Genomic DNA, 57,671 nt, shown 5'->3' with positions numbered 1-57,671 from the left:
AGGAAATAAATTGATGATCGAAACCGCTATTACTCTGGACCAATTTATCCAAGCACTGCATGACACTTTGGTGATGGTCAGTATTTCATTGGTGATCGGTTCTCTTATTGGTATTCCTTTGGGTATTTTACTGGTCGTGACCCGCCCGGGAGGGCTAATTAAGAATCGTGTTTTCTACAATATTCTTAACCCTATTATCAATATCATCCGATCCCTGCCCTTTATCATTCTGATGGTGGCTATCATCCCTCTCACTCGCCTGATTGTGAATACCACCATCGGGACGCCGGGAGCGATTGTGCCGCTGATTATCTTTATTGCGCCTTATATTGGTCGGCTGGTAGAAAACTCATTGCTGGATGTTAACCCCGGAATTCTGGAAGCAGCAAAATCGATGGGAGCCACTCCGCTACAAGCTATTTGGTATTTTTTGCTACCAGAGGCACTTTCATCACTCATATTAGCGCTGACCACAGCAACCATTGGTTTAATTGGCGCGACAGCGATGGCCGGTACTGTGGGGGGCGGCGGGATTGGTGATTTGGCTATCACTTATGGCTATCAGCGCTTTGATACTTTCGTAACGGTGACCACCGCCATTGTATTAATTATTACCGTGCAGTTAATCCAATCATTGGGGAATTTATTTGCCCGTAAAATTCGCCGTGAGTAATTAAAAAACCCCTTTTGCTAAACAAAAGGGGTTTCGATTTTTTTTAGCCTCAAGACTATATGATATTAAACCTTAAAGCCGCTGATGACAGTTTCCAATTGCACGGTTTGATCCTGCATGGCTTGCGCTGCCGCAGCCACTTGTTCCACCAGCGCCGCATTTTGCTGAGTTGAGTTATCTAACTGATTAATCGCCAGATTAACCTGCTCAATCCCCAGACTTTGTTCCTGACTGGAGGCCATGATTTCATTCATTAATGCCGCCACATTGGAGACGCCGCTCATCAGGTCATCCATCGTGGTGCCAGCATCTGCCACCAAGCCAGTACCAATCGCAATATCAGCCACTGAGTCTTCAATCAGCTTTTTAATTTCACGGGCGGAAGTGGCAGAGCGCTGAGCCAAGTTGCGCACTTCAGAGGCTACAACGGCGAAACCGCGCCCCTGCTCGCCCGCTCTGGCTGCTTCTACTGCTGCATTCAGTGCCAGAATATTAGTTTGGAAGGCGATGCTATCAATCACACTGATGATATCGACAATTTTCTTCGATGAATGATTGATTGAACCCATGGTATCTACCACTTGTTTCACCACTGTGCTGCCTTTTACCGCAACAGTGGAAGCATCCATCGCCAGTTGGTTGGCGTGGCTGGCGTTATCCGCATTTTGTTTCACGGTACTGGTCAATTCATCCATTGAAGCCGCAGTTTGCTCAATGGAACTGGCCTGATCTTCAGTTCGGGCCGATAAGTCCAGATTACCACTGGCAATTTGACGTGACGCCGAAGCAATCGCCAGACTGCTTTCGCCGACCTGCCGCATCATTTGCTGCAAATAGTCGATAAAATCATTGAAGCTCTGGTTAATGGCGTTGAATTCCGGGCTAGTGCTTTGCGGTAAGCGCTGAGTTAAATCGGCCCCACCCGCAGACAGCGCGGTGATATTCTCTTTCAACACGGCCAACCGCTTCATAAAGACACGGATAGAGAACACCAGGAACAACAGCAATAACAACATGATAGGGATCTGCACTAACCCCAGGTGCAGCAGAATACTGTGGCTCTGTTTGACCAATAAGCTGGTGGGCAAGTCAGTGACTAAATACCACGGGCTATTGGCAATCGGGCGGATAAACAGGGTGTGAGAGGTTCCATCGACATCAAATTCACTTTCCAGTGATTGTTGATCTTTCATCTGCGCCAGTAACCGCTGTGTCTCTGCGGCCATCGGCAAACTACCGGCAAAGTCTGACAGATTTTTTAACTCGGCTTTGCCATCGGCTAAGGCGCTACTACCAACAATCTTGCCATCAGCTTCAACAATCAGAATGGTGCCATTCACTTTCTGTTCCATCTCTTTAACCAGCCGGTTAAAGAAACCTAATGTGACATCAATGGTTGAAACACCATAAACATCGTCACCTTTATAAATCGCCATCGCACAGTTAGTTCTTGGCTGCGGGCTAGCATCATCCTGATAAGCTTTAGCCCAGGCACAGAAGCCTTTAGGCGCATTTAAACCCTCTTTATACCAAGGTTGTTCAAAATAATTTTGCGATTCCGGTGAGTTCCAATGGGTGTTAACCGTTAACTTATTTTCTCCATTGCGAGCAAAAAACGTGCTGAATTTAATTACCCCTTGCTCACGCTTATTCGGTAATGGCCAAATCCCACCACCAAATACATTACTGTCACCATACTGATCCACTAACCCAGGTAATAATTGGTCGATGGTATTACTGTCCATTATGGCAACAGCCTGCGTAATACTGCGGGCTTGTGCTTCTACCTTATTCATTTGCGCGGTTATGGCTGTCGCGATTTGGTCAACGCTATTGCCAATAATGGTGCTTTCAGATTGCTTGAGTTGTGGTGTCACAAAAAGCTGAATAACCACCACGGTGATTATCAGCAAGAAAATGAAAAACGCACTAACGAGTAAGGTGAATCGGGCTTGAGTGGTTTTTAGCATTATCGTGTCGCTCAATGTAAGAGAGCTGGATAGCTCCAGATCTATTAACGGCATTTCGCGTACAGACTTGATAACGGGAAGAAATGATTTTTCCGTTCCTCTCCAGGGATCACAATTTCAGTGTAATAAATCTGCGAAAAACACTGATTTAAGTGAAATTTAAAGGGGTAGCACGGTATATATTCATTGTTTTGTCGTGCAGTCTTGGCCTAATCTTGATGAAGAACGATACTATTTTTTAACGCAACGGGAGTATGTCATGTCACAGCAATCCCTTAAAATTGTTACCCTGCTGGGTAGCCTACGTAGTGGTTCCTACAACGCCATGGTGGCACGCGCGCTACCAAAATTAGCACCTGCGGGTGTCACGATTGAAGCACTGCCTTCTATTCGCGACATTCCGCTTTATGATGCTGACGTGCAACAGGAAGATGGGTTCCCAACCACAATTCAGGCCATTGCTGAGCAAATTCGTCAGGCGGACGGGGTTATTATCGTGACACCGGAATATAACTATTCGGTGCCCGGCGGATTAAAAAATGCCATCGACTGGTTATCCCGTTTACCTAACCAGCCACTGGCTGGCAAACCGGTTGCCATTCAGACCAGCTCGATGGGGCCAGTGGGAGGCGCACGTTGCCAATATCATCTGCGCCAGATTTTGGTCTTCCTCGACGCAATGGTAATGAATAAACCTGAATTTATGGGTGGCGTCATTCAAAGCAAAGTCGATGAGCAAGCCAAGGAATTAGTTGACCAAGGCACATTGGATTTCCTAACCGGCCAGCTTTCTGCCTTTGCCACCTATATTGATCGTGTTCGCGTAAAATAGCGGATTCCCAACCCCCCCTCACTGCCCGATGGGCGCTGGGGGTTTCCTCCACCCACTCACCCATGTTATCAATAGCCACCTTCTCTGTTGTGGATACCCTTGACCGATGGCCATTAAAATCATGCTCTGGCTTATCTTGACCCTGATATCCACATCCTGGCTGGGTTGGTTCGGGTTGAATACACAACAAGCGGAGCGGGAAGCCGAATTTCGCACCACGCATCGCGAACTGAGCCAGCAGTTAGCTCAGCAGCAGGCTATTTTGTTTTTGGCGCTGGAACCGAGCCAACTGGTGCAATTGCAGCGCCACTTTCCTCAGTTAGTGGCGATAAACCAAACACCCGCAGACCAATCAAAAGCCGGTCAGCTAACCTTGCAAGTTCAGGGGGGCGATTACCGCTTATCTAACTCTTACAGTGGCAGCGGTTTACAGGTTAACGGCCAAAAACTCCTGCAAGTGGTGGGCTTACCGGCTAATTTTGACAGTTTGGTCTTACTCTATCAGCAGCATCAATTGGCGGTTCTGGGCCATTCATCAGCCAAAAGCTTCTGGCAGTGGCAAAAGCCCTTGGGAGAAGGGGAACAATCTTTCACCTTAATCGGCCATGCCACTCCCGTTTGGCGTGATTTACCTTGGTTTACCGCCCTACTGCTTTCGCTGATCGCCGCCGCCGTACTGTATGGCTGGCATCGCTGGCAACAGTTGGCGCTGTATCGCGCACATGCCGAGCAGCGGGCTAAATTTGCCGATCAAGCCAGACTGAATGCCATGGGGGAAATTGCGACCGGCATCGCCCATGAATTAAACCAGCCACTGACCGCGACGCTGACCTATAACCAGACTGCGCTAAGGTTATTACCGCCGCAGGACGAGAAAGTGGCGCCATTGCTGGTGGCTTCAGTTGAACAAATCAAACGGATTGCCGCTTTACTGGATCGCCTGCGCACCTTACTCAGCCGTGGGCAGGTAAATTTACAACCGGTGATAGTGGCAGATATCTGGCGGCGGGTTAAGGTGCTTTTGAGCCATGAAATTGCCGCAGCTAACATCATAATATTAAATAATATTCCGGCTCATTTGCCGCCCCTTCAGAGTGACCCTTTATGGCTAGAGCAGGTTCTACATAATTTACTCAGCAACGCCATTCACGCAATACAGCAATCCCCCAAGCCAACCGTCTATTTCACTGTTAGCCAGCAAGCCAAACAGTGGATTATTCAGATTGAAGATAATGGGCCGGGACTAAGTCAGCAGCAACTGGACAACCTGTTTACGCCTTTCTATACCACCCGTGAAAGTGGGCTGGGATTGGGGCTAACCTTGTGTGAAACATTGGTACAGCGAATGGGTGGCGACATAAAAGCGGGGAACAGTGAGCATGGCGGAGCCAGCTTTACCCTGACTTTTCCTCTGATTATCGGGAGCACGCATGACAAAACACATTTATCTGGTTGATGATGATGAGGGCGTACGTGCCGCATTGGCCACGTTGCTCACCACCATGGGCTGGGAAGTTAAAACATTCAGCGGCGGCCAAACTTTCCTCGATACTTTGGCCGTGACTCAACCAAGCTGTGTGCTGCTGGACATTCGTATGCCGGGTAAAAGCGGGATGACGATATTAGAAGCTATTCAATCTCGTGATAGCACCCTCCCGGTCATCATTATGACCGGGCATGGCAATGTTGAATTATGCCGCCGGGCTTTCAAAGGTGGCGCGCTGGAATTTTTAACCAAACCCATTGATGCCGATGTATTAATTGAAACCGTCAGTATGGCTCTGGAGCAGCATGAACAGGCGCTAGCTGCCCAGCAGCAACAGGCAAGTTATCAACAACGGCTCAACCAACTTTCCGCGCGCGAACGAGAAGTGGCGGCCCTGATTATTCAAGGGGAAACCAGTAAACAAATCGCTCACCTTTTGTCACTTTCACCACGCACTGTGGAAGCTCACCGCGCTAACCTCTTTGCCAAGTTGGAAGTAAGCTCTCTGGCGTTGCTTATTCATCATTATGCGCCCCTGATAGTCAGTCATTCATCACTGAAGATAGGTAGATCTACGGAGTAAAACGGGTAGTTAGCCGAATATTTTTTCACCACTTTTCGCCGTAGGATGGCGACACAGTGATGAAATCACTTCGCTAACAATAAGGATTTTATATGATCAAGCCTATTGCCCTGACCTCCGCCTTATTCATTGGCCTGATAACTCAAGCCTCTGCTGCGGGTTTAAACACTGAACGCAATCTCTCTCTGGCGCTGGCCACTGATTTAGCCAGCCGCACCCTCGCAATTTGCCAGGCTGATGGCTATAACGTCGCGGTAACTGTGGTGGATCGTGCGGGCATCATCAAAACAGTGCTGCGCGCGGATAACGCCGGGCCACATACCGTCAAAGCCAGTGAGCAAAAGGCTTTTACCGCGCTGTCGACCAAGACGCCAAGTGGGCAAGTGATGGAAAACAGTCAAAAAACACCTGCGGCCAATAACCTGAAAGATATTCCCGGTTTCTTGCTGTTAGGTGGCGGAGTGCCGGTGAAAGCAGGCGACGAAGTGGTTGGTGCGATAGGGGTTGCCGGTGCGCCGGGTGGTCATCTGGACGCACAATGTGCCACCCAAGCATTGGAAAAAATCAGTGCTCAGTTGAAAGCATAAGACGATAGATAAAGAATTTTAAGTAAAACGCCCCCATCCTCGGTACTGAGGATGGGGGCGTTTTTACAATGCATTGCTAATCATGCACGATTAATGATCAACAAAAGCAATTTTCAGCACAAACAGTAGCGCGACCACTACCACACATGGGCTGATTTCACGCCAACGGCCAGTACCCAACTTCATCAAGCAGTAAGAAATGAAGCCCAGCGCGATCCCTTCAGTGATAGAGAAGCTAAACGGCATCATCACCGCAGTGACAAACGCCGGAACAGCTTCAGTCAGGTCATCCCATTTCACTCGGGACAGGCTAGAGGTCATCAGCACGCCAACATAAATCAATGCACCGGCGGCGGCATAGGCAGGAACCATCCCAGCCAGCGGAGAAATAAACATCACCAGCAGGAACAAAATCCCGACCACGACTGCGGTTAAACCTGTACGGCCACCCACAGACACGCCAGAAGAGCTTTCGATATAAGCAGTGACTGACGAGGTGCCGATAAAGGCACCGGCAACAGAGCTGATGCTGTCCACATACAGCGCTTGTTTCATGCGCGGGAACTTACCTTTATCGTCGGTCAAACCGGCCTTATCCGTCACACCAATCAATGTGCCAGATGAATCAAACAGGTTAACCAGCATGAAAGAGAAAATGATCCCCGCCATACCGATATTCAGCGCGCTGGCTAAATCGACCTGCCCAACCACAGAAGTGACACTTGGCGGCATGGAGAAAATACCGGAGTAATGCACATCACCCAGTGCCCAGCCAATTAAGGTTGTCACCACAATAGAAACCAGCACCGCGGCATGAATATTGCGTGATGCCAGTACCGCGATAATAAAGAAGCCCAGCGCCCCCAGCAGCACACTGTGCGAAGCCAGATTACCCACCATCACCAGCGTATCCGGGTTGGCAACGACGATCCCGGCATTTTTCAGCCCCATCATGGCAATAAACAGACCAATACCGCTGGTAATCCCCACCCGTAGGCTCAATGGGATGTTAGCAATCATCCAGTAACGGATGCGGAAAATGGTCAGCAAAAGGAAACCGATTGCGCCCCAGAAGATAGCACCCATGCCAACTTGCCATGAAATACCCATCGCGCCAACCACGACAAAAGCGAAGAAAGCGTTAAGCCCCATCGCTGGTGCCAGCGCGACTGGCAAGTTAGCCAGTAAGCCCATAAAGATACTGCCAAATGCGGCGATCAGACAGGTGGTGACGAATACCGCCTGCACATCCATCCCGGCAACCCCTAAAATCTGTGGGTTGACGAACACGATGTAGACCATGGTCAGGAAGGTCGTGATGCCCGCAATTAATTCGGTCCGTGCGGTTGTACCATGTTGTTTCAGTTTAAAAACACGTTCGAGCAGCCCCTGCTCAGTATCAAGGTTTGGTTTACTCATTCGAGGAGTTCCACAGAAGGGAGTGATAGTTGGGGATATCCTATAACAAAAAAACTGTTGTTTAGAGCGAGATCACTGTCTTTTTGGCTATTTTTTATCTGCCTTGTTGCGCAACAGATCCCCTTGAGTTCCCCTGGTTTTATTCAACTTATTGAATTTTATTCATTTGGTATTAGTTATATTGCTAGTAGGGTGATTATTTATCGCATTCTGGGGCAGGATGGTTAAAGTGAGGTAAGCCGTAATTTAAACAATTCGTGATTTATACCATTAAAGGATGAGATGTGTGAGCCAGATAGAATGCGTTATGTTCGATTGCGACGGAACCTTGGTCGACAGTGAAGTTCTGTGCTGTCAGGCATACGTTGTGATGTTTGCCCATTATGATATTCACCTATCACTGGAAGAAGTGATTAAGCGTTTTAAAGGCGTAAAGCTCAATGAGATCGTCGCGCTGGTCAGTCAAGAAAATGGTCTGGATGAGCCGATAGATGCGCTGGAGAAACTCTATCGAGCGGAAGTCGCCCGTTTGTTCGATGCGGAGTTGCAGCCTATTGCCGGTGCCAAGGCGCTGTTAGAGCAAATTACCTTGCCGGTTTGCGTGGTTTCCAACGGACCAGTGAGCAAAATGCAGCACTCCCTTGGTCTGACCGGTTTATTGCCTTTCTTTGAAGAAAGGCTGTATAGCGGCTACGACATTCAACGTTGGAAGCCAGATCCAGCACTGATTTATCATGCCGCCAAAGAAATGCATGTTGCCGCTGAGCACTGTATTTTAGTTGAAGACTCAGCGGCAGGAACCCACGCTGGAATCGCGGCAGGTATACCGGTGTTTTATTACTGTGCCGACCCGCATAATCAGCCGATTCACCACCCACTGGTCACCATGTTTGATGATATGCAGCAACTGCCAGAGTTATGGCGCGCCAGAGGCTGGCACATTACTCGCAACTAATTATCGCCACATATTGATGACGCTGGGACATAACACCAGCGTCATCAGTAAGCTAGCGGGGTACCAGTGCTGATAAGGGTTTATTCTATAAAACCAAGTTTGAATACTTCCTTACCTGCCAAAGACTCTAAATTTGGTCGCTCTGGATAAAAGGGCAATAGCGGGAAGAAAACCGAGCCACCAATAATGCTTCTGCTGCTCGAATCTTTAGGGCGTAATCCCCAAATGTTCTGATATGTCATCGGCACCTCCTCTCCATTAACAGTAGCGTTACCGATATACAGCATAATGTGGCCCTCAATATAAATTAGAGTGGTGAAAGGTTTACCGTGATCTTTTAGATACTTTATTCGCTTATTAAGTGGCTGTTTGCTGAGGTCAACCACTCTGATTTCCTGTATCTGTTGTGCCGCATTTCTGGGTAGAAATAGACCAAAGGGTATCATCAGGCTGCGTATTTCTGCTGAACAGTCATTATAAAAATTATAATTTCCCCAACCATATGGCCTGCCACTCATTGATTTCATTAAAGTTGCTATATTGGCGGGCGTCATTTTCCACGGCATGGCGGTGAATTGATCTTTTTTCAGGGTAACCCAGTTAATTTCCACATGGCTATCACCTTTTCGGACTGGAATGGCGACCTGATAACTACCTGATTTCTCACTTCTGAAAGGTAGGATAGTCCCGGGACGGGCAGTAAAATAGAACTTTTCACCTTGATGCACAGATACGGGCTCTTTGATAACAGCGCCCAGGTTTTTCTCCGCCAGTGATATCCATTCAGCAATAAACTTCGGCCCCACAACAGCGACATCATCACTTTTTACCCATCCCGTTACAGTGGGAGAGGTAATGTATTTCCAGTTTTTATCCTGGCTGGTGGCAAAAATATAAATAGGAGTGCCGGGCCTAACCGAAGAATCCTGTAAATTATCAAAAGGATATCCCTGCCCCGCCTCACGAGGGTCATCATAAGCCGGATCGTCCGTTGGTAACATTCTCACTAACGTCTCTCTGAGAGTGATACCCCGGCCTGAAGGGTGATAAATGCCATCAATATTGATATCGGCATTATTTCTCACCGTCTCTTTCCAGACGGAAGAGTTCACTCTGAAATTTTCACCATAAGAAATACTGTCTTTACTCAGAAACTCTTTTATTATTTTATCATTCTTAATTATGACAGAATCACTTCCACTCAGAATGGATGATATATAATAGGGATTCCAAGGAGAATGATCCTCTTTATTCATTCCGAAATAATGCGATTTTAAGTTAGCGAAATTTCGCGTCTGAGCCGCTCCATCCATAACCGGAATGTTTATTTTCTCCGATTTGGGGGATATCCATTTATCAATAGATTGCGAATAATTATCCATCGGGAAAATAGCCTTGGTTGGGTCAACATAATCTAATCCCTCCGAATTTTTAGTGGTAACAGTGCCGACTTCCAAGCCCTGTGGCTCTTTCCCGGTCAAGGAACAAGAGACAAGACAAATAGACATCAGTAAAAGAAAATAAATTTTCATTGCTGCATCCCTGTAATGTAAAAACCAATTTACCTTACTATAAGAATTTTCTGGGCAACGCAAATTCTATTCTTATTTCATTTAGCTAATATTTATTTATCAAGTGAAATTCACAAAAATGATAATCATCATGGAAATTATTATCTCCATGATGATTATCATTTATTAAAATCTGGTAGCATTTCTTAGATAGGCATTACTTTTGAATTGCCGGTTAATAACCGTTTGATGGTATTTTGCTTCTTAATTACATGTTGTGGGCTAAACCGACGATTAAGGCCATTTGCCAGCAGATCCAACGCCAGACATAAGACAAAATAGATAAGTGCCACAAAAAGGAAAACTTCCATCGGGTAAACCATGCTGCGATTATTAACCTGAGTGGCCAAAAACGTCAGTTCATTGACCCCGACGATATAAGCCAATGAAGTATCTTTAATTAAGGAAATCCATTGATTAATAAATGACGGCACCATCATGCGCAATGCTTGTGGCAAGACCACAAACCACAATACTTGCCAGCGATTGAAGCCTAGTGATAGGCCTGCTTGCCATTGACCCGCCCCGATAGCGACAATGCCTGCTTTTACTGCATGGGCTAAGTAGGCTGAAGCAATCAATGCCAGCGCGCACACCACGGTAGTGATTTCTGGGATATCCACACCAAATACAATTGGCAGCAGGAAGTAAGTCCAAAAAATCAGCATTATCACCGGAATTGCCCGGAAAAAGCCTAAAATAGCGGCTAAGATGCCAGCCCAAACACCGCGAGACATCGCCAGCAAGACCCCAAAAATAGTGCCTAATATAGCCGATGCGACCCCAGCCATGAGGCTTATCAGCAAGGTTAATGCCGCGCCCCCCAAGGGGCCATCAGGGAAAGTCCCCCACAGCAGATAACGCCAGTTATCGGCGATAATGGTAAAATCCATTTCAGTGCCCCCTGATTGCGGTTCGCTGTTGACGCCACATACCCCAGGCTTCGATCAGCGCAATAATAGCGATATACAACACTGTTGCCACACCAAATGCCTGGAATGTCCGCAATGTTTCCGTCTCAACCTGACGTGATGCATATGAAAGCTCGGCCACACCAATCGCCATGGCTAATGATGAATTTTTAATAATATTCATGTATTGACCAAGCAATGGCGGCAGCGCGATTTTCAGTGCTTGTGGCAAGACGACATGGCGCATGGATTGCCACCCGGTAAGCCCCAAAGCATGGGCAGCATATTTTTGCCCTTTTGCCACTCCGCTAATCCCAGAGCGCAACTCCTCAGCAATAAATGCCGTGGAATAAAGCGTTAGCCCGATAAAACCGGCTAAAAACTCAAATGAAGGCCAGCTCAGAGTTAACCCGAACACATTGATTTCATGGGGAGTATTCAGCCAGGGTATCCAAGAGGCAGGTAAAAATTGACTCGCCGCAAAGTACCAAAAGAACAGTTGGATTAGCAGCGGAGTATTGCGAAATAGCGTGCTGTAACCAATAGCAAACCACTGCAACGCTTTGAGCTCACTGTCTCTGGCCGCCGCCAGCAGAAAACCCAAGAGTGTGGCAGCGACCACCGTGCAGGCAGAAATCCACAATGTCAGTAGAAATCCGTCCCACAACCAGCTGAGATATTGCGGGGCCAGCAGCCAATCAGTGAGATGATGTAGATTCATATTTTCCTATCAGCTTTAAAGCAAACAGCCCCGCATTATGATGAATGCAGGGCTTATGTCTTCTCATTTCAACACTGATCACGCTTTAGGCTGTTGATCCAATGGCGCAAATTTAAAGTCGCCACGTGGCTGAGCTGCGTTGGTTGCCGGGCCAAACCAGCGGTCATAAATCTTCGCGGCTTCACCGTCTTTTTCCAGCTTAACCAGTGTCTCATTCACACTGGCGGTTAAACGATCTTCACCTTTAGGAATACCGACACCTTGATACTCTTTGGTAATGCTGAATGGCGAGATTTCAAAATCAGCTTTTTGTGCCTCTGGCAGATTACCCAACAAACCCACTAATTTGGCATCATCTTGAGTGATTGCCTGCACATTCCCATTACGCAGGGCAGTAAATGCCAGCGGCGTATCATCATAGGAAATAACTTTAGCTGTTGGATAATGCTCACGCAGGGTTATTTCCTGTACGGTGCCTTTATCCGCACCGATACGTAACTTACCGATGTCTTCCGGTGTTTTTAGCACGCCTTTATGGGCGATAAATTTCTGCCCAGTAGCAAAATAAGGCAGACTGAAGTTCACTTCTTTGGCGCGCTCATCGGTAATGGTGAAGTTGGCAGCAATCAGATCCACTTTTTTAGCTGTCAGCAATGGAATACGGTTAGCCGGATTGGTGGCGCGTAATTCAACTTTGACACCTAAATCTTTAGCAATGGCATTTGCCACATCCACGTCATATCCCACCAGTTTTTTAGTCTGTGGGTCAATATAACCAAATGGTGGGTTGCTATCAAAAACAGCAATCCGCACCACTCCAGCTTGCTTGATATCATCCAGTTTATCAGCATGAGCCGCACCAGAAAGTGTCGCCAAACCGGCTAACAACGTTAATGCCAAAGCCGTTTTTTTCGTGGATAGAGATTGCTTCATTGAAAGCTCCTAACAGGATTAAGATATTGCGATGTGTGTAAGCTAGCAATTCGGCGTTAGGTCAGGAAATAATATAAAACGATATATTTATAACCAATTAATCTCAGTCAATTATTTACTGCTCCCGTTAACTTCAGCAGTGTCTGTTTCGGTGACTATCTTTTTAAGATTAACGACCTCAGCAGGTTTTATTTTACTCTTGGGCTGAGCCACAGACTCGTCAGCAATCTCTGACTGACCAATGAAGATACCGCCTTTTTTGATGGAGAAATTACTGCCTTTTACAATGCCATTTAAACGGCCATTCTCTAAAATTTCCAGATGCTGGGAAACACAAACCCCATCAATACGCCCATCGACCGTAATATGCGGCGCGGTTAAGTTCCCTTCAATATGGCCACTGCGCATCAATCTAATTGTGCCGTCAGTAACAGTAATATCACCGATTACCACGCCATAAATTTGAATATCGCCATCAAGGGTAATATCGCCGTTTAATTTTGTACCCGCGGCGATAATGGTATTTGTCTTCGCGGTATCAGAGGGAGGATTAGAGATTGGCGCAGCAGTATTTAGAGGAGAATGAGTCACCGGTGATACCTTTTCATGGTTACTTGATTTCTTTTTAAACATAATATTTATCAGTATGAAAATGAGGAATAAAGTCGGGGCAAGAAGAAGATAAAAAAACAAATTGTAGGCGATATAGCCAACCAAACATGTAGTCCATAGCACCCAGAACAGGCTAAGTGCAATATTATTTGGCCTATATAGACTTATATTCACTCATCCCGCCCAGTGTGAAACAATTAAATAAGACCTTGGTATTATGGCAATCAATGGAGGGTGAAATATAAACGGATGTAAAACTAACGGATAAGGAGAATAAAAGTGGGGTTAATACCTGAGGAAGGATGTTAATAAAGCGGCCCCAATCAAGCATAAATGCTCAACCTGATTGGGGAAGTCGTTATTTTTCAGTCTTACTCGAAAGCAGTTTCTCTAAATCATCACCACCAAGGTGGCGGAAATCTTGCCCTTTGACGAAGTAGAAAATGAATTCACAAATATTCTGGCAGCGATCCCCAATACGTTCAATTGAGCGAGCGCAGAACAGTGCCGTCAATACGCTGGGTATGGTGCGCGGATCTTCCATCATATAAGTCATCAACTGGCGCACTATGCCTTCATATTCTTGGTCAACTTTCCTATCTTCACGATAAATCCGGATGGCTTCATCTAAATCCATACGGGCAAAAGCATCCAGAACATCATGCAGCATCTGTACAGTATGACGGCCCAAAGACTCCAGACTGACCAATAAAGGTTGGTGCTGATGGGAGAACTTTTCCAGCGCTGTGCGGCAAATTTTATCCGCCACATCACCAATGCGTTCTAATTCAGAAATGGTCTTGATGATAGCCATCACCAAACGCAAGTCGCTAGCTGTTGGCTGACGTTTGGCAATGATGCGCACACAAGCTTCATCAATGGCCACTTCCATCATATTGACCTTTTTATCGCCAGCAATAACCTGCTTCGCTAATTCACCGTCCTGATTATGCATTGCGGTGATCGCGTCAGATAATTGTTGTTCCACCAGCCCGCCCATGGTTAACACTTGGGTGCGGATATGCTCGAGTTCGGCATTGAACTGGCCGGAAATATGTTTATTAAGATTCAGGTTATCCATGATACTTCCCGTACGTATAAGTAGGCGAAATGAATGTGATCGGCTCCAAAGCCATCAACCATAGCGACCAGTAATATAATCTTCCGTCTGTTTTTGCTGTGGGGCGGTAAACAGGGTGTCTGTATCACTGAATTCAATTAGCTCGCCCAGATACATAAATGCTGTGTGATCTGAACAGCGGGCTGCCTGCTGCATGTTGTGCGTAACAATCACCACGGTATAGTCAGATTTCAGCTCGCTGATCAGCTCTTCAATGCGACCGGTAGAGATTGGGTCAAGCGCTGAGCAAGGTTCATCAAGCAACAATACGTCCGGGCGAATAGCGATACCGCGGGCAATGCACAAACGCTGTTGTTGCCCACCGGACAAGCTGTAACCACTCTGGTGCAGCTTATCTTTAGTTTCATTCCACAGTGCAGCTTTGGTCAGAGCCCATTGCACGCGCTCATCCATATCGGTGCGCGACAAGTTCTCGAACAGTTTCACACCAAAAGCAATGTTATCGTAAATTGACATCGGGAACGGCGTTGGCTTTTGGAAAACCATGCCAACTTTTGCCCGCAACAACGCGATATCTTGTTTATCGGTCAGGATATTCTGCCCATCCAATAAAATATCGCCTTCAGCACGTTGATCCGGATACAGCTGGTACATTTTGTTAAAGGTGCGCAGCAGCGTCGATTTACCGCAACCTGATGGCCCGATGAATGCCGTGACCTGGTTTTTGGCAATATCCAGCGAGATGTTCTTCAGCGCATGGAATTTGCCGTAGTAGAAGTTCAGATCGCGAACCTGAATTTTGCTGTTGTTGATGTCAGTAGCCATACTCATCAAGACTTCTCTCTTTTAGCCAATGCCGCCGGAGCAGCATTTTGGAATTTATTGGCGAATCGGTATTTTCATGACTTATTGCTGATTTTCTCTCAGCCAATCAATGCTTTTTCTTCGCGAAAACAACCCGAGCCAGAATATTCAGTAACAGTACGCACAGGGTAATCAGCAGCACCCCTGCCCATGCCAGTTGTTGCCATTCGACAAACGGGCTCATGGCAAACTTAAATATGGTGACCGGTAAGTTGGCGATAGGCCGGCTCAGGTCGGTACTCCAGAACTGATTGGAAAGCGAGGTGAACAGCAATGGTGCTGTTTCGCCCGCAATACGCGCCACCGCCAGCAAAATGCCGGTCAGAATGCCGGAGATTGAGGCTTTCAAAGTAATCGCCGATATCATGCGCCACTTTGGTGTCCCTAATGCATAAGCTGCTTCTCGCAAGCTATCGGGCACCAGTTTCAGCATATTCTCGGTGGTACGAATAACAATCGGCACCTGTAACAGCGCCAGAGCAATCACCCCTGCCCAACCGGAGAAGTGCTCCATCTTGGCCACGACAATGGTGTACACAAACAGGCCGACCACGATGGAGGGCGCGGATAACAAAATATCGTTGATAAAGCGGGTGATTTCCGCCAGCCAGGATTTACGACCATATTCGGCCAGATAAATCCCTGCCATGATACCCAGTGGGGTACCAATGACTGTCGCCCACAGAATTAACAGGCCACTCCCGGCAATGGCATTGGCTAACCCCCCACCCGCGGTATTCGGTGGCGGCGTCATCTCGGTAAACAGTGCCAAAGACATGCCGTCGATACCTTTGGTCACTGTAGAGAATAAAATCCACACTAACCAAAACAAGCCAAATGCCATGGTTGCCATTGAAAGTATTAAGGCAATCCGGTTCTTTTGACGCCGCCAAGCCTGCTTTTTACGGCGGGTTTCTAACAGCGTCGCATCACTTCGCATATCCATCGTTGCCATCTTAGCGCCCCTCTTTCTTAGCCAGACGCAGAATCATGAGCTTAGATAAAGCCAGTACAATAAAGGTAATGACGAACAAGATCAGACCCAACTCCATCAACGCGGCGGTATGCAAGCCGGACTCGGCTTCAGCAAATTCATTCGCCAGCGCGGAAGTAATACTGTTGCCCGGCATAAACAGCGAGAAGCTGTCGAGCTGGTAGGTATTACCGATAATAAAGGTCACCGCCATGGTTTCACCCAATGCACGACCCAGCCCCAACATCACGCCACCAATAACACCATTTTTGGTATAAGGCAGCACAATGCGCCAGATAACTTCCCAAGTGGTGCAGCCAATACCGTAAGCCGACTCTTTCATCATCACTGGGGTTTGTTCAAACACATCGCGCATCACTGCCGCAATGTAAGGAATAATCATGATGGCTAAGATGACACCGGCCGCCAGAATACCAATACCGAATGCGGGGCCTGAGAACAGCACACCAATAATGGGGATACCGGACATCACGTTACCGACAGGCTCTTGAAAATAACGGGCAAAGAGGGGAGCGAATACAAACAAACCCCACATACCGTAAACAATACTTGGGATTGCCGCCAGTAACTCAATAGCCACACCCAGTGGGCGTTTTAACCAGTTTGGTGCTAACTCAGTCAGGAACAGGGCAATACCAAAACTGACGGGAACCGCAATGAGCAAGGCAATAACAGAGGTCACAATTGTGCCGTAAATTGGCACCAATGCACCGAACTGCTCAGCCGGAGGATCCCACTCTTTGGTCCACAGGAAAGCAAAACCAAACTTTTCGATACTTGGCCAGGAAGCCACAATCAATGAAACGATTATGCCGCCCAACATAAATAGGGTAATCAGCGCTGCCAGCTTAACCAGCGCACTGAAAATGATGTCACCGTATTTACTCGGTGCTTTGATCGTCGGCTTATAAGCAGCCATAGACTCTCTTCTCATCGGGGTATTATTTCCCTCCCCAAATAGGGAGGGAGCAATTGATTAAACCAATCTTGTATAAATCACTTATTGGAGCAAAAGCATCGAACGCAAACTGTATTCAATCAGAACAGTGGCTTACCGCTGCTGTCTTTAATCTGAGTTTTCCAGGCTGCACGTACTTGCTCTACCACTTCATCTGGCAATGTTGCGTAATCCAGTGCGTTAGCTTGTTTAGCGCCGTTTTTATAGGCCCAATCAAAGAACTTCAGCACTTCAGTGCCGCTAGCAGGATTTTTCTGCTCTTTGTGCATCAAAATGAATGTTGTTGATGTAATTGGCCATACATCATCACCTTTTTGATTGGTCAAATCTTGAGCGAATGTTTTGCTCCAGTCTACACCTTTTGCCGCAGAGCTAAAGCTGTGCTCAGTCGGGCTCACTGGTTTCCCATCAGCAGAAATCAGTTTGGTGTAAGCCAGATTATTCTGTTTGGCATAGGCATATTCTACGTAGCCAATAGCACCTGGCAGACGTTGAACGAATGCGGCAATACCATCGTTACCTTTACCGCCCAAACCTGTTGGCCAGTTAACAGTAGAGCCCGCGCCCACTTTTTCTTTCCAGTCTGCATTCACTTTAGCCAGGTAGCTGGTGAACACGAATGAAGTACCGGAACCATCAGCACGACGTACGACAGCAATATTTTGATCAGGTAGTTTAACGCCCGGATTCAGCTTCACAATCGCCGGGTCATTCCACTTTTTCACATTGCCCAGGTAGATATCACCCAGTGTTTTACCATCTAATGTTAGCTCACCGGACTTAATGCCAGGGATATTCACGGCTAGCACCACACCGCCAATCACTGTTGGGAATTGGAACAAACCTTCAGCAGCCAATTTGTCGTCTGCTAATGGCGCATCAGAAGCACCGAAATCAACAGTATTGGCAATGATTTGTTTCACGCCACCTGAAGAACCGATCCCCTGATAGTTAACTTTGTTACCTGTTTCTTTCTGATAAGAATCTGCCCACTTGGCATACACCGGCGCGGGGAATGTCGCACCTGCACCTGTCAGGCTTGCAGCAGCGAACGCGGACACAGTGGTCATAGATAAAGTCGCTGCCACAATGCTGGCTACGGTGGTACGCATCAGTTTCATAATCCCTCCTAATGGGATATTAGAATTAACTCTAAATTGTTTTCATCAGATTAAGTATGGTGCAGGAGGGAAAATAGGACAGTTTAATGACAGAAAAATGTACGTAATGTTACAGTTATATGACAAGGAATTGGGGCAACCATAAAAACATTAATTATCAAAAAGTTAGTCGTTATTTTTTATCTTTAATTCATGAATAAGTTCATTTTATCATTTATAAGGCAGCAAAATATCTGACTATTTTCTCATCGAAAATGACAATTTATTACTGAGTGGCGAAAGACAAAAAAGCCGACAAATGCCGGCTTTTATTTATGGGATACTGGTTATGCGTTATTCAACCGTTACCGATTTCGCCAGGTTGCGTGGTTTATCCACATCAGTACCTTTAATCAGCGCAACATGGTAAGCCAGTAGCTGTAGCGGCACGGTGTAGAAAATTGGCGCAATAATCTCTTCAACATGAGGCAATGGCACAATCTTAACCCCTTCGCTGTTGGTAAAACCGGCATCTGCATCAGCAAACACATACAGCAAGCCACCGCGAGCGCGAACCTCTTCAATGTTGGATTTCAGTTTTTCCAATAATTCATTGTTAGGTGCCACCACGATAACGGGCATATTGGCATCAATCAAAGCTAATGGGCCGTGTTTCAACTCACCGGCAGCGTAAGCTTCAGCATGAATATAAGAAATCTCCTTCAGCTTCAGTGCGCCTTCCATTGCGATCGGGTATTGATCACCGCGACCCAGGAACAATGCATTGTGCTTATCAGAGAAACCTTCGGCTAAGGCTTCAATGGTTTTATCCAGCGACAACATTTGCTCAATATGGACAGGTAAGGATTGCAATGCTTCAACAATTTCTTGTTCCAGCTTCAAGCCGTCCTTAATGCCTTTCAGTAAACCAATACGGCCGACCAACATCAATAATACGGTCAATTGAGTGGTAAAAGCTTTGGTTGAGGCAACGCCAATCTCAGTCCCGGCTTTGGTCATCAGAGCCAAATCTGATTCACGAACCAGTGATGAACCTGCAACGTTACAAATTGCCAGCGAGCCTAAATAGCCCAGCTCTTTCGACAAGCGCAAAGCCGCCAAGGTATCGGCCGTTTCACCCGATTGTGACAACGTGATTAACAGACTATTCGGGCGCACCGCAGGTTTGCGATAACGGAATTCAGAGGCAATTTCAACATCACAAGGCACGCCAGCCAGAGCTTCAAACCAATAACGTGAAACCATACCCGAGTTGTAAGAAGTACCACAGGCTATGATTTGAATATGTTGGACATCAGCCAGCAAAGCATCAGCGTTCGGGCCTAGCTCAGACAAGTCAATTTTTCCGTTATTTAGGCGGCCTTCCAACGTATTTTTAATTGCTGTTGGCTGCTCATAAATCTCTTTTTGCATGTAGTGGCGATAAACACCTTTGTCGCCTGCATCGTACTGCAACTGAGATTCAGTTTCCGGACGCTCAATGGCATTGCCTTGTTTGTCAAAAATACTGACGCTGTGGCGAGTCACTTCAACCACATCACCTTCTTCAAGGAAAATGAAACGGCGGGTAACAGGTAACAGAGCAAGCTGGTCAGAGGCGATAAAGTTTTCACCAATGCCACAACCGATAACCAATGGGCTACCTGAACGAGCGGCAACCAAGCGGCTTGGGTCACGGCTATCCATCACCACAGTGCCGTATGCGCCACGCAGTTGTGGGATAACACGCTTCACCACTTCCAACAAAGAACCGCCTTGTTGCTGTTCCCAATGGACCAGGTGAGCGATAACTTCAGTATCAGTTTCAGAGCTGAAGCTATAGCCACGACTCGCCAGTAACTCACGCAAAGGTTCGTGATTTTCGATAATGCCGTTATGAACCACGGAGATATAATCAGAAACATGCGGGTGAGCATTCGCCTCAGATGGCGCACCATGAGTGGCCCAGCGGGTGTGCGCAATGCCGGTACCACCGTGCAGATCTTGCTTTTCAGCAGCATCCGACAGTTCTTGTACCTTGCCCAACCGACGCAAGCGCGTCAAATGGCCTTCAGCATCAACGACTGCCAAACCAGCAGAGTCATAGCCACGGTATTCCAGACGACGTAAACCTTCGATCAGAATCTCAGCGATATCACGTTGCGCTACTGCGCCAACAATTCCACACATCTGTTTTATTCCTATGTAAGGTTCTTTAAGAACCTTGTCGATGTCAGTGACCTGATTGATCCGGATTTTCCGGGTTCCCCGAGCCTGTAGAGTTGGGGATTATTATGTTTTGTTCTGTATTCTCGGCAGAGATGAATAAGCCAAAAACACAGGGCAAAACATCCCTTCAAAGCATAATAAATCGCATTGAAGAGCTATTTTTTTAATCAATTTATAATCTTAAATATACCCGGTAAAACTCAAGTTACCGCTCGGCGGCGACTGAATAAACCCAAGACGTTGAGACACTCAATATCTTGGGTGACTGATGGCAGCCAACAACCCAGTATCTTGAAAGATGACGGGGATAGATTATTTTTTCTTCACCGGACGTTGCCACCCCTGAATATGAACTTGCTTGATACGGCTGAGTACTAATTCATTTTCGGCGATATCACGTGTCACAGTGGTACCTGCAGCGATAGTGGCGCCATTAGCGACAGTGACGGGAGCAACAAGCTGAGTATCGGACCCGACAAAGACATCATCGCCAATTATAGTTTTAAACTTATTAGCTCCATCATAGTTGCAAGTTATAGTTCCTGCGCCAATATTTACGCCAGAACCAATTTCAGCATCACCTAAATAGGAGAGATGGCCAGCTTTAGATCCTTTGCCCAAGCGGGATTTCTTGATCTCAACAAAGTTACCGACATGTGCACCTTCTGCTAACTCGGCACCCGGGCGCAAGCGGGCAAATGGCCCAACAGTACAGCCAGCATCCAAGCGAGAATCTTCCAACACAGTATAGGGGCTGATTTCTGAATCATCGCCAATCACACAGTTTTTAAGCACGCATCCGGTACCAATACGGACCCGATCGCCTAAAGTCACATGACCTTCAATGATGACATTGGTATCGATAGTGATATCGCGACCATGTGTTAATTCTCCGCGCAAATCAAAACGCGCCGGATCCAGTAACATCACCCCAGCCAATAGCAGCTTCTCTGCTTGCTCGGATTGATATACCCGCTCAAGGGTCGCTAATTGCAGGCGATTATTGACCCCTTCAACTTCACTCAGACGAGTGGGGTGTACCGCAGCAATTTTCTTACCATCAGCATGAGCCAATGCAATAATATCAGTGATATAAAACTCGCCCTGCGCATTGTTGTTATTCAGCAATGATAGCCAGCGCTTTAAATCACGACCAGTCGCCACCAGAATCCCAGTGTTGATTTCATTAATTTCACGCTGTGCATCGCTGGCGTCTTTATGCTCAACAATCCCGACCACATCGCCGTTCTCGCGCACAATACGACCATAACCACTTGGGTTATCCAGTTTTACCGTCAACAGTCCGATACCGCCTTGTGGTTTTGCGGCTAACAATCGTTGCAGAGTATCAACGGAGATCAAAGGCACATCGCCGTAGAGCATCAGGACGTCTTCATCATCAGCAAAATGCGGTGCCGCTTGCTGCATCGCGTGCCCAGTACCTAACTGTTCTGCCTGTAATACCCAATTCAACGCCGGGTCGGTCAGTGTTTTTTTCAACAACTCACCACCGTGCCCATAAACCAGATGAACATGTTGTGCACCCAACTTCATGGCCGCATCAATAACATGCTGAACCATCGGCTTACCTGCCAATGGGTGTAACACCTTAGGAAGGTCGGAATACATACGAGTCCCCTTACCTGCGGCAAGGATGACTACACTCATTGAGCTGTTAGACATAAGCAACCTGATAACTCCAAATTAATAGACGGAAGTAAACCTGTTTAGCGAAATAATTACTACATATTTCTCAACGAAAAACGTACTCAACCCGCGTGGTTAAAGGGTTGTAGCTATGTGCCATGTAACAAAAAAATGTAGCAGAAAGTGTCTGCGATCGGCGACGTTTTCTGAGCTGTTTTTGCCGAAATTCAATCACTCATGCGAGTTATTAACCACTTATTTTACGACAAGAAACAAGAGTTTTCAGAAAGAAACGTTATTAGTTTAGCTTAGGCTTAATTAAATGCAGAAGAGGTGGGTGGGAGACTGATATGGCAAAGGATTAAGTATTCACCAACTGGGGATAAAAAAATGCCAATCAGTTTTCACCAATTGGCATTCTATCGTTCTTTATATGATAACTTTATAAATCAATGAATTAATAACCCATTAAATATAAAATTACATCGCTTTCCTGGTCAGCTCGATTACGCGTAGTTTCGCAATCGCCTTCGCCAATTCAGCGGATGCCTGAGCATAGTCGACATCGCCGTGGGAACTGTTGATATGAGCTTCTGCTTTACGCTTAGATTCCAGCGCTCTAGCTTCGTCCAGATCTTGTCCACGAATAGCAGTGTCAGCCAATACGATCACAACGCTCGGTTGCACCTCAAGGATGCCGCCAGAAAGATAAATGAACTCTTCCTCACCGAACTGCTTAACGATACGTATCATGCCAGGCTTAATGGCAGTGAGCAGTGGGGCGTGACCAGGGAAAATCCCCAGTTCACCTTCACTACCCGTCACCTGAATTTTTTGTACCACGCCTGAGAACATCTTCTTCTCTGCGCTCACAACATCCAGATGGTAAGTCATTGCAGCCATGTCACCCTCCAGTCAACAGCGTTACAGTTTCTTGGCTTTTTCCACTGCTTCTTCAATGGTGCCAACCATGTAGAACGCCTGTTCCGGCAGGTGGTCATAGTCGCCGTTCATGATGCCTTTGAAACCACGAATGGTGTCTTTCAGCGATACGAACTTGCCCGGTGAACCGGTAAAGACTTCTGCCACGAAGAACGGTTGAGACAGGAAGCGCTGGATTTTACGCGCACGGGATACAACCAGTTTGTCATCTTCTGACAACTCGTCCATACCCAAGATCGCGATAATATCTTTCAGTTCCTGGTAACGTTGCAGAATAGACTGCACGCCACGCGCTACATCGTAGTGCTCCTGACCAACAACCAGTGGATCGAGCTGACGGCTGGTGGAGTCAAGTGGGTCAACCGCCGGGTAGATACCCAGAGAGGCGATTTGACGACTCAGAACGACGGTTGCATCCAAGTGAGCAAAAGTGGTTGCTGGTGATGGGTCAGTCAAGTCATCCGCAGGCACGTAAACGGCCTGAACAGAGGTGATTGAGCCCGTCTTGGTGGAAGTAATACGTTCCTGCAACACACCCATCTCTTCTGCCAGCGTTGGCTGATAGCCTACCGCAGATGGCATACGACCCAGCAGTGCGGATACTTCCGTACCGGCCAAGGTATAACGATAGATGTTATCGATGAACAGCAATACGTCACGACCTTCATCACGGAATTTCTCCGCCATGGTCAGGCCGGTCAGTGCAACGCGCAGACGGTTACCTGGTGGCTCATTCATCTGGCCATAAACCAAGGAAACTTTGTCCAGAACGTTGGAGTCAGTCATCTCGTGGTAGAAGTCGTTACCCTCACGAGTACGTTCACCTACACCAGCAAATACGGAATAACCTGAGTGCTCGATCGCGATGTTACGGATCAGCTCCATCATGTTTACCGTTTTACCCACACCAGCACCACCGAACAGACCGACTTTACCGCCCTTAGCGAACGGACAAATCAGATCCATTACCTTGATACCGGTTTCTAACAGATCTTGCGAGCTGGCAAGCTCTTCGTAAGAAGGCGCTTCGCGGTGGATTGCCCAACGCTCTTCTTCACCGATAGGACCTTTCATGTCGATTGGGTCACCCAATACGTTCATGATACGGCCCAGAGTTGCTTTACCAACCGGCACTTCAATTGGGTGTTCCAGGTTGATAACTTTCAACCCACGGCTCAAACCATCGGAAGAGCCCATTGCGATACAACGAACAACACCACCGCCCAGCTGTTGCTGAACTTCCAGCACTAGCTTCTCAGCCGTGCCTTCAACCTCAAGGGCGTTGTACACTTTTGGTACAGCGTCTTGGGGGAATTCGACGTCCACTACGGCGCCGATTACCTGGATAATCTTTCCAGTAGCCATCTTGAATCCTCTACGTAATACGTTTACCCGTCATATTTCAAATTACTGGCGCGTTAGCCGCCTGCCAGCAATATGAACTACTTAGGGTAATAGCCTGGTTAAACCGCGGAGGCTCCCCCGACGATCTCGGTGAGTTCCTGAGTGATGCTGGCCTGACGAGCTTTGTTGTAAACCAACTGCAGCTCTTTGATCAGGCTACCGCCGTTATCGGTGGCGGCTTTCATCGCTACCATTCGCGCGGCCTGTTCGCTGGCCAGGTTTTCAACGACGCCCTGATAAACTTGCGATTCCACATAGCGACGCAGGAGAGTATCCAGCAATGCTTTTGGATCGGGTTCATACAGGTAATCCCAGGATTTCTTCTTCAGCTCACCATCTTCCGCTGGCGGAAGAGGTAACAGCTGCATGATCCGTGGTTCCTGAGACATCGTATTGATAAACTTGTTATTCACGATATACAGTTTATCCAGACGACCTTCATCGTAGGCTTGCAACATCACTTTTACTGGACCGATAAGTTCTGACAGAGAAGGGTTATCCCCCATGCCAGTAACCTGAGCAACAATCTTGCCGCCCACGGAACCAAAGAAAGATGCTGCTTTTGATCCAATCAGCGCTAAATCGCATTCAACGCCTTTTTCAGACCAACCTTTCATCTCAGCTAACAGTTTTTTGAACAGGTTAATGTTCAAACCACCACACAAGCCACGGTCTGTAGAAACCACCAGATACCCAACACGCTTAACGTCGCGCTCTTCCAGGTACGGATGTTTATATTCCAGATTACCTAGCGCAAGGTGACCAATCACACTACGCATTGTTTCTGCATAAGGACGGCTGGCCGCCATGCGTTCCTGCGATTTACGCATTTTGGAGGCGGCGACCATCTCCATGGCTTTGGTGATCTTTTGCGTGTTTTGCACGCTGGCGATCTTGGAACGTATCTCTTTTGCGCCGGCCATTTCTGCTTCTCCTCATTGCCAGACGGCCTGCTTTCCTAATGAAAAGCAGGACCGTATAGCGTTACCAGGACTGGGTTGCCTTGAATGTATCGAGGATGCCTTTCAGCTTGGCCTCGATCTCATCGTTATACGCGCCAGTTTGGTTGATTTGTTGCAGAAGCTCGGCATGCTCACGGTCAGCAAATGCTAACAGTGCGGCTTCAAAGCTACCTACCTTCGCCAACTCGATATCACCCAGATAACCACGTTCAGCTGCGAACAGAACCAGAGATTGCTGCGCAACAGACATCGGTGCGTATTGTTTCTGTTTCAGAAGCTCGGTCACTTTCTGACCATGGCTCAGCTGTTTACGTGTTGCATCATCCAAATCGGATGCGAACTGGGAGAACGCAGCAAGTTCACGATACTGTGCCAGAGCGGTACGGATACCACCGGACAGTTTTTTCATGATCTTGGTCTGCGCTGCACCACCCACACGGGATACGGAGATACCTGGGTTAACCGCAGGACGAATACCGGCGTTAAACAGGCTGGATTCCAGGAAGATCTGACCATCGGTAATAGAAATTACGTTGGTCGGAACGAACGCGGAAACGTCCCCTGCTTGGGTTTCAATGATTGGCAATGCGGTCAAAGAACCGGTTTTACCTTTCACTTCACCCTTGGTAAAGGCTTCAACGTAATCCGCGTTAACACGCGCAGCACGCTCCAGCAAACGGGAGTGGAGGTAGAATACGTCGCCAGGATATGCTTCACGACCTGGTGGACGACGGAGCAGCAAGGAGATTTGACGATATGCAACAGCCTGTTTAGACAGGTCATCATAAATAATCAGAGCATCTTCACCGCGGTCGCGGAAATATTCACCCATGGCACAACCGGAGTAAGGTGCCAGGTATTGCAATGCTGCAGATTCAGATGCAGTAGCCACAACCACGATGGTGTTAGCCAATGCGCCATGTTCTTCCAGTTTACGCACTACGTTTGCAACAGTAGAGGCTTTCTGGCCGATAGCAACATACACACATTTGATGCCTGAATCGCGCTGATTGATGATCGCATCAATCGCCAGAGCAGTTTTACCTGTCTGACGGTCACCGATGATCAATTCACGCTGACCACGACCGATTGGAATCATGGCATCGACAGACTTATAGCCTGTCTGAACGGGTTCATCAACGGATTGACGTTCGATTACGCCAGGTGCGATAGCTTCAACAGCTGAGAAGCCGTCATTTTCTACCGGACCTTTACCATCAACAGGTTCACCCAGAGTATTGACGACGCGACCTAGCAGGCCACGACCGACAGGAACTTCCAGGATACGGCCAGTACATTTAACCTTCATGCCTTCGGCAAGATCGGCGTACGGACCCATAACTACTGCACCAACGGAGTCGCGCTCCAGGTTCAGTGCGATTGCGTAACGGTTGCCAGGCAGTGCGATCATCTCGCCTTGCATAACGTCGGCCAGACCGTGTACACGAATGATCCCGTCACTAACGGAAACAATAGTACCTTCATTGTGAGCTTCGCTCACTACATTGAACTGAGCAATGCGCTGCTTGATCAGTTCGCTGATTTCGGTGGAATTCAGTTGCATATGCTCCAGTCCCCTTAAGACTGCAAGACGTCTGCCAGGCGTTCAAGACGACCGCGAACGCTGCCATCTATCACCATATCGCCTGCACGTATTACTACGCCGGCCATTACAGACTTATCAATTTTGCAATTCAGCTTAACTTTGCGTGACAGACGTTTTTCCATCGCAGCGGCAATTTTAGCCAGCTGTTCGTCGTTAAGTGCTCTCGCTGAGGACACTTCAACGTCGACGGTAGACTCCAGTGAGGCACGCAGTTGAATAAACTGCTGCAACACCTCAGGAAGAACCAGTAAACGGCCATTCTCCGCCATAACTCGAATGAAGTTCTGTGCGGGTTCATCGAGCTGATCACCACAGACTGCAATAAACGTCTTAGACATTGTTTCTGGCGCAACAGCACCGGAAAGCAATTCAGCGATTTGTTCATTGCAAGTCACTTGGGCAGTAAACGCCAGCATATCCTGCCAACGATCAACCGCCTGGTGCTCAACAGCAAAGTCAAAAGCTGCTTTGGCGTAGGGGCGAGCTACAGTTACAAATTCAGACATCAGCCCCTCCCTCCTTACAGTTCAGCGACCAGTTTATCAACGATGTCGCTGTTAGCAGCTTCATCCACGGAACGTTCGATGATCTTCTCGGCGCCAGCTATAGCCAACATCGCGACTTGCTTACGCAACTCTTCACGAGCACGCTTACGTTCGGCGTCGATCTCTGCCTGCGCTTGCGCCACGATTTTGTTACGTTCCTGTTCAGCTTCAGCTTTAGCTTCATCGATGATCTGAGCTTTGCGTTTACTTGCCTGCTCAATGATCACCTGTGCTTCTGCTTTGGCCTTCTTCAGTTGGTCGGTCGCATTGGCTTGCGCTAAGTCCAAATCTTTTTTGGCACGCTCTGCAGAAGAGAGACCGTCAGCAATTTCTTTTTGACGCTTCTCGATGGCTGCCATAATTGGCGGCCATACATACTTCATACAAAACAGGACAAACAGGACAAACGCGATGGCCTGGCCGAGGATTGTTGCGTTAAGATTCACAGCACAATGCCTCTTTAAAAGTTAATAGTTTGGTGTAGTTCACAGTAGAGAAAACTCTACTTACGCGACAGCAAACATCACGTACAGACCCAGACCAACAGCGATCATTGGGATGGCGTCAACCAGACCCATGACGATAAAGAACTGTGTACGAAGCAGAGGAATCAGGTCAGGCTGACGTGCAGCGCCTTCCAAAAATTTACCACCCAGGATGCCGATACCGATCGCAGCACCGATTGCCGCTAAACCCATCATTATAGCGGCAGCCATGTACAGCAGATCCATATTCAGGTTTTCCATGACAGTCTCCAGTTTATTTCAGTTAAAACGCAGTAGTGTTATAAGAAAATCAGTGCTCTTCGGATGCCATCGACAGATAGACAATCGTCAGAACCATGAAGATAAAGGCTTGTAACGTAATAATCAGTATGTGGAAGATAGCCCAAGGTAAACTGAGCATCCACTGTGACCACCACGGCAACAGACCCGCAATAAGGATGAAGATCAACTCACCCGCATACATGTTGCCGAACAGTCGCAGACCGAGTGAAACCGGTTTGGACAGCAGGCTGACACCTTCCAGAATTAAGTTAACTGGAATGAATATCGGGTGATTGAACGGCTGCATCGTTAATTCTTTTACGAAGCCGCCTACACCTTTCATTTTAATGCTATAGAACAGGATCAGGATGAATACACCCAATGCCATGGACAAGGTAATGCTCACGTCAGCAGTTGGTACCACACGTAGTGCTGGTAACCCAAAGACATGTTCACCGATGTAAGGCAGTAAATCGATTGGCAGCAAGTCCATCATGTTCATCAATAGAACCCAAACAAACACGGTCAGGGCCAATGGTGCGATGACTTTACTTTTGCCGTGGTACATATCCCGTACACTGCCATCGACAAAACCGATAATTAACTCAACGGCAGTCTGCAATTTGCCGGGCACACCACTGGTGGCGTTTGCTGCAACTTTGCGGAACACAAGCAGAAAAGCTAACCCCAGCACGACAGAGAAGAACAGAGAGTCAATGTTCAACGTCCAGAACGTCGCAGGGCCAGGTGAGTGGGGATTGACCAACTCAAAGGTACGCAGGTCCAACTGAAGGTTATTCAGGTGGTGACCTATGTAGTCCCTTGGAGTAGAGATTTCTCCTGATGCAGACATGATGCCTCTTACCCTTTTGTAGTTAAATACGATAACTGTTAAGTACGGTAGCCGCTCATCACGGCCGGTGCCAATATCTGCACAATCAGCACCGATAAGTAGGTTAAACCGAGTGGCGCAAACGCAGCTTTAAACAGCCCTAGTGCAACAATCAGCAAAATTATCGTCACGATAACTTTTAACCCTTCGCCAATGGCAAACGACCACGCAACACGACCTGGAGCAGCTGTTTTTGCCTGATGGCGGCAAGCGAACAACATAAACATGGCACTGGGCAACCAGGCTGCCAATCCTCCTGCCAAAGCAGAAGCACTCCATTCCAGGCTTTTAAAACCAAAAGCAGCACTGAGAACAACAAAAGTCATTAACTGCAACAACAGCAACTTTCGTGCAATTTTCCCACTGTAAAGGGATACAGGCATGACGTTTGTTCTCTCCGAACCACACTAAGGGTATGCTGAGTGAGGTATAAAACTGCCTTTTACCCCATTGAGTCAAGCAGCAAAAAACGAGCAAATTATACGGGCCACTCAAACGAATTCAATCGATAAGTAGCGAAAAGGTGAACAATTATTTAAATTTTCTACTTTCGAGCTATTTTCACAAGAAAAGCCTCGGAATAAAGCCCTTATTTAATTGTCTGACGATTCCAAACATTATCAATAAAGCGTGGAACCGATCACATAACTAAAAACAAACTGATTTATATCCCATAAGACTTCGCTTTGTCTTTAACGAAAAGAGCCATTAAAACTTTTACAAATCATAATTTTAAAATTAAAACTATTATCAAACAACTCATCTACTTAGTAAAAACTTCCCATTGACATTTCAGATAATAATTTGGCAACAGTTCGGATACATAAAAAGAGTGATGTCGATGAGATAATAATGACCAAAGTGACTATTTGGTCCCTTTCAATATTGTTATGTCACTAACTACCGCTGTTTTTGTAAACAATAGGTGAAATATTATCTACGCATACGATAATCAGCGAATAAATACCCACCAAAATTAAAAACACTAAATGTAATAAAACTCGGCGTCTCGACTAAGAATTTATTACATTTTTTTGATAAATAACAAAGTTAGTTTGACTTAAGAATAACCAGATGACGCTCACCATCCAACTCAGGAACTTGCAGTCGAATAACCGACTCAAGAGTAATACCCGCAGGCAGTATAGCTAATTCATCATCCGGCCTAACCCCTTTAAGCGCATAAAAACGCCCTTCAGGCTTAGCTGGTAAGTGGTGGCACCAAGACAGCATATCTTGTAAGGATGCAAATGCACGGCTTATAACCCCATCAAATGGGGGTTCTGCGACAAAGTCCTCAACACGGCTTTGAACTGGTTCGATATTATTTAGACCTAATTCATGCTGAACCTGACGCAGGAAGCGAACACGTTTACCCAAGCTATCAAGCAAGGTGAAATGTGCATCGGGACGCACTATGGCCAAGGGTATCCCAGGAAGCCCCGGACCGGTGCCGACATCGATAAACCGGCTACCTTGCAAATGTGGGTTTACCACAATGCTGTCCAGAATGTGCCGAACCAGCATTTGCATTGGGTCACGGACAGAAGTCAGGTTATAAGCTTTATTCCACTTATGCAGCAGCTCTACATAGCCTATCAACTGATGTTTTTGCTGATCGGGCAGCGCAATATCTGCTGCACTCAGCAGGGAATCTAATTTTTTTAACACCACAATTATCCTCTGACAGAGATATGTTCTGTCAGCATGTAAAAGGCCGATATACGAATATGATAATCTAGCTTAATGTTTAGTTATAGCTTGAATACAAAGCAAAATTGCCTGCTTAGCTTTGAGCTACACAGGCAATTATTAGGTCGTTAGGCGCTGCGGCGCAGCAATCCTTGTTTTTTCAACCAAACCAGTAAAATAGAGATCGCCGCTGGTGTGATACCTGAAATACGTGAAGCTTGCCCGATCGAGTTAGGTTTATGATCATTCAATTTAGCGATCACTTCGTTTGATAAACCAGAGACTTGGCGGTAATCAAGATCAGCAGGCAGTAAGGTATTTTCATTGCGCAGCTGCTTTTCGATCTCTTCTTGCTGCCGAGCAATATACCCTTCATATTTCACCTGAATTTCAACCTGATCAGCAGCTTGTGGGTCTGTTAATGCCGGACCAAAAGAGGGTAAGGTTGTCAACAAACGATAATCGATTTCAGGGCGGCGCAGCAGCTCTTCACCATTGGCTTCTTTCGATAATGGGGCTTTTAGCAACGCATTGATTTCGGACACATTCTCAGAATGAGGATGCACCCAGATGTCACGCAGGCGCTGGCGTTCTTTCTCAATCAGCTCGATTTTCTTGCTGAAGTGTTCCCAACGAACATCATCGACCAATCCTAATTTTCGGCCCATTTCGGTCAGACGCAGATCGGCGTTATCTTCACGTAGCATCAAACGATATTCAGCTCGTGAGGTAAACATACGATAGGGTTCTTTGGTGCCCAAGGTGCTTAAATCGTCCACCAGCACGCCAAGGTAAGCTTCATCACGACGAGGTGACCACCCATCATCATCATTAGCGAAACGCCCCGCATTGAGGCCTGCAAGCAGCCCTTGGGCCGCAGCTTCTTCATATCCGGTGGTGCCATTGATTTGCCCAGCAAAGAACAAACCGTGGATATATTTGCTTTCCAGCGTAGGTTTCAAATCACGCGGATCAAAGAAATCATACTCGATGGCATAACCAGGTCGAATAATACGTGCGTTTTCGAGCCCTTTCATTGAACGGACTATTTGCATCTGTACGTCGAAAGGTAGACTGGTAGAGATACCGTTCGGATAGATCTCATTGCTGGTCAAACCTTCCGGTTCAAGGAAGATCTGATGTGAATTGCGATCAGCAAAACGCATGACTTTATCTTCGATCGATGGGCAGTAACGTGGCCCGATCCCTTCGATGATCCCCGCATACATCGGGCTGCGATCCAAGTTATTGCGGATCACTTCATGCGTTTTCTCATTGGTGTATGTGATATGACACGCCATTTGCTCAGGGTGCTGCTCGGCATTGCCAAGGAAGGAGAATACCGGGATTGGGGTATCACCTAACTGAGGGGCCAATTGGCTAAAATCTATGGTGCGTGCATCGATACGAGGTGGTGTACCGGTTTTAAGGCGATTGACGCGCAGCGGCAGTTCACGCAGGCGTTGCGACAATGAGATTGATGGTGGATCACCAGCGCGACCACCACTGTAGTTCTCAAGGCCGATATGAATTTTTCCATCCAGGAAGGTACCGACGGTGAGTACCACGGCTTTAGCACGGAATTTCAGACCCATTTTGGTCACAGCGCCGACCACATGATCATTTTCAACGATGAGATCTTCAACAGGTTGTTGGAAGATCATCAAGTTAGGTTGATTCTCCAATGCGGTACGTACGGCCTGGCGATACAAGACGCGGTCTGCCTGAGCTCTGGTCGCTCTTACCGCTGGCCCTTTGCTGGCGTTTAGTATCCTAAACTGAATACCGGCTTGGTCAGTTGCCATCGCCATTAAGCCACCGAGAGCATCGATCTCTTTTACCAGATGCCCCTTACCGATACCGCCAATCGCTGGGTTACAAGACATTTGTCCCAGTGTGTCGATATTGTGCGTCAGCAATAAGGTCTGACGTCCCATGCGTGCCGCTGCCATTGCAGCTTCCGTGCCGGCATGGCCACCACCAATGATGATGACGTCAAATTGATCTGGATAAAACATGGTACTGCACCTCGCCGTTATGCGAATTTCTGTGTTTGCCCTGGGGTGGGGGATTCTACTCAAGTTTAGACGATCGACCAAGCAGCTTAGGATCGCCCTTAATTAAAAGAAGATCTTTTTATTTAAAGATCTCTTTATTAGATCTCTTATTAGGATCATGATCCTCTGTGGATAAGTGATTATTCACATTAAAGATCATGAGATTAAGGAGGATCGTTTGCTGTGAATGATCGGTGATCCTATTGCGTATAAGCTGGGATCTAAATGGCATGTTATGCACAGGTACTTTAAGACACCAAGGTTGTTATGTGGATATGTACCGCTTTTACCCTGCTTTTAAGCCTACTTATCCACATTCGTTCGCGTGATCTTTAAGCAAATTAGAGCAAATTAATCCAATTTTTAACCCAAACCTCGGCCGGATCTTCGGGAATTTCATGTTGGATGACGTCTATTTCTAAAATATCACCCAGACGTTTGGCTCCCAACGCTATCAACTGTTGATCCAGTTTTCTTACTGCACCGCAGAAAGTGTCATATTCAGAGCTGCCCAAACCCACTGCCCCAAAACGGACTTGGGAGAGATCCGGTTGCTGTTCTTCTATTTGGTCTAATAATGGTTGTAGGTTATCGGGTAGATCACCTGCGCCATGCGTGGAGGTAATGATTAACCACATACCTTCCGGCGTGAGCTCGTCTAGCTCTGGGCCATGCAGTGTTTCTGTGGAGAAACCTGCTTCTTCTAATTTCTCAGCTAAATGTTCAGCAACATATTCAGCACTGCCAAGTGTACTGCCACTGATCAAGGTAATGTCAGCCATAAAGAACCCAACCGAAGTAATGAACCGGTATTGTACGCTGTGAATCAGCTGGGATCTACCTGTGGATAATGTGGGTATAGTTATTTAGCGGTCATGGCACGATGGTACGCATAATGGGGTTCTGCAAGGAAATGAGTGTCTCTGTTGACTGTATCTCATCAATTGTCTGGATCTTGTTGATAAGTACCTGTTGGAGCGCATCTATTGATTTACACATGACCTTAATAAAGATGCTGTAATGCCCAGTTGTGTAATAGGCTTCTACAACTTCTTCTAAACTCTCTAGTTTTTTCAATGCTGAAGGGTAATCTTTGGCGCTTTTCAAAATAATGCCGATAAAACAGCACACGTCATAACCCAGTTGTTTTGGATTCACGTGAACACAAGCCGCCGTGATGATCCCAGCCTGGCGCATTTTCTCGACTCGCACATGAATCGTCCCCGGGCTGACACCAAAGTTTTTCGCCAATTCAGCATAAGGAGTGCGTGCATTTTCCATTAATGCGTTAAGGATGCCGCGATCGAGATTATCGATTTGATAAATTTCACTCATATTAACCCCCTTTTTTTATCGATTATCTAATTATAGCCCCATAAAAATGAATGATTAAAAGTGAAATGGCAATATTGTTTATTGGATATTGAATTTAACCCTCATTCTGTTGCTTAATCGATGACAAGCCCAACGGCATAACGACTATTTGCACAACACAATAACAAATTGAGAAAACAGCAATGAAAAAACAATTTATCGAAAAACAGCAACAAATCAGCTTCGTAAAATCATTCTTTTCCCGCCAATTAGAACAGCAACTGGGTCTGATTGAAGTGCAGGCCCCGATCCTGAGCCGTGTTGGTGATGGTACTCAAGATAACCTTTCTGGTTCCGAGAAAGCGGTGCAGGTCAAAGTAAAAACTTTGCCAGACGCAACTTTTGAAGTTGTTCATTCATTAGCTAAATGGAAACGTAAAACCTTAGGCCGCTTTGACTTTGGGGCTGACCAAGGGATTTACACCCACATGAAAGCATTACGTCCAGATGAAGATCGCCTGAGTGCCATTCATTCCGTGTATGTAGATCAGTGGGATTGGGAACGTGTAATGGGTGATGGCGAACGCAACCTGGCTTACCTGAAATCCACAGTTAACAAGATTTATGCAGCAATTAAAGAAACTGAAGCGGCAATCAGTGCTGAATTTGGTGTGAAACCTTTCTTGCCAGACCATATTCAGTTTATTCACAGTGAAAGTCTGCGCGCTCGTTTCCCTGATTTGGATGCTAAAGGTCGTGAACGTGCGATTGCCAAAGAGCTAGGCGCGGTGTTCTTGATTGGTATTGGCGGTAAATTAGCTGATGGTAAATCTCATGATGTTCGTGCGCCAGATTATGATGACTGGACCTCTCCGAGTGCGGAAGGTTTTGCTGGGCTGAACGGCGACATTATTGTTTGGAACCCGGTTCTGGAAGACGCTTTTGAAATTTCATCCATGGGGATTCGTGTGGATGCTGAAGCCCTGAAACGCCAATTGGCTCTGACTGCTGATGAAGATCGTCTGAAACTGGAATGGCATCAATCTCTGCTGAGTGGCGAAATGCCGCAAACCATTGGTGGTGGCATCGGTCAATCGCGCTTAGTAATGTTACTGCTGCAAAAACAACATATTGGCCAAGTGCAATGTGGGGTGTGGGGACCGGAAATCAGTGAGAAAGTTGCTGGGCTGCTGTAAAATTTAATAGCGACAATGACGATATTGATAATATGACAAAAGACACCTAAGGGTGTCTTTTGGTTGTTTTTATCCCAGTGATACCAGCTTAAACCAGATCAGAAGTTGTATTTCACCCCTAACATCACTGATGTATCGCTGTAGCCTTTATTGCCCACTTGCTGGCCAACATTACCCCAAACATTTACTTTCTTGCTTATCTGGCCTTCTACACCCAGTTTCAACTCACCGATGTTGGCGGCACCGTCTTGTTTGACTGTCATACCATCCATTGTGGTACCGAAGTCTTTAGTATTGTGGATCCAGTTTGCTTCAACAAATGGCTGGAATGCGCGATTTTTGTCTTTATCCTGCTCGCTATACCCTTTCATAAAGGCTTTCACTCCCAGGCGGGTCTGGATATTACCATTCCCCTCACTAGACACATTAGTACCATTAGCCTCTTTATGATCATCAGCTTTAACCCCCATCCAGGTGGCTTGGGCTTTAGGTTGGATAAAGTAGCTGGCACTCTTCGCGGCATTTTCACCCACTTTAAAGGTGTAGCCAGTTTCTACCGAAGCGGTAACCCCTTTGGATTTGTACTCTTCGGTATTCAGGAACTGACCATCAACACTGTTGTTGAACCAGCTGTACTGTGCCCAGCTATCAATATACAAACCGGATTTATCGGCATCATTGGCATACCAAGTACCATATAAACCGGTGCTGTAGCCGTCGACAGAGGCACGGGCACTATAACCAGACAGGCGCGACTCAGTTTTGCTCTTGCTGCTACCGTAGCCAGCCATGACGCCCAAATGGAAGCGATCCAGGCCATTATTACTCCACTGTGCTATATCGCCGCCCAGTTGCAGCACATAGCGGTTAGCTTGCGTGCTTAACTGATCTTGAGTATCACGCGAGCGGTTATGCCCACCTTCATTGCGCAGCCACATACTGGTGACTTTCTGTTCGCCAGTCAGAGCATCGATATACTGAGTCTCTCCCAAACGATCATGCAAACGAGTGACAAACATATTATTGGCCGCAGCCAGGTTAGCACTGTAAGAACTGGCTTCAGGGCGCTCAATCATGATTGACTGATCCGCTGGCACTGATGGATCTGCGGGCATAGGTATCACAGTTGGTATTGCATCTGGCTCTTCTTCCGGCTCTGGTTCAGGAATAGGTGCCGGAGCCACCAGTGGAACCGCGCTGGTCAGATACCAATTACTGGCTTGAGTGTTGGCACCGCGCGCCAAAAAGTAATCAAAAGCACCCGCTACAATACGTCCGCTCTGGATAAATTCCCCGGTTGAATTCCCGGCAACATTGATTAACTCAATACCATTAAGAGTTTGCGCGCCGCTCCCCCCTAGATTATTTACCTGCACATAGGTAGTGCCTGAGCTATTGCCGCCGATATTAAGCTTGTCAGTCACTGAGCTGTCATCACCCAGAATTGAATTCATATTAAGCAGACCATTATTACCGATGTAATCACCAGTAATCGTTAATGAATGTCCACCCGTCCCACCAAAGTTAACGACCCCAGCATTATCTAAATATTGCAGAGTTTGATGGTAACCGCCTAAATCTAACGTAGTGCCAGCACGAGAAATATAGTCAGAATAAGCACTGAAGAAATTATTCCCCCCTGCTTTTAACGTCCCTTCACTCAGGGTAGTAGAGCTGCTGTAATTATTTGCGGCAGTCATCAGCACCGTTCCGGCACCTGTTTTATTAAAGACTGTCGTGCTGTCGCCATTCAGTTTATTCACGCCAAGTGTGACGCCCGCATCGGTATTGATAGTGCCAGTTAATCCGGAAGCCAAGTTCACGTTGACCCCGCTATTGTCAGCCACAGCCCAGAGCGTATTATTTGCGCCACTGGTTATATCGAACAGACTGTTGGTTGCGAACTTACTGGCATCCAATTTGGCGGTGCCACCTTGCATTTTCAGGCGACCACTAAAAATATCATTCCCGGTTGCGATGGTCATAAAACCATTATTAGCCAGAGTCAGATTAGTGGTATTAGCAATATTGCCCGTTAAAGTACCGCCAGTGTTACTGCCTGCACTACCGGTAAAGTTTATTTGGGCATTTTCGAGTGCGTCATGAACATACCCACCTGACATATCCATTATCTTTGCATTACCTAATAATGAATCAATTCCAGCGCCGGTCATATTAAGAATTAATGCATCACCATATACTGAGCCAATATTTCCACCGGTCAAATCGGTTATTTTAGCATTATCATAGACTTTGTTAATTTGGCCTTCAGACATAGTGACGACTTGCGCATCAGCATATACGGAGACAATAGTTCCGCCAGACATATCTGTGACACTAGAATTACCATACATGCTATCTATTGAGCCCGATAACATATTAATAACTTGAGAGTTATTATACATACGACCAATCCCACTATCGGACATATTAGTGATTTTGGCGGTGCCATACATATAGTCAACTGAACTATTAAGCATATTAGTGATGGTAGCTTTGCCATACATCGGGCCGACTGTCGCCCCTGACATATCATTTATATAAGCATTGCCATACATTCTATCAATATCACCCCCAGTCACCGTGGTGATTTGGGCATTACCATACATGGGGCCTAATGTTCCCCCTGACATTGTCGTAATTTGAGAGTCAGCGGACATCGAGCCAACATCTCCCGCTGACAGTGAAGTGATTGTTCCACCCAGCATGTCACCTATTGTCCCGCCCGACATATCCGCAATTTTTACCCCATCAGTGATGAAACCAAGTCCTCCTCCTGAAAGAGTGGTGATTGAACCACCATAAACTCTGTCAATATAACCGCCTGACATATCAGTAATTTTGGCATCATTCATCATGTAGTCAATTTCACCACCTGACAGAGTATCGACAGTATGTGAGATACTGAAACCACTATAATATTGGCCGCTGGTTATATTCGTCGTGCCAGCATCAACATCAGCAGCATATATAGGGTGAGCTAACAGCAAGCTCACCGGAGCAATTATTAAGACTAAAGAATGTATTTTCATGTAAATTTATGTCCAGTGTTGATATAGCAAAAACTCATATAGGAACAGCGCTCTATATGGAATTGGTATTAATGTAGAGACAGTTAATAAATATTGTTTTTATTTTGTATTTTTAATGTTAATTCAATAAGGCTAATAATTACTTTTGGGATATAACAATTTAAATGAACTTAATTAACTATTATTTTACATTATCTTTAGAGGGAACAGTTCTAAGATAAAAGTAATCATATAGAGTTAGTTTTGAGGCGAATATAAGACAGGGAGTGAGATTGTTGTAGGATGATTCCCACATATTTGATGGAGGTTATTGAAGAGGGTTGTGTGAAATATTCGTGTTGTAAATGTTATTATTGAACTGGCTTTTTATTTCTTATTGATATTGTTGATTTTAGTGAAAGCATATTTAGTTATAAATAAATGACTCACTATTAATATAATATTATCTGCATAGGTAAATATTATTAATTAATAAATATTCCAACTAGTTAGGCATCTTATAGTTTAAGCCGCTTACTGACTGAGTTATCGCTGGTTTGCCGCTTTCCTGCAACTTGATAACTATTGGTGTATATTCAATATAACTATCAACAAGGTCATTGATGTTATGCTTCTATTTCATCCAATTAGACACTATTTACATGCCCGCCCAAGGTTGTTGTTTTCTGTTGGTGCTGGGGTTGCCACTTATTTTCTGTTACCAATACATGACACTGTTTTATTGCGGCTGATGGTCAGTTGGAATGTTTCTGCCTGGCTCTATTTGCTCTTTTTATGGCTGCAACTATTACGTACTGATCCAAAAAAAATCAGCAAAATAGCCCGTGTACAAGATGAAAGCGCCAGCATGGTGTTGTCGATTGTCAGCATGGCGTGTCTGGCCAGCATTTTGGTTATATTGTTTGAGTTGAGTACTGCAAATCAGTTAGCCGGTTCAGCCAAGGCGGTTCATTTGATACTGACGGGCATGACTTTATTAGTCTCGTGGCTACTATTACCCACCGCTTTTACTATGCACTACGCCCACCTGTTTTATATGCGCCGTGATGAGTCAGAAACCACGTTGCCGTTACTTTTCCCTAAGGAGATAACCACGCCTTCCTATTGGGATTTTCTTTATTTCTCATTCACTATTGGTGTGGCTTCGCAAACCGCCGATGTGGCAACCGGCACATCTGATATCCGCCGCGTGGTGTTATTGCAGTCGGTATTATCCTTTATTTTCAATATGACAATATTGGGACTGTCGATAAATGTGGGGGCTGGCCTACTAAACTAAAATACGTTATCGCTTCCAGCGGCGCATCAAGCGGCTTTTTAAACCGGTATCAAAGCGCCAGATATGATCGAAAATGCGCATGATACCGGGCTTGCCATATGCAGACATCGCCACGGCATGGAATCGGTGTTGATGGGCTTGCTGTTGAATTTTAATCTTGCGGATTAATTCTTCGGGTAAGCGCTGGGCAATAAAGTCCGAAATAATCACCGCATCGGCATCATACCACTCTCTCTCTTCCATTTTGTTTAAGGTGTTGGCTAGGCAGGCCGCCAGATCCGTCCCCCCACGAAAATGTTGGCTGAGAAAACGTATTGCTTGTTCAATGCCGCTGGCCGCAGAGAGTTCGTAGTGAATTATTTCTGTCGCAAATAACATGATGTAACAGCGGCGGTTATCCGCCAGCGCAATACGGAGCAGAGCTAAACAGAAAGCTTTGGCACATTGCTCGTTAAACCCGCCCATCGAGCCAGAAGTATCGACACAAACGATAAAGGGGCCACGTGGCTGTTCATCATGACTTTTAAGGCTAACAGGGCGCTGTAAGGTTTTTTCCTGCCAGTTATCCCCTTGTAAGCGATAGGTGAGCAAGCGACGCTCGAGTAAGCGGCGGTAAAATTCGAACTCCAGTTCACTCATCCCCAGCATAACCAGCTCAGTCGGGAGCAATCGCAGAATGTCATTGCTCAGGTGAATACCACTGACCTCCTCCGGTACCGCATCAGGTTGGCGCACCATTACTGTGTAAGGTTCATAGCGAGCATCGGGGGTAGGTTGTGCTTTGGCTGAGCGGCTACGGCCTAACTGTTCTGCTAACTGCTGCAATTCCGGTTGTTGCTGTAGAAAATCACCGTATTGCAGTAACAATTGATAATCACCGCGCTGTAAATGGCCCTGAGTCATATCCCAAAGCCGCCCTGCGGCCCCGTCATTGGTCGCCAAAATCGGCTCCAATGCGCCACTGAGTGCTAGTCGCTGCTGTAATTCGGCTAGCAGTTGCTCTCGCTCTTGTTCCAGCAACTGATGATGAATAGTGATGGTTTGTAGCGTCAGACTGACACGCCAGCGCTGTAAAAAGAGAGTTTGTAAGCTATCGCCAGTCTGTGGGTTTCTTTCTAAATCAGCGGTTTGTAATAATGTTTTAGCTTGTTCGGCAAAAGGAGAATGCCATTGCTGTAGCTGCGCTACGATATCGGGAAGATGGGCATAAAATATCGGGCTACTCTCTAATTGGCTCTGTTGGTATAAGTAAAACTCATCAGCCAATCCTGCCGGAACTTTTGCTTCTTGGATACGCTGCTGTAAGTTTTGCTTCCAGCCGGGAATATCCTTCATTAATGCGCGCTTAATTCGCGGAAATTTTTCAAAAAATATCGCTAGCTGAGGAGAGACCAGTAATCCCACCACCATCTCTTCGATAAGCTCATTTTCGCTTATCGATAACAGCAAATCTAATGTTGCCAGGCTCAGCATCTGTCAGTGCCCGCGCAGTTTTTGTTGCTGCTGTTTCAACTGTTCTGCCACCTGCAACAAGCTCGCTTCTATTTTCGCCAACCAAGAGGATGGCGTGAACAAGCATGGTTGGTGCTGATTGAATAACCGCCGTTGCTCGGACAGATTATTTTCCAACTCGGTAAGCTCCACCAGCAACTCGGGGGGAACGCTGGTGGTAGTGGCTCCGGGTTGTGAGAGTATTGATGACTGGCGACTAACATCTAACACCGTGATATGGAGCTGTTCATCAATTTCTGCATCAATAGATTGGGCATAACCGACGCCATTTAATTTGGCGCGTAATACTCCACCCTTGTTCAACCATTGCGCCAGAGCCTCTTTCTCTATTTGCAGATGATTAACTTGAATGTCATGCAAGTTAAGAGGCTTTTGCAGTAACAGCGTTAACGTACTGTCAGTCAGTGTCTCTGGCAGGGCATATTGCGCTTTACGGCTGAACATGCCGCTTTGCTTGGTCACCGTCAGTGCTTGATGGTCACTTTGCTGCTGTTGGTGCTGCAACCATTGACCATTAATATGTTGTAGCTTCATTAATAGACTTTGCTGCTGATATCCCTGCTCGGTTAACAACTGCTCTAACTGATGCTGTAGCAGCTTCAGCGAGCTAAGGTCATGCCATAGGCAATCCTTCAGTAAAATGAGGTCGATAGGGGTGATTTCATTTCGCCCACTGAAAAAGGCGCTAGCTTGCAGTAGACGCATAGCCTTCTTCCAACGCCGGTCAGAGACATACGGTGCCTGCTCTTGTGCACTGAGTCGTTGACGTAACTGAAAAATAAGCTCAAAACAGTGATCCGGCAGAGTGATTTTATCGATTAAGGGCTGCCACTGATAAAACTCTTCATCGCTGATACTGAGATTTTCCGCCACCGGATTATGGTTTTCATCTTGCCGGCTAAGCAGCAATGAGCGGAAATTCTGTTTTTCTTGCACGCGATCCAGCCAGATACGGATCAACATACGGTCATAAAGCGCCTCTAGACTGCTGTCTGCATCGGGTAATTCATTGGAAGCCGTCACCAGCAAGCGCATCGGGATTCTGTCTTCCCGATCACCATTACGAAAACGTCGTTCATTAATGGCGGTGAGCAGGGTATTCAGAATGGCCGGGCCGGCTTTCCAGATTTCATCAAGGAAGACAATTTCAGCTTCAGGCAAATAGCCCCCGGTCATGCGCTGGTAGCGCCCTTCTTCTTTCAGTGCTTGAATAGATAGTGGGCCAAACACTTCTTCAGGGGTTGAAAAGCGGGTCATCAGATATTCAAATGCCCGGGCGTTTCGGAAAGCAAATTTCAGGCGGCGGGCAATCAGGCTTTTGGCTATCCCCGGAGGGCCGAGCAGGAAGACGCTCTCGCCACTGAGGGCCGCCAGCAAACACAAGCGGATAGCTTCCTGTCTTTCATACAGACCGCTTTCAAGGGCACTGCTCAAGCGGGAGATTCTTTCAGCTAATTGTGATGATTGCGCCATAATTGCTCTATATGTTCCGTTAGTTAATTGATTTTTACCTGATCACGGGAAATAAATCCTCTTTTTCTTAAGGGAATAGATTGTTGAATAGTCATATTTTTATACATTTTTACTCTTGCTGTTGCTTGATTTAAGGGTAGGCAATCCATTGAAATCGTGCATACTGTGCGCCTTTTGATGAGCGTATAAAGACGACAGGATCTGTTAAAGTGGTTCTTAAACGCACGCAGCAGCTTATGGATGTTCTAGCAAAAAGAAATCAATTATGAGCACAGAGCATAAACAGTCTTTATCGGCGGTAACCCTGGCGGCAATAGGGGTGGTTTACGGTGATATTGGTACCAGCCCGCTCTATACCTTGAGAGAGTGCTTTTCTGGTCATTATGGTTTTGATGTCCGTCCAGATGTGGTGTTTGGTTTTTTATCGCTGATATTCTGGATGCTAATTCTGATTGTCTCGGTTAAATATCTGACCTATGTCATGCGCGCAGATAACGCCGGTGAAGGGGGTATTTTAACGTTAATGTCTTTGGCCGGGCGCAATACGTCTTCCAGAGCCACGTCTATTTTGGTGATACTCGGCTTAATTGGCGGCAGCTTCTTTTATGGTGAAGTCGTCATCACTCCAGCTATTTCGGTTATGTCGGCCATTGAAGGGTTGGAAATTGCCGCTCCTGCGCTTGATCCCTATATTGTCCCCTGCTCGATTGCGGTGTTAACCCTACTGTTTATTATTCAAAAACACGGTACCGGTAGTGTCGGCAAACTCTTTGCCCCGGTAATGTTGGTGTGGTTCCTGACCTTGGCGCTCCTTGGCCTGCGCAGTATTATCGCTAACCCAGAAGTTCTGGCTGCACTGAATCCTAAATGGGCAATAAGCTTCTTCACTGAATATAAATCAGTTTCATTTTTTGCCCTTGGCGCTGTAGTTTTGGCTATTACCGGGGTAGAAGCGTTATATGCCGATATGGGGCATTTTGGTAAATTTCCTATTCGGTTGGCATGGTTTACTGTGGTTTTGCCGTCATTAGTGCTGAATTACTTTGGTCAGGGCGCGTTATTACTGAAAAATCCAGAAGCCATCAAAAACCCCTTCTTCCTACTCGCTCCTGACTGGGCGCTGATCCCACTGTTAATCTTGGCAACATTAGCGACAGTTATTGCCTCGCAAGCGGTTATCTCCGGTGTGTTCTCACTGACCCGGCAGGCGGTTCGTTTAGGCTATTTGCCGCCAATGCGAATTATTCATACGTCAGAGATGGAATCAGGTCAGATATATATCCCAGTGATTAACTGGACACTGTATCTGGCGGTGGTGATGGTTATTGTTGGCTTCGAACGCTCCAGTAATTTAGCTGCGGCTTATGGGATTGCCGTGACCGGTACCATGGTGATAACCAGTATCCTGTTCTGCACCGTAGCGCTGAAAAACTGGCATTGGAATCGCGTTTTTGTCGGCTGTCTGCTGGTGATCTTACTGATTATCGATGTGCCGATGTTTTCTGCCAATGCTCTGAAATTGTTCTCCGGCGGTTGGTTGCCACTGTCTCTTGGTTTAGTGATGTTTATCATCATGACCACTTGGAAGAGCGAGCGTTTCAGTCTGCTGCGCCGTATGCATGAGCATGGTAATTCATTGGAGGCGATGATTGCCTCATTGGAAAAATCGCCTCCGGTACGAGTAACAGGGACGGCGGTGTATATGTCGCGGGCAATGAATGTCATTCCATTTGCCTTGTTACATAACCTGAAACATAACAAAGTGTTGCATGATCGGGTGGTGTTGCTGACATTGCGCACCGAAGACGCGCCTTATGTGCATAATGTTAATCGGGTGACTATCGAGCAACTCTCACCGACATTCTGGCGAGTGGTCGCCAGCTATGGTTGGCGAGAAACGCCAAATGTAGAAGAGATTTTCCATCGCTGTGGTTTAGAAGGCTTGCCATGCCAGATGATGGAAACCTCATTCTTTATGTCGCACGAGTCACTCATTCTGACCAAACGCCCTTGGTATCTGTTCCTGCGCGGCAAGTTGTTTATTGCCCTCAGCCGTAATGCGCTACGTGCAGCCGATCAGTTTGAGATCCCGCCTAACCGGGTTATTGAGTTAGGGACGCAAGTCGAGATTTAGATAGGGAGGCCGTTATGATTAACGGCCTTTTTCTTGCTGATTAGGTTTCCACTAAATTGGTGGGATAAGCAAACTGGAAGAAGACGAAGTTGAAGTCTACTGTGCGTTCGCAAAAGACTTCCTAAATATGTCTAATGCCATCAGGCAGGAATTGAATAAGAATAAAGAATAGATAGAGGTAAAATGCGATGACTGATCGTTTGAAATATCTTCAGAGTATGGCTAGACGTTATAACAAATTGGGTGCGGTCTCCGATGAAACTGTAGCGAGTATTGATTTTTCATAGGTTCAGCGAAACGTTTCGATGGCGATCACATTTTCACCAAATTGGGTTTGCCTTCTGCTGCCATTTTTCTAAACTCAGTATCAGCGAAACGTTTCGCTGTTGGAGTAGAAAATGAAAAAAGGCGCATTACTGAATTCTGATATTTCCGCTGTTATCTCCCGTCTGGGTCATACCGATCAGCTGGTGATAGGTGATGCGGGGCTGCCAATACCGGCAACCACCACACGTATCGACTTGGCATTGACACGAGGCGTTCCTGGTTTCCTCCAGGTTCTTGAGGTGGTAACGCAAGAGATGCAGGTTGAGAGTGCCTACCTCGCACAAGAGATTGTTAAAAATAATCCGCAACTCCATGAAGCGTTACTCGCCCAACTCACACAACTTGAACAACATCAGGGAAACCAAATTGTTTTGCGCTATATCAGCCATGAGGCTTTTAAAGAGCAAACCAAACAAAGCCGGGCAGTGATTCGTAGCGGGGAATGTTCCCCCTTTGCTAACATCATTCTCTGCTCCGGCGTAACTTTCTGAGGCATTTATGCAACCTTTGCTGCAACTGAAAGGGATTGATAAAGCCTTTCCCGGCGTCAAAGCACTCTCCGGTGCTGCACTGAGTGTCTATCCCGGCAGGGTAATGGCACTGGTGGGCGAAAACGGGGCTGGAAAATCGACCATGATGAAAGTGCTGACTGGCATCTACAGTAAAGATGCCGGCAGTCAGCATTTCTTGGGTAAAGAAGTGGTGTTTAATGGCCCAAAAGACTCGCAAGAAGCGGGGATCGGCATTATTCATCAGGAACTTAACCTGATCCCGCAGTTAACCATCGCAGAAAACATCTTTTTAGGGCGTGAATTTGTTAATCGTTTTGGCGGCATCGATTGGAAAAAGATGTATGCCGAAGCCGATTTACTGCTAGCCCGCCTGAATATCAGCTACAGCAGCCATCGGCTGGTGGGCGAACTTTCTATTGGTGACCAGCAAATGGTGGAAATCGCCAAGGTGCTGAGCTTTGAATCCAAAGTCATCATTATGGATGAGCCAACCGATGCACTGACCGATACCGAAACCGCCTCTTTATTTAACGTCATCAAAGAGCTGAAAGCGGAAGGGCGCGGCATTGTTTATATCTCCCACCGGTTAAAAGAGATCTTTGAGATTTGCGACGACGTCACGGTATTTCGTGATGGGCAATTTATCGCGGAAAAACCGGTGAGTGACCTGACTGAAAACTCACTGATTGAGATGATGGTGGGCCGTAAGTTAGAAGAACAATACCCACGCCTGAACTTACCGCGTGGTGAAAAGCGTTTACAAGTCAAACAGCTATGTGGCCCCGGGGTGAAAAATGTCAGTTTCACTCTTTATAGTGGCGAGATCTTGGGAGTTGCTGGCTTGATGGGCGCAGGCCGTACCGAGTTGATGAAAATCATCTATGGTGCATTGCCGCGTAAATCTGGTTTTATCATGTTGGATGGCCGCGAAGTCGTGACTCATTCACCACAAGACGGTTTAGCAAACGGCATCGTTTATATTTCCGAAGATCGTAAACGGGATGGCTTGGTGCTGGGTATGTCGGTTAAAGAAAATATGTCTTTGACTGCATTACGTTATTTTAGCCGCAGCGGCGGTTCCCTCAAGCATGCCGACGAACAGTTGGCAGTAGCCGATTTCATTCGTTTATTTAATATCAAGACGCCATCCATGGAACAACCTATTGGTTTGTTATCCGGTGGTAATCAGCAAAAAGTCGCTATCGCTCGCGGTTTGATGACGCGGCCAAAAGTATTGATCCTTGATGAACCGACCCGTGGTGTGGACGTTGGGGCCAAAAAAGAAATTTATCAGTTAATTAACCAATTCAAACAAGAAGGGCTGAGCATCATTTTGGTTTCTTCGGAAATGCCAGAAGTGCTGGGCATGAGTGACCGCATTCTGGTTATGCATGAAGGTCAGCTAAGCGGCGAGTTCTCTATTGAAGAGGCGACCCAGGAAGTATTGATGGCAGCCGCCGTCGGCAAGCGTGATTCATTTATAAATAATAGCTCGACAAGTCATAGCGTGCAGAGCAGGAGTGATCAGATATGAGTTCCCAGACTATCCAGACAAAACGCTGGTTCAGTAAAGAATGGTTGTTAGAACAAAAATCACTGATTGCGCTGCTAGTGCTGATTGCTGTGGTTTCGTCCCTAAGTCCGAACTTCTTTACCCTTAATAACATGTTTAACATTCTCCAGCAGACTTCGGTTAACGCCATCATGGCGGTGGGGATGACGCTGGTTATTCTGACTTCAGGGATTGATCTGTCAGTAGGTTCATTACTGGCGCTGACTGGTGCGGTAGCGGCCTCGATTGTCGGGCTGGAAGTTAATGCATTGGTTGCCGTAGGTGCGGCATTGGCATTGGGGGCGTTTGTCGGCGGGATCACCGGGGTGATTGTTGCTAAAGGCAAAGTGCAGGCATTTATTGCCACCCTGGTCATGATGCTGTTATTGCGTGGTGTCACCATGGTTTATACCAATGGTAGCCCGGTAAATACCGGCTTTACTGATGTGGCAGATACTTTTGGTTGGTTCGGTATTGGCCGCCCATTTGGGGTACCGACCCCAATCTGGTTGATGGCAATTGTCTTTATTGCTGCCTGGTACATGCTGCATCACACTCGCTTGGGGCGCTATATCTATGCACTGGGGGGGAATGAGTCAGCCACTCGTCTCTCTGGTATCAGCGTCGATAAAGTTAAAATTATTGTTTATTCGCTATGTGGGTTGTTAGCGGCATTGGCAGGGATTATTGAAGTCGCTCGTTTGTCGTCAGCACAACCTACCGCCGGTACCGGCTATGAACTGGATGCCATCGCAGCCGTGGTTCTGGGAGGTACCAGCCTTGCTGGGGGGAAAGGGCGGATTGTTGGCACCCTGATCGGCGCATTAATCCTCGGCTTTTTAAATAACGGTTTGAATTTATTGGGTGTCTCCTCCTACTACCAAATGATCGTCAAAGCAGTGGTTATCCTGCTAGCGGTGTTGGTAGACAATAAAAAGCAGTAGGCTATTTTACTGGCCATTTTGGTATTGGGCAGTGCTCAGAACCCTCACGTACTTGGTGTACGTTCCGGTTCTGTGTGCTGGCCGCGCCCAAACTGTCTGCGACAATAGCGCCTACTAAATTGAATTAGCTAACTCCCTACAGGAAATTGCGACCATGAAAATGAAGAAACTGGCTACATTGATCTCTGTTGTTGCACTGAGCGCTACCGTAAGTGCTAACGCGCTAGCAAAAGACACGATCGCGCTGGTAGTTTCCACGCTGAATAACCCGTTCTTTGTTTCAATGAAAGACGGCGCACAAAAAGAAGCGGATAAGCTTGGCTACAATCTGGTGATATTGGATTCTCAAAATAACCCGGCCAAAGAGCTAGCTAACGTGCAGGATTTAACAGTGCGTGGCACTAAATTGCTGTTGATTAACCCAACTGACTCCGATGCAGTTGGCAACGCAGTTAAAATGGCCAATCAGGCTAATATCCCAGTCATTACCCTCGACCGTCTGGCTAACGCGGGCACTGTCGTGAGCCACGTGGCCTCTGATAACCGTTTCGGCGGCAAAATGGCCGGTGACTTCATTGCTAAGAAAGTCGGTACCGATGCCAAAGTGATTCAGTTGGAAGGGATTGCCGGTGCCTCTGCTGCCCGCGAACGTGGCGAAGGCTTTAAGCAGTCAATGGAAAAAAACAAGTTCCAGCTGTTAGCTAGCCAACCGGCTGATTTTGACCGCACAAAAGGTCTGAATGTCATGCAGAACCTGTTGACGGCTCACCCGGATGTTCAAGCTGTCTTTGCGCAGAATGACGAAATGGCTCTGGGTGCACTGCGCGCCTTGCAGACTGCGGGAAAAACTGATGTGTTAGTGGTTGGTTTTGATGGTACGGACGATGGTATCAAAGCAGTTGAAAGCGGCAAAATGGGCGCAACAATCGCGCAACGCCCTGATCAAATTGGTGTTATTGGGGTGCAAACCGCGGATAAAGTATTGAAAGGCGAAAAAGTACCAGCGATTATCCCGGTTGACTTGAAGTTAGTGACTAAGCAATAACGTTATTCATCAAAGAATAATTATTTAATAAATCCAAGGTAATTGAAGTTGCAGGTAGGCAGCAAATGAACTCATCCCGATGAGCTTACTGAAGTAAGTGATTCGGGGGAGCGAATGTAGCTAACAAGCCTGCAGCTTCAAGTACAAAGGAATACATGTGATGGAAACAGGTAAATTAGTGGTCTTAGGCAGCATCAATGCCGACCATATTCTGAATATTGAGCAGTTTCCGCGTCCAGGTGAAACGGTGATCGGGAAGCAGTATAAAGTTGCTTTCGGTGGCAAAGGCGCTAATCAGGCGGTTGCTGCTGGCCGTAGTGGGGCGAATATCGCGTTTATTGCCTGTGTGGGTGAAGATGATATTGGTGACCGGGTGCGTCAGCAGTTAGCCAGCGATAATATTGATACTGCACCCATCGAGGCGGTAGCTGGCACCACAACAGGGGTTGCGCTGATCTTTGTTAACGGTGAAGGCGAGAATGTCATTGGTATTGATGCTGGCGCAAACTCAGCGGTCACACCGGCGTATCTTAGCCGCTACCAACAGCAGGTTATTGATGCTGATGCATTATTGATGCAGCTGGAATCGCCACTTGAGACAGTTATCGCCGCCGCTAAGCTGGCAAAGCAGCATAAAACCCAAGTAATTCTTAATCCAGCCCCAGCTCGTGAATTGCCCGATGAGTTGTTAATGCTGGTGGATATGATAACGCCCAATGAAACTGAAGCTGAGCGCTTAACCGGCGTGCATATTGAGCAGGATGATGATGCCGCTAAAGCTGCGCAAATTCTGCATGATAAAGGGATTGCTACCGTCATCATTACCTTGGGTAGCCGTGGTGTTTGGCTCAGTGAACAGGGTAAAGGTCAATTGGTTGCTGGCTTCAAGGTGAATGCAGTGGATACTATTGCTGCCGGCGATACATTTAATGGCGCATTGCTGACTGCTTTATTGGAAGGTCAATCGATGGACTTAGCCATTCGTTTTGCCCATGCTGCGGCTGCTATTGCGGTCACTCGCCCTGGCGCACAACCTTCCATTCCATGGCGGGCCGAGATCGACAGTTTCTTACAAGACCGGATATAACTTTGGCCACCATGAAAGATGTCGCCCGCCTAGCGGGCGTATCAACATCAACAGTCTCGCATGTTATTAATAAAAATCGTTTTGTCAGCGATCCTATTCGCGACAAAGTGCAAGCTGCCATCAAGCAACTCAACTATGCCCCTTCTGCGCTAGCGCGGAGTTTAAAACTCAATCAAACCCGTACCATAGGTATGTTGGTTACCGCCAGTAGCAACCCGTTTTATGCCGAAGTTGTGCGTGGTGTTGAACGCAGTTGTTATGAGCGCGGTTATAGTTTGATTCTGTGTAATACCGAAGGTGATATCGATCGCATGAGCCGCAGCATTGAAACCCTGATGCAAAAGCGTGTCGATGGTTTGCTATTAATGTGCACCGAAAGCCACCGCCCATCACAAGATATTCTGCGTTGCTACCCTTCATTGCCGATCATTATGATGGATTGGGCTCCGTTCGAAGGGGTGAATGATGTTATTCAGGACAACTCATTATTAGGTGGGGAAATGGCAACCTCATATTTGATTGCCAGAGGATATACCCGCATCGCCTGTATTGCTGGCCCACAAGATAAAACGCCAGCCAAAGAACGTCTGGAAGGATTCCGCCAGGCAATGGATCGTGCTGGTTTACCGGTGTTACCGGGATATGAAGTGGCGAGTGATTTTGAATTTAGTGGCGGTTTGGTTGCCATGAAACAGCTACTGGCATTGGCCGAGCCACCTGAAGCTGTTTTTACCAGCAACGATGCCATGGCTGTTGGGGTTTATCAGGCTTTGCATCAGGCAGGGTTATCAATTCCGCAAGATATGGCCGTCATTGGTTACGATGATATCGAAATCGCACAATATATGACGCCACCGCTGACGACCATTCATCAGCCAAAAGACTCTCTTGGTGAACTCGCCATTGATACTCTGATTCATCGGTTAAATAACCCGGAAGCGGAACCTCAAGTTCTGACTCTCACTCCCGAGCTGGTCGAACGTGGGTCAGTCGCTACTCATTAAACTTCGCTTTCTGCGGGTTGCGCGACTTTTTTCACTGCCCGGCCCTTAATGAGATTATTGCCATCTTTGGGTTTGAGTAATAAGAACACTGCAGAAGACAATAATGTCACCATACCCATAGTAATAAAGGTGTAGTGGAAGTGATCGACATTATTGCCCACGGATAACCCATCGTAAAAGCGCAATACAACCGCACTGATAGCCACACCAAAGCTAATGGCCAGTTGTTGGGTTACTGCCAAAACACTGTTGCCCGAGCTGGCATTATTATCTGTTAAGTCAGCCAGCGTGATGGTGTTCATCGCAGTAAACTGTGTGGACATCGCCATACCCAATATAAAGAGTGGCAATATCATCAACCAAGGCGACATACCCGGTGATTGCAGTGAAAACAAAGCAATCAGGATGCCGATAATCACCGTGACCCCCACTAACACTTTACGGTAGCCCAACGAACGCAATACTTGCGTCACCACAGATTTTGCCATCATCGAACCAATGGCTGTGGGGGCCATCATGCAACCAGCAATAATCGCTGAATAACCAAATCCAACCTGCAACATCAATGGCATCAAGAAAGGTACGCAACCGGTGCCCAGACGTGACGCGACGTTACCGGCAATCCCGACAGAGAATGTTCTGGTCTTAAATAGCGGTAATCCGATTAGTGGATTAGGGTGATTTTTGGCGTGGAATACATAAAAGAGCAGCATCAATAAGCCGCCGACCATAGTTGCGGCGGGGAGATAGTCGGCGATATCAGGCCGTCCCATGATTTCCAGGCTCACGGATATCATGACTAAACTGCTGCCGAATAGCAGGAAACCAATAAAATCAAAGGCACGTTTAGGCATGGTGAAGTCAGGCATGTATTTACGAGCATAAAAAATGCCCAACAAGCCGATAGGTATATTAAGGATAAAAATCCAATGCCATGTGGCATAGGTTACTAGCAGCCCACCGAGTAATGGCCCCATTACCGGACCGACTAATCCGGGGATAGTGACAAAATTTAATACGGGGAGTAATTCACTTCGTGGATAAGCCCGAATAAGTGCCAATCTGGCCACGGGCATCATCATCGCACCGCCGACGCCCTGAATCACTCGGGACGTCACTAAAAACGGCAGTGAATCTGAAAGTGCGCACAGAAACGAGCCGAACGTAAATAATGACACTGCCACAATGAAAACCCGCCGAGTCCCAAAGCGGTCCGCCAGCCAGCCACTCACCGGAATCAACATGGCAACCGTGAGGGTATAACTGATAATGGCTGATTGCATGGTCAGCGGTGAGCGGTTAAGGCTTTCAGCTATTGAAGGGAGTGCCGTATTCAGTATGGTGGCATCCAAAGCCTGCATAAAGAAAGCCATGGCGGCTATCCAGGGAAGGCCCGCCATGCTGCGTGCAGATTTTATCATTGTCTGTCCTGGTTATCTTGGGAGGAATACCCTCTCTATCTATATAGATATAAATAACATTTAGTCGCTAATCTTTCTCTGTTAATAACACTTGGCAGGCTAATAAAGCACCTTGACTGTCGCCCGCTAGAATGGTGTCGACAATATCCTGATGGTGTTGCAGTTTTATCACCTCATCACCGGTAATGGCGCGAAAGTAACTGTGATAAACCGAACTGAACAAATTCGCGAACGATGTCAGAAATGGATTGCCGCTGGCTTCATAGATTAATTGATGAAACTGAGCATCCACTTGAATCCATCGTTCACGATTAAACTGAGTATGCAGTGCTCGCATCTCTTCTATTAATGAAGTTAATAATGCCCGTTGCTTTTCATTAGCATTGATAGCTGCCAGTGAACAAGCTTGAGGTTCGAGTGACCTCCTTAATATAAGGAAGTGCTGCATGACTTCATCGAAATTCTCTCGGTTCATCCACCAGGTCAATAACTCCTGATCGAGATAGTTCCAATTGGCTTGCGGCATCACCCGAGTACCAATCCGTGGGCGGGGTAATAGCATCCCTTTTGCGGCGAGCATTTTTACCGCTTCGCGAACAGCAGTTCGGCTAACACCAAATTGTTCTCCCAACTCTATCTCGCCAGGCAATATGCTGCCGGCTTCATATTCCCCGGCGAGAATACGCTGGCCAATCTTTTCGGCCAACAGATACGAAAGATTACGCTGGGCGGCCTGTTGTTGGGTATTTAGTTGCATGGTGTTTTGTCCTATCTGTCTTCTTATAGTTCTATTTTACTCTACTGTTTAGCACCGGTACTGAATGTTTAGCTTAATAATTGTTTAAATACTGGCCTTTTACCCCATTTTTGCTGAAAAAAAGCACGGTTGAAAAGTTTTTTCAAATTAGGGGTTGCAGGCTGTCAGGAACTCCCTATAATGCGCCTCCACTGACCGGGAACAACGAAACACACTTCGCCGGGTCAGGAAGAGAAAAGAATGATTTTGACTTCGAAAGAAACAAAAGAAAACCTTGACTCTTCAGCGGGAAAGCGTATTATCTGCCTCCCGCGTTACCGTAAGATTCGCTGAAAGGCAAACGGGTAACGAACGCTCTTTAACAATTTATCAGACAATCTGTGTGGGCACTCGCAAGACGATATCGAAGCCTGTTTCGGCAGGCAGAAGCAATATCAAAGTCTTGAAGAGTGACCAAAGCAGTACACATTTGAACTTCGGTTCGAATGCATATTTGCAGAAAGTAATCTTTGAGCATCGCTGCTTTTATTAGCAGCAAATCAAACAAATCTTAAATTGAAGAGTTTGATCATGGCTCAGATTGAACGCTGGCGGCAGGCCTAACACATGCAAGTCGAGCGGCAGCGGAAAGTAGCTTGCTACTTTGCCGGCGAGCGGCGGACGGGTGAGTAATGTCTGGGAAACTGCCTGATGGAGGGGGATAACTACTGGAAACGGTAGCTAATACCGCATGACCTCGCAAGAGCAAAGTGGGGGACCTTCGGGCCTCACGCCATCGGATGTGCCCAGATGGGATTAGCTAGTAGGTGGGGTAATGGCTCACCTAGGCGACGATCCCTAGCTGGTCTGAGAGGATGACCAGCCACACTGGAACTGAGACACGGTCCAGACTCCTACGGGAGGCAGCAGTGGGGAATATTGCACAATGGGCGCAAGCCTGATGCAGCCATGCCGCGTGTGTGAAGAAGGCCTTCGGGTTGTAAAGCACTTTCAGCGAGGAGGAAGGGGTTGAGTTTAATACGCTCAATCATTGACGTTACTCGCAGAAGAAGCACCGGCTAACTCCGTGCCAGCAGCCGCGGTAATACGGAGGGTGCAAGCGTTAATCGGAATTACTGGGCGTAAAGCGCACGCAGGCGGTTTGTTAAGTCAGATGTGAAATCCCCGCGCTTAACGTGGGAACTGCATTTGAAACTGGCAAGCTAGAGTCTTGTAGAGGGGGGTAGAATTCCAGGTGTAGCGGTGAAATGCGTAGAGATCTGGAGGAATACCGGTGGCGAAGGCGGCCCCCTGGACAAAGACTGACGCTCAGGTGCGAAAGCGTGGGGAGCAAACAGGATTAGATACCCTGGTAGTCCACGCTGTAAACGATGTCGACTTGGAGGTTGTGCCCTTGAGGCGTGGCTTCCGGAGCTAACGCGTTAAGTCGACCGCCTGGGGAGTACGGCCGCAAGGTTAAAACTCAAATGAATTGACGGGGGCCCGCACAAGCGGTGGAGCATGTGGTTTAATTCGATGCAACGCGAAGAACCTTACCTACTCTTGACATCCACAGAACTTAGCAGAGATGCTTAGGTGCCTTCGGGAACTGTGAGACAGGTGCTGCATGGCTGTCGTCAGCTCGTGTTGTGAAATGTTGGGTTAAGTCCCGCAACGAGCGCAACCCTTATCCTTTGTTGCCAGCACGTCATGGTGGGAACTCAAAGGAGACTGCCGGTGATAAACCGGAGGAAGGTGGGGATGACGTCAAGTCATCATGGCCCTTACGAGTAGGGCTACACACGTGCTACAATGGCAGATACAAAGTGAAGCGAACTCGCGAGAGCAAGCGGACCACATAAAGTCTGTCGTAGTCCGGATTGGAGTCTGCAACTCGACTCCATGAAGTCGGAATCGCTAGTAATCGTAGATCAGAATGCTACGGTGAATACGTTCCCGGGCCTTGTACACACCGCCCGTCACACCATGGGAGTGGGTTGCAAAAGAAGTAGGTAGCTTAACCTTCGGGAGGGCGCTTACCACTTTGTGATTCATGACTGGGGTGAAGTCGTAACAAGGTAACCGTAGGGGAACCTGCGGTTGGATCACCTCCTTACCTAACGATACGCATTGCGCAGTGTCCACACAGATTGTCTGATAGAAAGTAACGAGCAAATAAGGCCGGGCTGAGAAATTAGTCGGGCTTTAGTACCTTGTTGGGTCTGTAGCTCAGGTGGTTAGAGCGCACCCCTGATAAGGGTGAGGTCGGTGGTTCAAGTCCACTCAGACCCACCAACTCTACTTATCCTTGTCGCTTTTAATCGTTGCGTTACTCATGTGCGTTTGCACACTGCGTGACTCACGTTAAAACCGCCTGCGGCTAAGCGAATTGGAACACAAGGTAAACTGCTTTTTATATGGGGCTATAGCTCAGCTGGGAGAGCGCCTGCCTTGCACGCAGGAGGTCAGCGGTTCGATCCCGCTTAGCTCCACCATATAAAAAACTATTTCAAAACGTACTGCGGTCGCAAGACGCAGTGGGTTGTGAAATATTGCTCTTTAACAATCTGGAACAAGCTGAAAATTGAAACAATACAGCTGAAACTTATCTCTCCGTAGATGTACTGAGATAACGAGTAACCTGTATTAGAGTCTCTCAAATAATCACAACGCAAGTTGTCGAAAGACACCTTCGGGTTGTGAGGTTAAGCGACTAAGCGTACACGGTGGATGCCTAGGCAGTCAGAGGCGATGAAGGGCGTGCTAATCTGCGAAAAGCGTCGGTAAGCTGATATGAAGCGTTACAACCGACGATACCCGAATGGGGAAACCCAGTGCAATTCGTTGCACTATTGCATGGTGAATACATAGCCATGCAAGGCGAACCGGGGGAACTGAAACATCTAAGTACCCCGAGGAAAAGAAATCAACCGAGATTCCCCCAGTAGCGGCGAGCGAACGGGGAGGAGCCCAGAGTCTGAATCAGTTTGTGTGTTAGTGGAAGCGTCTGGAAAGTCGCACGGTACAGGGTGATAGTCCCGTACACAAAAATACACTTGCTGTGAACTCGATGAGTAGGGCGGGACACGTGACATCCTGTCTGAATATGGGGGGACCATCCTCCAAGGCTAAATACTCCTGACTGACCGATAGTGAACCAGTACCGTGAGGGAAAGGCGAAAAGAACCCCGGCGAGGGGAGTGAAATAGAACCTGAAACCGTGTACGTACAAGCAGTGGGAGCACCTTCGTGGTGTGACTGCGTACCTTTTGTATAATGGGTCAGCGACTTATATTTTGTAGCAAGGTTAACCGAATAGGGGAGCCGTAGGGAAACCGAGTCTTAACTGGGCGTCTAGTTGCAAGGTATAGACCCGAAACCCGGTGATCTAGCCATGGGCAGGTTGAAGGTTGGGTAACACTAACTGGAGGACCGAACCGACTAATGTTGAAAAATTAGCGGATGACTTGTGGCTGGGGGTGAAAGGCCAATCAAACCGGGAGATAGCTGGTTCTCCCCGAAAGCTATTTAGGTAGCGCCTCGTGAACTCATCTTCGGGGGTAGAGCACTGTTTCGGCTAGGGGGTCATCCCGACTTACCAAACCGATGCAAACTCCGAATACCGAAGAATGTTATCACGGGAGACACACGGCGGGTGCTAACGTCCGTCGTGAAGAGGGAAACAACCCAGACCGCCAGCTAAGGTCCCAAAGTCATGGTTAAGTGGGAAACGATGTGGGAAGGCATAGACAGCCAGGATGTTGGCTTAGAAGCAGCCATCATTTAAAGAAAGCGTAATAGCTCACTGGTCGAGTCGGCCTGCGCGGAAGATGTAACGGGGCTAAACCATGCACCGAAGCTGCGGCAGCGACACTTAGGTGTTGTTGGGTAGGGGAGCGTTCTGTAAGCCGTTGAAGGTGGACTGTGAGGTCTGCTGGAGGTATCAGAAGTGCGAATGCTGACATAAGTAACGATAATGCGGGTGAAAAGCCCGCACGCCGGAAGACCAAGGGTTCCTGTCCAACGTTAATCGGGGCAGGGTGAGTCGACCCCTAAGGCGAGGCTGAAAAGCGTAGTCGATGGGAAACAGGTTAATATTCCTGTACTCGG

At 47.1% G+C, this 57,671-nt stretch carries 48 protein-coding genes, 2 tRNA genes and 2 rRNA genes (2 of these 52 running past the window's edge); 20 read left to right on the top strand and 32 right to left on the bottom strand.

The annotated features are described in order from the left end of the window. Both N0H69_RS22130 and N0H69_RS22125 read left to right on the top strand, forming a co-directional pair. Positions 1 to 14: the final stretch of a methionine ABC transporter ATP-binding protein gene (locus N0H69_RS22130; RefSeq protein ID WP_050151838.1), read on the top strand. The gene continues 1,003 nt to the left of window position 1, outside the view; 14 of the gene's 1,017 nt are visible here — the last part of the coding sequence; its start codon lies beyond the left edge, outside the window; the stop codon is at positions 12 to 14. Continuing rightward, positions 14 to 673: a methionine ABC transporter permease gene (locus N0H69_RS22125; RefSeq protein ID WP_050109284.1), complete on the top strand. Its 660-nt coding sequence runs from the start codon at positions 14 to 16 to the stop codon at positions 671 to 673. Before N0H69_RS22130 ends, N0H69_RS22125 begins: the two co-directional genes overlap by 1 nt. A gap of 65 nt (positions 674 to 738) precedes the next feature. On the opposite strand, the gene N0H69_RS22120 is transcribed toward N0H69_RS22125, so the two are convergent. After that, positions 739 to 2,643 carry a methyl-accepting chemotaxis protein gene (locus N0H69_RS22120; RefSeq protein WP_050109285.1) on the bottom strand — a complete coding sequence of 635 codons (1,905 nt, stop codon included), beginning with the start codon at positions 2,641 to 2,643 and terminating at the stop codon, positions 739 to 741. A 259-nt stretch (positions 2,644 to 2,902) separates the two neighbouring features. Between N0H69_RS22120 and N0H69_RS22115 the strand changes: the two genes are divergently transcribed. From N0H69_RS22115 to N0H69_RS22100, 4 genes are all read left to right on the top strand, one after another. Beyond that, positions 2,903 to 3,475: an NADPH-dependent FMN reductase gene (locus N0H69_RS22115; protein WP_050109286.1), complete on the top strand. Its 573-nt coding sequence runs from the start codon at positions 2,903 to 2,905 to the stop codon at positions 3,473 to 3,475. 106 nt (positions 3,476 to 3,581) lie between these two features. Beyond that, positions 3,582 to 4,931, top strand: coding sequence for a sensor histidine kinase (locus N0H69_RS22110; RefSeq protein WP_050151836.1), 1,350 nt, complete (start codon positions 3,582 to 3,584; stop codon positions 4,929 to 4,931). Continuing rightward, entirely contained in the window at positions 4,906 to 5,544 is a 639-nt protein-coding gene (locus tag N0H69_RS22105) for a response regulator transcription factor (protein ID WP_050151835.1), read from the top strand. The genes N0H69_RS22110 and N0H69_RS22105 overlap by 26 nt, the downstream gene beginning before the upstream one ends. A 92-nt stretch (positions 5,545 to 5,636) precedes the next feature. Next, positions 5,637 to 6,131, top strand: coding sequence for a GlcG/HbpS family heme-binding protein (locus tag N0H69_RS22100; RefSeq protein ID WP_004707304.1), 495 nt, complete (start codon positions 5,637 to 5,639; stop codon positions 6,129 to 6,131). Positions 6,132 to 6,221: 90 nt separating this feature from the next. Here N0H69_RS22100 and N0H69_RS22095 read toward each other — a convergent pair whose 3' ends face one another. Further along, entirely contained in the window at positions 6,222 to 7,550 is a 1,329-nt protein-coding gene (locus N0H69_RS22095; RefSeq protein ID WP_050151833.1) for an NCS2 family permease, read from the bottom strand. 286 nt (positions 7,551 to 7,836) lie between these two features. Here N0H69_RS22095 and yieH point away from each other — a divergent pair, with 286 nt between their 5' ends. Then, positions 7,837 to 8,505, top strand: coding sequence for a 6-phosphogluconate phosphatase (gene yieH / locus N0H69_RS22090; RefSeq protein WP_050109290.1), 669 nt, complete (start codon positions 7,837 to 7,839; stop codon positions 8,503 to 8,505). Between the two features lie 80 nt (positions 8,506 to 8,585). Here yieH and N0H69_RS22085 read toward each other — a convergent pair whose 3' ends face one another. The 25 genes from N0H69_RS22085 to asnC all read right to left on the bottom strand — a co-directional run bounded on the left by N0H69_RS22085 (position 8,586) and on the right by asnC (position 34,328). Continuing rightward, positions 8,586 to 10,037 (bottom strand): SH3 domain-containing protein, encoded by a 1,452-nt coding sequence (locus N0H69_RS22085; protein WP_050109291.1) that lies wholly within the window; start codon positions 10,035 to 10,037, stop codon positions 8,586 to 8,588. 185 nt (positions 10,038 to 10,222) lie between these two features. Continuing rightward, positions 10,223 to 10,969, bottom strand: a complete 747-nt coding sequence (locus N0H69_RS22080; protein WP_050109292.1) for an amino acid ABC transporter permease — start codon at positions 10,967 to 10,969, stop codon at positions 10,223 to 10,225. A 1-nt stretch (position 10,970) separates the two neighbouring features. Then, a complete protein-coding gene (locus tag N0H69_RS22075) occupies positions 10,971 to 11,708 on the bottom strand; it encodes an amino acid ABC transporter permease (protein ID WP_050123855.1) in 738 nt (245 codons plus the stop codon). A 78-nt stretch (positions 11,709 to 11,786) separates the two neighbouring features. Then, entirely contained in the window at positions 11,787 to 12,641 is an 855-nt protein-coding gene (locus tag N0H69_RS22070; RefSeq protein ID WP_050109294.1) for an ABC transporter substrate-binding protein, read from the bottom strand. A gap of 111 nt (positions 12,642 to 12,752) precedes the next feature. Next, on the bottom strand, positions 12,753 to 13,358 hold the full coding sequence (locus N0H69_RS22065; protein WP_253272123.1) for a bactofilin family protein: 606 nt from the start codon (positions 13,356 to 13,358) through the stop codon (positions 12,753 to 12,755). 253 nt (positions 13,359 to 13,611) lie between these two features. Continuing rightward, the gene (phoU, locus tag N0H69_RS22060; RefSeq protein WP_050109295.1) at positions 13,612 to 14,334 is read right to left on the bottom strand and encodes a phosphate signaling complex protein PhoU; all 723 of its coding nucleotides are present in this window, start codon (positions 14,332 to 14,334) and stop codon (positions 13,612 to 13,614) included. Positions 14,335 to 14,388: 54 nt separating this feature from the next. Further along, positions 14,389 to 15,165, bottom strand: a complete 777-nt coding sequence (pstB, locus tag N0H69_RS22055) for a phosphate ABC transporter ATP-binding protein PstB (protein WP_038637726.1) — start codon at positions 15,163 to 15,165, stop codon at positions 14,389 to 14,391. Between the two features lie 100 nt (positions 15,166 to 15,265). Next, complete coding sequence (pstA, locus tag N0H69_RS22050) at positions 15,266 to 16,153, bottom strand: phosphate ABC transporter permease PstA (RefSeq protein WP_050109296.1); 888 nt, start codon at positions 16,151 to 16,153, stop codon at positions 15,266 to 15,268. Position 16,154: 1 nt separating this feature from the next. After that, positions 16,155 to 17,111, bottom strand: coding sequence for a phosphate ABC transporter permease PstC (gene pstC, locus N0H69_RS22045; RefSeq protein ID WP_050109297.1), 957 nt, complete (start codon positions 17,109 to 17,111; stop codon positions 16,155 to 16,157). A gap of 119 nt (positions 17,112 to 17,230) precedes the next feature. After that, entirely contained in the window at positions 17,231 to 18,271 is a 1,041-nt protein-coding gene (gene pstS, locus N0H69_RS22040) for a phosphate ABC transporter substrate-binding protein PstS (protein WP_050109298.1), read from the bottom strand. 333 nt (positions 18,272 to 18,604) lie between these two features. Further along, positions 18,605 to 20,440 (bottom strand): glutamine--fructose-6-phosphate transaminase (isomerizing), encoded by a 1,836-nt coding sequence (gene glmS / locus N0H69_RS22035; RefSeq protein WP_050135157.1) that lies wholly within the window; start codon positions 20,438 to 20,440, stop codon positions 18,605 to 18,607. Positions 20,441 to 20,791: 351 nt separating this feature from the next. Then, positions 20,792 to 22,162 carry a bifunctional UDP-N-acetylglucosamine diphosphorylase/glucosamine-1-phosphate N-acetyltransferase GlmU gene (gene glmU / locus N0H69_RS22030; protein WP_050151829.1) on the bottom strand — a complete coding sequence of 457 codons (1,371 nt, stop codon included), beginning with the start codon at positions 22,160 to 22,162 and terminating at the stop codon, positions 20,792 to 20,794. 444 nt (positions 22,163 to 22,606) lie between these two features. Continuing rightward, positions 22,607 to 23,029 (bottom strand): F0F1 ATP synthase subunit epsilon, encoded by a 423-nt coding sequence (locus N0H69_RS22025; protein ID WP_050109301.1) that lies wholly within the window; start codon positions 23,027 to 23,029, stop codon positions 22,607 to 22,609. 21 nt (positions 23,030 to 23,050) lie between these two features. Continuing rightward, the gene (atpD, locus tag N0H69_RS22020; protein WP_050109302.1) at positions 23,051 to 24,433 is read right to left on the bottom strand and encodes a F0F1 ATP synthase subunit beta; all 1,383 of its coding nucleotides are present in this window, start codon (positions 24,431 to 24,433) and stop codon (positions 23,051 to 23,053) included. A 98-nt stretch (positions 24,434 to 24,531) separates the two neighbouring features. Further along, positions 24,532 to 25,395 (bottom strand): F0F1 ATP synthase subunit gamma, encoded by an 864-nt coding sequence (gene atpG / locus N0H69_RS22015; RefSeq protein ID WP_011817476.1) that lies wholly within the window; start codon positions 25,393 to 25,395, stop codon positions 24,532 to 24,534. A 61-nt stretch (positions 25,396 to 25,456) separates the two neighbouring features. Continuing rightward, positions 25,457 to 26,998 (bottom strand): F0F1 ATP synthase subunit alpha, encoded by a 1,542-nt coding sequence (gene atpA, locus N0H69_RS22010; RefSeq protein ID WP_005161175.1) that lies wholly within the window; start codon positions 26,996 to 26,998, stop codon positions 25,457 to 25,459. A 14-nt stretch (positions 26,999 to 27,012) separates the two neighbouring features. After that, complete coding sequence (atpH, locus tag N0H69_RS22005; RefSeq protein WP_050109303.1) at positions 27,013 to 27,546, bottom strand: F0F1 ATP synthase subunit delta; 534 nt, start codon at positions 27,544 to 27,546, stop codon at positions 27,013 to 27,015. A 14-nt stretch (positions 27,547 to 27,560) separates the two neighbouring features. Continuing rightward, positions 27,561 to 28,031: a F0F1 ATP synthase subunit B gene (gene atpF, locus N0H69_RS22000; protein WP_050109304.1), complete on the bottom strand. Its 471-nt coding sequence runs from the start codon at positions 28,029 to 28,031 to the stop codon at positions 27,561 to 27,563. A 60-nt stretch (positions 28,032 to 28,091) separates the two neighbouring features. Beyond that, positions 28,092 to 28,331, bottom strand: a complete 240-nt coding sequence (atpE, locus tag N0H69_RS21995; protein ID WP_004393045.1) for a F0F1 ATP synthase subunit C — start codon at positions 28,329 to 28,331, stop codon at positions 28,092 to 28,094. Between the two features lie 49 nt (positions 28,332 to 28,380). Then, complete coding sequence (gene atpB, locus N0H69_RS21990) at positions 28,381 to 29,205, bottom strand: F0F1 ATP synthase subunit A (RefSeq protein WP_050109305.1); 825 nt, start codon at positions 29,203 to 29,205, stop codon at positions 28,381 to 28,383. A gap of 38 nt (positions 29,206 to 29,243) precedes the next feature. After that, positions 29,244 to 29,627 (bottom strand): F0F1 ATP synthase subunit I, encoded by a 384-nt coding sequence (atpI, locus tag N0H69_RS21985; RefSeq protein WP_050109306.1) that lies wholly within the window; start codon positions 29,625 to 29,627, stop codon positions 29,244 to 29,246. A 667-nt stretch (positions 29,628 to 30,294) separates the two neighbouring features. Beyond that, positions 30,295 to 30,915: a 16S rRNA (guanine(527)-N(7))-methyltransferase RsmG gene (rsmG, locus tag N0H69_RS21980; RefSeq protein ID WP_050123856.1), complete on the bottom strand. Its 621-nt coding sequence runs from the start codon at positions 30,913 to 30,915 to the stop codon at positions 30,295 to 30,297. A gap of 149 nt (positions 30,916 to 31,064) precedes the next feature. Further along, the gene (mnmG, locus tag N0H69_RS21975) at positions 31,065 to 32,954 is read right to left on the bottom strand and encodes a tRNA uridine-5-carboxymethylaminomethyl(34) synthesis enzyme MnmG (RefSeq protein ID WP_050109308.1); all 1,890 of its coding nucleotides are present in this window, start codon (positions 32,952 to 32,954) and stop codon (positions 31,065 to 31,067) included. 380 nt (positions 32,955 to 33,334) lie between these two features. Continuing rightward, positions 33,335 to 33,775: an FMN-binding protein MioC gene (gene mioC / locus N0H69_RS21970; protein WP_050109309.1), complete on the bottom strand. Its 441-nt coding sequence runs from the start codon at positions 33,773 to 33,775 to the stop codon at positions 33,335 to 33,337. A 91-nt stretch (positions 33,776 to 33,866) separates the two neighbouring features. Continuing rightward, positions 33,867 to 34,328 (bottom strand): transcriptional regulator AsnC, encoded by a 462-nt coding sequence (gene asnC / locus N0H69_RS21965; RefSeq protein ID WP_005161192.1) that lies wholly within the window; start codon positions 34,326 to 34,328, stop codon positions 33,867 to 33,869. A gap of 182 nt (positions 34,329 to 34,510) precedes the next feature. Between asnC and asnA the strand changes: the two genes are divergently transcribed. Next, positions 34,511 to 35,503, top strand: a complete 993-nt coding sequence (gene asnA, locus N0H69_RS21960; RefSeq protein ID WP_050109310.1) for an aspartate--ammonia ligase — start codon at positions 34,511 to 34,513, stop codon at positions 35,501 to 35,503. A 98-nt stretch (positions 35,504 to 35,601) separates the two neighbouring features. Here the strand turns inward: asnA and N0H69_RS21955 are convergent, their stop codons facing one another. Next, positions 35,602 to 38,535, bottom strand: coding sequence for an autotransporter outer membrane beta-barrel domain-containing protein (locus tag N0H69_RS21955; RefSeq protein ID WP_072077632.1), 2,934 nt, complete (start codon positions 38,533 to 38,535; stop codon positions 35,602 to 35,604). A gap of 607 nt (positions 38,536 to 39,142) precedes the next feature. On the opposite strand from N0H69_RS21955, the gene N0H69_RS21950 reads away from it, so the two are divergent. Then, a complete protein-coding gene (locus tag N0H69_RS21950) occupies positions 39,143 to 39,814 on the top strand; it encodes a DUF1345 domain-containing protein (protein ID WP_050109312.1) in 672 nt (223 codons plus the stop codon). A 6-nt stretch (positions 39,815 to 39,820) separates the two neighbouring features. On the opposite strand, the gene viaA is transcribed toward N0H69_RS21950, so the two are convergent. Together viaA and ravA are read right to left on the bottom strand one after the other, a co-directional pair. Then, positions 39,821 to 41,287: an ATPase RavA stimulator ViaA gene (gene viaA, locus N0H69_RS21945; protein WP_050151827.1), complete on the bottom strand. Its 1,467-nt coding sequence runs from the start codon at positions 41,285 to 41,287 to the stop codon at positions 39,821 to 39,823. A gap of 3 nt (positions 41,288 to 41,290) precedes the next feature. Continuing rightward, positions 41,291 to 42,799, bottom strand: coding sequence for an ATPase RavA (gene ravA / locus N0H69_RS21940; RefSeq protein WP_050109314.1), 1,509 nt, complete (start codon positions 42,797 to 42,799; stop codon positions 41,291 to 41,293). 265 nt (positions 42,800 to 43,064) lie between these two features. On the opposite strand from ravA, the gene kup reads away from it, so the two are divergent. The 7 genes from kup (at position 43,065) to rbsR (ending at position 51,404) form a co-directional block, all read left to right on the top strand. Beyond that, complete coding sequence (gene kup / locus N0H69_RS21935) at positions 43,065 to 44,933, top strand: low affinity potassium transporter Kup (protein ID WP_050109315.1); 1,869 nt, start codon at positions 43,065 to 43,067, stop codon at positions 44,931 to 44,933. A gap of 398 nt (positions 44,934 to 45,331) precedes the next feature. After that, positions 45,332 to 45,751, top strand: coding sequence for a D-ribose pyranase (gene rbsD, locus N0H69_RS21930; protein WP_050109316.1), 420 nt, complete (start codon positions 45,332 to 45,334; stop codon positions 45,749 to 45,751). A gap of 7 nt (positions 45,752 to 45,758) precedes the next feature. Continuing rightward, a complete protein-coding gene (rbsA, locus tag N0H69_RS21925) occupies positions 45,759 to 47,306 on the top strand; it encodes a ribose ABC transporter ATP-binding protein RbsA (protein WP_050109317.1) in 1,548 nt (515 codons plus the stop codon). Beyond that, a complete protein-coding gene (rbsC, locus tag N0H69_RS21920) occupies positions 47,303 to 48,268 on the top strand; it encodes a ribose ABC transporter permease (RefSeq protein WP_050109318.1) in 966 nt (321 codons plus the stop codon). The genes rbsA and rbsC overlap by 4 nt, the downstream gene beginning before the upstream one ends. Before the next feature lie 154 nt (positions 48,269 to 48,422). Beyond that, positions 48,423 to 49,313 carry a ribose ABC transporter substrate-binding protein RbsB gene (gene rbsB, locus N0H69_RS21915; RefSeq protein WP_050135149.1) on the top strand — a complete coding sequence of 297 codons (891 nt, stop codon included), beginning with the start codon at positions 48,423 to 48,425 and terminating at the stop codon, positions 49,311 to 49,313. Between the two features lie 160 nt (positions 49,314 to 49,473). Continuing rightward, the gene (gene rbsK, locus N0H69_RS21910; RefSeq protein ID WP_050151825.1) at positions 49,474 to 50,400 is read left to right on the top strand and encodes a ribokinase; all 927 of its coding nucleotides are present in this window, start codon (positions 49,474 to 49,476) and stop codon (positions 50,398 to 50,400) included. 2 nt (positions 50,401 to 50,402) lie between these two features. Further along, the gene (rbsR, locus tag N0H69_RS21905) at positions 50,403 to 51,404 is read left to right on the top strand and encodes a ribose operon transcriptional repressor RbsR (RefSeq protein ID WP_050151823.1); all 1,002 of its coding nucleotides are present in this window, start codon (positions 50,403 to 50,405) and stop codon (positions 51,402 to 51,404) included. Here the strand turns inward: rbsR and mdtD are convergent. Both mdtD and N0H69_RS21895 read right to left on the bottom strand, forming a co-directional pair. Further along, positions 51,401 to 52,825, bottom strand: coding sequence for a multidrug transporter subunit MdtD (mdtD, locus tag N0H69_RS21900; RefSeq protein WP_050109322.1), 1,425 nt, complete (start codon positions 52,823 to 52,825; stop codon positions 51,401 to 51,403). The two genes, rbsR and mdtD, sit on opposite strands and share 4 nt — an antisense overlap. Positions 52,826 to 52,892: 67 nt before the next feature. Beyond that, the gene (locus tag N0H69_RS21895; protein WP_050109323.1) at positions 52,893 to 53,582 is read right to left on the bottom strand and encodes a FadR/GntR family transcriptional regulator; all 690 of its coding nucleotides are present in this window, start codon (positions 53,580 to 53,582) and stop codon (positions 52,893 to 52,895) included. Between the two features lie 552 nt (positions 53,583 to 54,134). Between N0H69_RS21895 and N0H69_RS21890 the strand changes: the two genes are divergently transcribed. From N0H69_RS21890 to N0H69_RS21875, 4 genes are all read left to right on the top strand, one after another. Further along, a 16S ribosomal RNA gene (locus N0H69_RS21890) occupies positions 54,135 to 55,677 on the top strand. Positions 55,678 to 55,779: 102 nt separating this feature from the next. After that, a tRNA-Ile gene (locus N0H69_RS21885) sits at positions 55,780 to 55,856 on the top strand. A gap of 124 nt (positions 55,857 to 55,980) precedes the next feature. Next, a tRNA-Ala gene (locus N0H69_RS21880) sits at positions 55,981 to 56,056 on the top strand. 208 nt (positions 56,057 to 56,264) lie between these two features. Beyond that, positions 56,265 to 57,671: ribosomal RNA gene (locus N0H69_RS21875) — 23S ribosomal RNA — on the top strand (it continues 1,500 nt past the right edge of the window). Together the 16S and 23S rRNA genes with 2 tRNA genes alongside form the textbook arrangement of a ribosomal RNA operon.

The organism is Yersinia alsatica (genome assembly GCF_025133195.1).
GTDB classification, from domain to species: Bacteria; Pseudomonadota; Gammaproteobacteria; order Enterobacterales; family Enterobacteriaceae; genus Yersinia; species Yersinia alsatica.
The sequence above is the reverse complement of the archived record's forward strand: the minus strand, read 5'-3'. Positions and strand labels throughout refer to the sequence as shown.

Bases quoted from the DNA above. Each gene is read 5' to 3' on its own strand.
- N0H69_RS22125 (WP_050109284.1), top strand. From the start codon at position 14: ATGATCGAAACCGCTATTACTCTGGACCAATTTATCCAAGCACTGCAT.
- N0H69_RS22120 (WP_050109285.1), bottom strand. From the start codon at position 2,643: ATGCTAAAAACCACTCAAGCCCGATTCACCTTACTCGTTAGTGCGTTT.
- N0H69_RS22115 (WP_050109286.1), top strand. From the start codon at position 2,903: ATGTCACAGCAATCCCTTAAAATTGTTACCCTGCTGGGTAGCCTACGT.
- N0H69_RS22110 (WP_050151836.1), top strand. From the start codon at position 3,582: ATGGCCATTAAAATCATGCTCTGGCTTATCTTGACCCTGATATCCACA.
- N0H69_RS22105 (WP_050151835.1), top strand. From the start codon at position 4,906: ATGACAAAACACATTTATCTGGTTGATGATGATGAGGGCGTACGTGCC.
- N0H69_RS22100 (WP_004707304.1), top strand. From the start codon at position 5,637: ATGATCAAGCCTATTGCCCTGACCTCCGCCTTATTCATTGGCCTGATA.
- N0H69_RS22095 (WP_050151833.1), bottom strand. From the start codon at position 7,550: ATGAGTAAACCAAACCTTGATACTGAGCAGGGGCTGCTCGAACGTGTT.
- N0H69_RS22085 (WP_050109291.1), bottom strand. From the start codon at position 10,037: ATGAAAATTTATTTTCTTTTACTGATGTCTATTTGTCTTGTCTCTTGT.
- N0H69_RS22080 (WP_050109292.1), bottom strand. From the start codon at position 10,969: ATGGATTTTACCATTATCGCCGATAACTGGCGTTATCTGCTGTGGGGG.
- N0H69_RS22075 (WP_050123855.1), bottom strand. From the start codon at position 11,708: ATGAATCTACATCATCTCACTGATTGGCTGCTGGCCCCGCAATATCTC.
- N0H69_RS22070 (WP_050109294.1), bottom strand. From the start codon at position 12,641: ATGAAGCAATCTCTATCCACGAAAAAAACGGCTTTGGCATTAACGTTG.
- phoU (WP_050109295.1), bottom strand. From the start codon at position 14,334: ATGGATAACCTGAATCTTAATAAACATATTTCCGGCCAGTTCAATGCC.
- pstB (WP_038637726.1), bottom strand. From the start codon at position 15,165: ATGAGTATGGCTACTGACATCAACAACAGCAAAATTCAGGTTCGCGAT.
- pstA (WP_050109296.1), bottom strand. From the start codon at position 16,153: ATGGCAACGATGGATATGCGAAGTGATGCGACGCTGTTAGAAACCCGC.
- pstC (WP_050109297.1), bottom strand. From the start codon at position 17,111: ATGGCTGCTTATAAGCCGACGATCAAAGCACCGAGTAAATACGGTGAC.
- pstS (WP_050109298.1), bottom strand. From the start codon at position 18,271: ATGAAACTGATGCGTACCACCGTAGCCAGCATTGTGGCAGCGACTTTA.
- glmS (WP_050135157.1), bottom strand. From the start codon at position 20,440: ATGTGTGGAATTGTTGGCGCAGTAGCGCAACGTGATATCGCTGAGATT.
- glmU (WP_050151829.1), bottom strand. From the start codon at position 22,162: ATGTCTAACAGCTCAATGAGTGTAGTCATCCTTGCCGCAGGTAAGGGG.
- N0H69_RS22025 (WP_050109301.1), bottom strand. From the start codon at position 23,029: ATGGCTGCAATGACTTACCATCTGGATGTTGTGAGCGCAGAGAAGAAG.
- atpD (WP_050109302.1), bottom strand. From the start codon at position 24,433: ATGGCTACTGGAAAGATTATCCAGGTAATCGGCGCCGTAGTGGACGTC.
- atpG (WP_011817476.1), bottom strand. From the start codon at position 25,395: ATGGCCGGCGCAAAAGAGATACGTTCCAAGATCGCCAGCGTGCAAAAC.
- atpA (WP_005161175.1), bottom strand. From the start codon at position 26,998: ATGCAACTGAATTCCACCGAAATCAGCGAACTGATCAAGCAGCGCATT.
- atpH (WP_050109303.1), bottom strand. From the start codon at position 27,546: ATGTCTGAATTTGTAACTGTAGCTCGCCCCTACGCCAAAGCAGCTTTT.
- atpE (WP_004393045.1), bottom strand. From the start codon at position 28,331: ATGGAAAACCTGAATATGGATCTGCTGTACATGGCTGCCGCTATAATG.
- atpB (WP_050109305.1), bottom strand. From the start codon at position 29,205: ATGTCTGCATCAGGAGAAATCTCTACTCCAAGGGACTACATAGGTCAC.
- atpI (WP_050109306.1), bottom strand. From the start codon at position 29,627: ATGCCTGTATCCCTTTACAGTGGGAAAATTGCACGAAAGTTGCTGTTG.
- mnmG (WP_050109308.1), bottom strand. From the start codon at position 32,954: ATGTTTTATCCAGATCAATTTGACGTCATCATCATTGGTGGTGGCCAT.
- mioC (WP_050109309.1), bottom strand. From the start codon at position 33,775: ATGGCTGACATTACCTTGATCAGTGGCAGTACACTTGGCAGTGCTGAA.
- asnC (WP_005161192.1), bottom strand. From the start codon at position 34,328: ATGAGTGAAATTTATCAAATCGATAATCTCGATCGCGGCATCCTTAAC.
- asnA (WP_050109310.1), top strand. From the start codon at position 34,511: ATGAAAAAACAATTTATCGAAAAACAGCAACAAATCAGCTTCGTAAAA.
- N0H69_RS21955 (WP_072077632.1), bottom strand. From the start codon at position 38,535: ATGAAAATACATTCTTTAGTCTTAATAATTGCTCCGGTGAGCTTGCTG.
- N0H69_RS21950 (WP_050109312.1), top strand. From the start codon at position 39,143: ATGCTTCTATTTCATCCAATTAGACACTATTTACATGCCCGCCCAAGG.
- viaA (WP_050151827.1), bottom strand. From the start codon at position 41,287: ATGCTGAGCCTGGCAACATTAGATTTGCTGTTATCGATAAGCGAAAAT.
- ravA (WP_050109314.1), bottom strand. From the start codon at position 42,799: ATGGCGCAATCATCACAATTAGCTGAAAGAATCTCCCGCTTGAGCAGT.
- kup (WP_050109315.1), top strand. From the start codon at position 43,065: ATGAGCACAGAGCATAAACAGTCTTTATCGGCGGTAACCCTGGCGGCA.
- rbsD (WP_050109316.1), top strand. From the start codon at position 45,332: ATGAAAAAAGGCGCATTACTGAATTCTGATATTTCCGCTGTTATCTCC.
- rbsA (WP_050109317.1), top strand. From the start codon at position 45,759: ATGCAACCTTTGCTGCAACTGAAAGGGATTGATAAAGCCTTTCCCGGC.
- rbsC (WP_050109318.1), top strand. From the start codon at position 47,303: ATGAGTTCCCAGACTATCCAGACAAAACGCTGGTTCAGTAAAGAATGG.
- rbsB (WP_050135149.1), top strand. From the start codon at position 48,423: ATGAAAATGAAGAAACTGGCTACATTGATCTCTGTTGTTGCACTGAGC.
- rbsK (WP_050151825.1), top strand. From the start codon at position 49,474: ATGGAAACAGGTAAATTAGTGGTCTTAGGCAGCATCAATGCCGACCAT.
- mdtD (WP_050109322.1), bottom strand. From the start codon at position 52,825: ATGATAAAATCTGCACGCAGCATGGCGGGCCTTCCCTGGATAGCCGCC.
- N0H69_RS21895 (WP_050109323.1), bottom strand. From the start codon at position 53,582: ATGCAACTAAATACCCAACAACAGGCCGCCCAGCGTAATCTTTCGTAT.